Genomic DNA, 57,671 nt, shown 5'->3' on the forward strand with positions numbered 1-57,671 from the left:
AAAAAGCGATATGCGGATCGATGCTCGGCATCGCGGCAAAAAGAACGGAGCTTCTCGCCTGCTCGTAGCTTAAAATAGGTGCTTCTGCAATCTTGGCAAAGTTTCCATCCACGAGCTCGCGGCTAAGCCCGAGACGTAAAAATGCGCTTCTATCGTAGTTTGCAAAAGCTTGCTTGATAAAGCTCTGCGTGGCGGGATCCAAAATCGGCGCGCCCACGTATGAGTCTGCAAACCCGCGCGCTACGACTTCTTTGGCTACCGCGCTCGCGTTGTTGCCCACTATCAGATCGAAGCTGGAGCCGCCGATGCTTGCGAGTTTGGCGCTCATCGTGATTAGGTTTTTATCCAAGCTCGCGTATTCGCTGACGTCGTCCTTAAGCTCCATTTTAAAATACAAAAACGCAAGCAGCGCCGCGCAAATGATGGCGAGCGCTTTAAAGCTTAAGCTTATCTTGCAAAGCGCCTTTGCGTAGAGCTCAAGAGCTTTTGCAAAGACTGGGGCGGGACGAAATTCTACCCCTTCAAGAAGCAGCGGCAGGGCGAAGTAGCTAAAGCAAAATGCCCCCGCAAGTGCGGCTATGGCAAAGATAGCGATCTCTTTGAGCAGAAAAAACGGGCTGAATAAAAATACGAAGTAGCCTCCGGCTGTGATGAAAAAGCCTAGAAGCAGGATATTTCGCATGCTTTTTATCGAGCGAGCCTCGATTTTGCGCGCGATGTTTGCGCCGAGCCAGTGCACGGCGTAATCCAGCATCAGCCCGATTAGGCTCGTCGAAACCACGGCGCTTAGGATATGGATCGAGCCGCGGATAGCCATCGTGGCCGCTACGCCGCAGGCAAGCCCGAAAAGCGCGGGCAGTAGCAGACAGAAGATCCGTGCGCGCGAAAATGCCGCCAGCAGCAGCGCCGCGCACAGGCTAAGCGATACGGCGCCCGCGACGGAGCTTTCGCGCACGCCCGCGCTTTTGCCCAATGCGCTAAAAAGGGCGGTGCCGGAGATTAAAATTTCGCTCTTTTGCGCCTCGCGCACCAGAGCGCTGAGCGCGTCGTCGTTTGCTTTCGGAGCCAATTTAGCCGTAGCGAAGTAGTACGGCGCACCGTCAATGGTCGCGATGAAGCGGTTTTGTGCAGGATCGAGCTTGATTGCGCCGTGAGAGCTAAGGCGCGAATGAAGGCTGAGCGAGAAAAAATCCTGCGAGAGGCTAAGCGGGCGAAATTTTGAGTAAAGCTCACGCGCGCTACGCTCAAAAAAAGCCTGCGGATCGCTTTTCAAAAGCTCCACGCTCGCATCGTCTAGCATCGCGGGCGCAAAGCGCGCAAGCTCGCTCTGATACACGCTCGCGTCCTTTACTTCATAGATTATGCTCTCAAAAAGCCCGCTTTTTTGCATATCCGCAATGAACGCGTCAAAGCTCGCTTTCTCTGCGCTTGCGACGATGATTTGCCTCGCGATCTCGCGGTTGAAATCTTCGACGCTCTGTTTCTGCTCGCCGGAAATTTCAATGCCGCTTAGCTCGTAAAAATCGGAATTTACGCGGTTTAAATTTAGCGCTATAAAGGCGCAAAGCGCGATGAAAACCGCGCCAAATACCGCTAGGATCGCGCTCTTACTCATCTAAGCTCACGACGCCCGAAAATACGTTTTCGCTCACGTCGCCGTTAGCGCTACTGATCCGCAGTACTCTGACGTAGGCGCCGCCCTCGATCACGATATTTTTAAAGATATTTTGCAGCATCCCCTTGGGGCTTAACTCGGCGCGCCACGCATCTTTACTGCCGCTTAGCGCGATCGAGAAATTTTTGCTAAGCCGCGCTACGTCCAGGCGCGAGATCGCCAAAAAGGTGTCCTTATCAAAAAGCGAATCGGCGCTTTTGATCCACGCTTCGCCGCTACGCTCAAAAACGCCGTCTGCGCCGATTTTTAGCTCGCTTCGCACCGGCTTTAGCGTAGTCCAAAACAGCTCGCCGCCTTTGATCCTGAACTCGCCGCTGCTTCGCACGGGCTCGGCAAAGCCCTCGATACTGAGCGTTTCGCTAAATTTGCCGCCGATATTATCGGTCTTAAGCGCTAGATCGCTTACTTCAAGCGCGCTCGCAAGCCCCAAAATCGCCAAAAATAAAGCTAAAATTTTCATCATAGTCCTTTAAATTTTATGCTCGCTAAAATTTCACTGCTCGTTATCGCTAGGCAAAATTTCATTCGCCGCGACGTTTTGAGAGCGCTCTTGCTCGGACGCGGTTTTGCTTGCTGTCGAAATCTCATTTGCTGCCGAAATTTTATCTGCCGCTGAAATTTTACTCGTGGGATTTTTCTTTGCTAAAATTTTATCCGCGCACGCCCTTAGTTGCGGCGGTATCTCATACAGCGTCCTTTTTGAATCAAGCTCCACCGCGGCTTGCGACGTGGTAGCTTTGGCCAATAGCGCGCCCGATAGGCTTTTAATGCGGTAGAAAAATTTTATTATCGTGTCGCACTCGATCAGCTCGATGCTCACCGCAACCTCGTCGTCAAAAAGTATCGGCGCGATAAATTTAAACTCCATTTTGATAATGGGATATATAAATCCATCATCTCTCATCTGCATATATGTGTAGCCCGCGTCGCGCCAAAACTCGCATCTAGCGTCCTCGCAGAGCTTTACGTAGTTGCCGTGCCACATCACGCCCATCGGATCGGCGTCGTAAAATCTGGCGCGAAATTTATACTCTTTCATTCCTCTCTCCGCTATGAAATTTTTCGTCTTGCGAGGCGGATTTTGCAGCGCTCAAATTTGAATTATCTAAATTTAGCGCAGTATTCGAGTCCACCGTACTTTTTAAATTTGACGCCGTATTTGAACTCGTTGTGTCATTTAAATCCGCTGCGTCATTTAAATTTGACGCAGCGTCCGTGCTCGTCTCGCCGAAATTTTGCGCGCCGTCGCGCTTTGCATCGCTCGCGTCTTTTCCTTGCGCCCAAAAATCAAAGAAATTATACCACTGGGAAGGAAATTCTTTGGCATAAAGCTCGAGCTGCCGCACGTAGCATTTAAGCGCTAGCGAGACCGATCGCGCCTTATCGCGGCTCTTTAGCGGCGCGGGTAGCGGCTGTAGCCGCAGCTCGCGCCCTTCACGCCCCTCGTAGCACCATAGGCTAAATAGCGGCGCGTCCAAAATTTTAGCGAGCAGGTAGCCGCCGATCGGGAAGTTCGCGCTGCGTCCTAAAAAATCCTCGCTTTGAAATTTATCTGAGCCCACCGGCATGCGATCGCCCATTATCGCGATGTGCTCGCCGTTTTGCAGCAGCTCTTTGATTTGCAGCATCTCGCCGATGCCGAGCTCGCCGACGTAAAGAATTTTCACGCCGCCGCCCATTTTTTCAATAAATTTCATAAAATTTTCGCTGTGTTTGCGAAAAATTAGCACGTTGATTTTTATCCCCGTCGTGTTTGCCGAAAGGGCGCGCGCGATCTCGGTGTTACCGAAGTGAGAAGTGATTAAAATTTTGCCTGTTCCGTCGCTTAAAAGCTCCTTCATACCGCTTTGCACGCGGATTTGATCCAGCGCGATCTTACCGTTCCAAACTGCGATTTTTTCGCACAGACTGAGAGAAAATTTATAAAAATTCGCGTAAATTTCGCACACTTTTGGCTCGCGATCAAGCGCGCGCCGCAAAAACTCCCTGATCGCGCGTCGTTCGTTTTTAAGCAGCGCAAAATAGATCGCCGAGATGCAAAGCGCGGTGCCTCGCATGCAAAAATCAGGCGTGTGAAGCGTGACGAAGCGAGCTAAATTTAAAAGCGCCGCGCCCGCCTTTTCGTTGTTTTCGCTCCAGTGTTTAGCCATCGCGCCCGTCCTTTGCAGCGGCATGTTGCGGCGAGGCTTTTACGAGCGAGCTTTGCGCTGAATTTTCCGCCTGTGAGCTTTGCGCTGCGGCGTTGTCGCCGCATTTTTCGGTACCAGCTTTTTCGTTTGCGCCGCCGTCTATCTCCTCTTTTGCACCTTTACGACTATCGCGCCGCGCGTTGCTGCAAAGGTTTTTTCCCGCTAGCCCTTGCAAAATTTCATTCGCGCTCTGCCGTGAAGCCTCCTGTAGGCCGCGCTTTTTAAATTTATCGCAGGCGCGTTTTAGCGCCCTTTTTGCAAGCCAAAGCGGAAGCCCGCAAAATAGCCTCGCATGCATCAGCGAAATTCCGAAATTATCTCGAAACGGCGCAAAATGGCTCACTCCGCCCGCTTCGTAGCGCACCGCCAGATCGAGCCATTTTATCTCTAACCCAGCCCGCGCGGCTAGTATTAAAATTTCGGCATCAAAGCCCATTCTGCGGCTTTTGGTGCGGGGCAGAAGTGGCACGATCCCCTCTAGCGGGTAAATTCTAAAGCCGCACATCGCGTCTTTTATGCGGTGCGAAAGAGTGTTGATTACGCACCAAAAGTTCATTATCTTACGCCCGTGTAGGCGGGATTTGGGCGCGCTTTCGTCATATACGGGCGCGGCGCAGATCAGCGCGGCTGGCTTGCGCGCCGCAAGCGCCAAAAACTCCTCGCATCTGCCTACGTCGTGCTGAAAGTCCGCGTCTATCTGAAAGGCGTGCGTAAATCCAAGCTTCTTCGCCCACGCCAGTCCGTCGCATACGGCAGCGCCTTTTCCGCCGTTTTGCGCGCGGGCGTAAATTTGAGCCGCAAGCCCCTTTAGCGCGCTTTTGCTCGCTTCGTCGCTGCCGTCGTCCACGATCAGCACGGGCGCGATGGGCGCTAGGGCGCTTACGAGCTCGGCGATACGCGCGGGGTGGTTGAAGTAGGGCAGCAAAAACGCGGGCTTAAAGGCAGATTCTTCCACTGGCGCAAACCTTGTCGTTTGAAATTTCAAAGCGGAGCTTGCCGCTTGCCTCGGTGATTTTGATTGAAATTTCATCGCCCGGGCGAATGAAATTCGTAAATTTTAAATTTTCTATCTTTTGCGTGCCGTCCAGCTCGTAGCCGAGGGCTTTTGCGCAGATTAATACGAAGCGAAGCTGCATAAACGCGGGCACTAGCGGAAATCGCGCAAAGTGTCCGTCGAAATAAAAGTCGCTGGCTCGCACCTTCGCGCGAAACTCATTATCCGCGCTCCGCTCGAAAACCGGTACCTCGTAGCGCTGCAGGGCGCTTAAAAAGTCCTTTTTGCTTAGCTTGCCCTGCTCGTTAAAAGGCAGCCTGCTCGCGATTTTGAAGTAGCGCAAAATCGCGCCGAATTCGGGCTTCAAAAAGGCCTTCAGCTCGTCCGTGACGCCCTTTTTGCCGATTGCACGAAACGCCTGCTCGCCGCGTTCGCTGAGCTTGATAAGAGCTACGGCGCGGTCGCGCTGCGGGTGCAGATCGATCCTGCACTCGCCGATAAATTCGTGCGAGCGGAGTTTGGCTTCGAGCAGATCGAGGCTCACGCGGTTTTCGTTGATTTTGACGGTGCGGTCGCCGCGTCCCAAAAGCGTGATCTCGTCTGCGCGCACATAGCCGAAATCGCGGCTTTCGAAGCGCTCGCACCAAGGCGAGCTGATCGTAAACTCGCCCGTTTGCGAAAAATTGTCGGCGGGCTGCTTTGCCCCAAATTTATCGCAAAGCTCGCCCATTTGTGCAAATTTATCATCGTATTTCGTCGCAGAGCTCGGTGTGGAGCTGTTTTCTGTATCGGTCGCGGTTTTATTGCCAGCGTCTGCATTAAATTTAGACGCCTGCTCGCCCCAGCAGTTTGCGTCTTGCCCGTCTGTATTTTGCCCGTCCGTACGGCTCGTTTTGGGCTCTGCCGCAGAATTTTCGCCGCAAGAGCCTGCCGTGGGATCAAAGAGCTCGCCCTCGCGTTTTGCCGCGCCGCAGCTATCGATATCCGTGCGGATCTGCACGCTTACGGGAGCAAATTTCTTAAGTCCCACGCCCTCGTTGCAGGCGATCACGCCCGTTTCGCTAGAGCCGTAAATATCGACGATGCGGGCATTGCTAAGCGCTGCCAACCTATCTCGGATCGCAGGACTTAGCGGCGCGCCCGCGCTAAAAATGGTGCCCAAAGGCGCTATGTTTGCAGCATCTGCGTGCTCGCATAGCGCGCCTAGCACCGTGGGCGAGCTGATCAGCACGGCGCCCGCAAGATCGGCTGCGAGGATGATTTCAGGGTAGTTTAGGCCGCCTTTTTGCGTGCGCGAGCCGCAAAGCAGCGGCACGAAGATGCTAAAGGTGAGCCCAAACATATTTTGGTGCGAGACGCCCGATAAAAATCGATCGCTTGCGCAAAGGCCGAATCTTTCTACCAAAAATTCCGCCTCTAAAACCATATCGCGTAGGCTTTTTTCGATGTTTTTCGCCTCGCCCGTGGAACCCGAAGTTTTGATATAAAATTTCTGATCGGCGCGCAGTAGATGCAAAGAGACAGCCTCTTGTTCGCACGGCGCGTGATTTTGCAGCGCGTTTTTAGATGAAATTTTAGGCGCGGATTTTTCGGTATCGCGAGACGAAATGTTTTCTAAATCATGGGAGCTGAATTCGGATAAACCTTGCGCTGCGGCGAGATTTGGAATTTTCACGTCGCCGCCTAGATGAAATTCGCCGCTAAATTTTGGCTCTCGCAGCAGTACGGGTGCAAAGCCCGCAATCATCGCGCCGAAAAAAAACGCGATAAACTCTGCCGCGTCCTCGCCGTAAATTTCGATCATCGGCGCATTTTTTTGCTCTTGCGTCTGCGCTGTTTGCATGGCGTGCGCGGCATCTGTGCCGCCGCTAGAATTTTCCGCGTCATTGAGATTTGCGCTTCTACTGGAATTTTCCGAATCTTTTAAATTTGCGCTTGCCGCGCTACTTTGGGATTTGTCCGCGCCTTTTAAGCTTGCCGCTTCGCTCTGCTTGCGCCCCGTTTTTGTCAAATCGCATGCAAGAGCCGCCGCAGCAAGGATTTCGCGCTCATAAGGCTTTAAAGAATTAATCAAATTTTTTAACATAAAATTTCCTAAAAATCATCTCGCCGCCGATCAACGCGCCGATGAGGACGTATGAGATCGCGCCGCAGTAAACGCTCCAATAAATTTTATCTCGCGGTAGTAGCAGCGCCGCGCTAAGCAGGCCGTTTAGCACGAAAAATCCGAGCCAAACCTCGGTCAGCTTGCGCGTGTAGGCGCGGCCGCGCTCGTTGAGACCTGGCTGCTTCAAAAGCGCTAGGCGCGTGATCGCAGGCGTCGATCTTAGGCTGAGCGCAAAAAGCGCCGCGAGCGAGAAATTTATTATGAGCGGATACATATACGCAAGCGATCCGCCGCTAAATATGGCGCACAACGCAAAAAATGCCGCGCACGCGCCCTTAATAGCGCGATCTTTACTTTCAAAAACAGCTCGCGCCCCCCATAGCGCGCTCATCGCCACAAGCAAGCAGACCCGCGCACCGCCGTGCAAAAAATAGAGGCCGAAAGGGTAAAATACGCTTAAAATTATGGTAGCTGTTTTTAAAAATATCGTTCGTCGCAATCTTTGCAATCCTTAAATTTAGCCGCGAGGGCTTGGTTTTTGCCGCGGCAGCTTTAGCTTCGTCACAGCGGTTGAGCTTTTGCTGCTGCGATTTTTAGTTTTACCACGGTGGTTTTTGGTTTCGCCGCTAGCAGAGCGATCGTTGCGATCTATACCGCGCCAAGATACTTTAAATTTGACCTCGGCGCCACGGTTTTGTGCGCTATGATTTTAAAATTTTAATTCAGTCGCGCCTGCCGCATTTCAAATTTCAACCCGCGTCTTAAAAATTTAGCTGCGCTTTCATTTAACTCGCAGCGCCGCGTTTGCGATCAAATCCGCTAAATTAAATTTAGTCGAAATTTTAAAATTTTGAAATTTTATGAAAACGACGATCGCAAAAGAAACAGCGTCTTTTAAAATTTCAAAATTTCACCCAGGCTCGCAGATTAAAATTTTAAAATTTTAATCTGCAAAGTGCTCTACATACTAGCCTAAAAGCGGCAGGTAAGCGGGCTTTGTGCCGTGCCGCTTAAGCGCTAAGCCCATAAAAGCCGCTCGCTTCACGCTCTTTCAATTAAAACGTTCGCCGCTTGCTGCATACCTTTGATAATATTCGCCGCATGTTATCGCAACACCATGCGCCGTCAAACAGCCGCTTATGTTTATCAGGCCGCCTCTGTGCCGCCGCAAAGTAAACTACCAAGCCGCCGCACTCGCGATCTTACCGCGCCGCACGGCGAAATTTAACTCTCGCCGCCCGTAGTCTCCACGCTCGCGCCCTGATCGAGCTTCGCCGCTACGGCATCCACGATGTCGCCAAGGGTTTGGATGTTTTTAAAATCATCGGGCATCAGCTTGTAACCGGTGTTTTTCTTGACGTAATCGACCAGATCGATCGCGTCGATGCTGTCGATCTGTAGATCCTCGTAAATTTTAGCCTCAGGCACGACCTTGCTCTCGTCGATCTCGAAAAGCTCCACGAGCGCCTTTTTTAAAATTTCAAAAATTTCATCTTTACTCATTTTTACTCCTATTTTCGGCGATGTATTGCGCCAAAGACGCAACGGATGAGAAAATTTGCTTTAAATTTTGGGTTTTTGAGTTAAGCACGATGCCGTATTTTTTCTGCACCAAAAGCCCTAGCTCCAGCGCATCGACCGAATCGAGCCCGAGCCCGTCGCCAAAAAGCGGCTCATCGTCATTTATGTCGCCTGGCGCTACGTCTTCGAGGTTCAGCCCCGAAATGATCAGCTCCTTAAGCTCCAAAATTTCTTCGTTCACAGATTCTCCTTTTCATATAGATTTGATATTTTTTCGTAGAGTTTGCGCACTCGGATCGGGTTTGGGCGATCCGGCTCGAAGCCCGTTAGATCCAGCGCACACAGCTCGTAGAGGTCGTATTTCATCCGAACCTCGGGCGTATCGTACCATACTTGTCCTTTTTTTAGGCTTTTAGGATCCATTTTTATCGCGACGCAATTCATATTTTTTGCGAAATTTATCGCGATGTAAAACGCCGCTTTGTGCATGGCGATGCGATCCGCGGTGCGCGTGCCCTCGGGGAAGATGATTAGGCTTTCTCCTCGCTCAAGGGCGCTGCGGCACGCATCTATCATTGCTTCCGAGCCGGTATTTGGGATGTAGCCCGCGGCTGCGATGGCGGCGGAGAGGAAGGGATTTTTGCACAGACTTTCCTTGACTACGCAGTTTGCGCGCCGCACGTGAGCTAAAAAGATCACCACGTCAAGCAGGCTAGGGTGGTTTGCGATGATGAGAGTGCCGCTAGGCGGGAGCTTGCAGCGCCAGTTCACGCCGATGCTGCCGTAAAGTCGCGCGAGCAGCAGAAATATGCGCCACGAGATCATTATAAAATCGCGTACGAAATTTCGCACGGCCCCTATGCGGTTTAGCCTCAGCAGCGCTACGGGGAGGAAGAGTAGGTTGCCTATCATACACAGCGCGCCGAAGCTTGCGAAGGATAACGCGATGCCGATCTGTTTAAGCTTGCGCCTTAGCGGATCTGTCTGCTTCATCGCGCGGCGCCTCTTTCGGCGGAGATTTCGCAGCAGCTCTCGTTAAGGATTGTGCGGCTATCGGCGAGGGTTTTGTTGTTCTCGGCAGGGATTTGATAGTTCATCATGCGCGCAATCTCGATAAAATTTCTACGGCTTGCCGCTCGCTGCATCGTAGCGGAGTTTTCGCAGTTTTCTGCACGCGATATTTCAGCTTGCGGCATGTGCTGAAGAAATAGAATTTTTATGATCTGTGCGGAAGCTTTGGCGACCTCGGCGCCGTGCATGTGTCGAAGCAATAGAATTTTTGCGGCGCGCGGTAAACTGCGTTTTTGTGGAATTCTTGCCGTTTGCCGTATGTATTGCCCCGGCAAAATTTCCGCAGTTTTCTGCATGCTTCGTGCGTATTGCTGCGATGGAATTTTTATCTTTTGCCGCGCGTATCGTTGCGGTAGAATTTCAGCGGTTTGCCACGCGCGCCATTGCGACGGAATTTTTGCGAAGCGCCATATATTCTGCTTTGGCGCCGCCATACGACGCGCCGTCTGATTAAATTTATAGCTCGCGGCGCCGCAAAATTTAAAATTCATCGCAACTGCCTTGCCGTGCGCATCTTGCCTGGGCGTTTACTCGGTTCATCGTGCGGCTAAATTTAAACTCGTAGCCCAAGCTTTGCTCTGCTAAATTTATGAAATTTACAACCTGCCGCGCGTGGCATTTCAGCTCGCCGCATCTGTCTTTATAACGGAATTGCGCGGTGTTTTCTACGCGCCGCTGCGGTAAAATTTTTATAGCTCGCAGCTCGCACCGTTTAGGCGGATTTTTTTGGGTTCGTTGCGTATGCCTCGGCAGCGCATCTTCGCAGCGCGCCTCATTGCAACGCGATTTGGCGGCGCACGGCGCGCGCCCTTTCAGAGTGCTTTTAAGATGCGCTGTTTGGCCGAGCTCATGTTTGGTAGCGCGGTTAAATTTAAAACCTTCACTATATCCGCGTTTGGCGGAGCGGCTAAATTTAAAGCTTGTCGTTCGCGCCGTTGCGGCTCCGCGTGGCCAGGGATTTTGATCAAATTTGCTCGTCTCGCCGCGCTTGCTCATGCGATGAAATTTTACCATTTTAGCGCTCACGATCTTGCCTTAAAAAAGCTGCGATTTTGGCGGGATCTTTGATGCGCAAAAGATAGTCCAAAATCCCGTCGCTGCTGCGCCATTCATGCTTGCCTGAGAGGATTTTAGCTAAAAATTCCACTGCGGTATCTAGAGGGATTTTGCCGTCCCCTTTAAAGCTTCGTAAAATTTCATTCTCGGCTTGCGGTTTTGGATTTTGTGCTTCTAGGCTCTGTGTCGTCGCGTCCACAACGTGCGGCGAAATTTCGATCTGCACGTCATCTCCGCGCTGAAGCACCAGAAGTAGGGCGCAGGCAAAGTCGCAGCGCTTCAGATAGTCGTTATTTACCTCCTCAAAATAGCAGAGCAGGGCGATTTTGTCGCTATCCGACTTGCATTCGCCGTTTTTGCCATTTTCGTTTGCATCCTGCGCAGAGCCGAAATTTTCCGCGCCTTCTTTCAGTCTTGCAGCGGCGATTATTGCGCCGTTTTCGAGCGCGCACGCTGCGGAGATCGTCGAAATTTCGGCGTGATTTTGCGTAAAAATAGCATTTTGCGCCGCGATCGCGTTGAGTACGCTGACGCAAAAGCTCGAAGGCGAGACGCTTTCGCTCATCGAGCCTAGCAGGCTAAAGCAGCGGTTGATCTCGCCCAGGCGCGAGCAAAAGACGAGCGGCATTCCTTCGCGCTGCGCCGCGGAGCTTTGCATCGCATGATCGCAGGCTCCCGAGCATTCGTTTGCTTTGGAATTTTGCCTCGCGGAATTTAAAGAATTTTTATTTGTGAAATCCTGCGGCGCCGAATTTAAATTTTGCTGCATAAAATTTAAAGAATTCTTATTTGAAAAATCCTGCGGCGACGGGTTTTGTGCGGCGGCGCGGCTTTTGCTCGCATCTAAATTTTGAGGTGCGAGATTTAAGGAGCTTTCCTCGGCTAAACTTTGCGGCGTATTTTGCGAAATTTCGCCTAAAAGCGAGATGCAAAGTTTTGCCCCGAGCCCCAAGCGGCGGCGCTGTAACGGTGGAATGTGCTCAAGAGCCGGCTTTTTCTTTAAAGGCTCTAAGGCCAAAATTTCCTCTTTTAAGCGAGCGTGAGCAGAAATTTTTAAATTTTCTACGGGGCTATTTTGTAAAGCCTCGCCCTCATGCGCGGCGAAATTTTTATAAAGCTCCGCCGTATTTTCGGAGCCGCAATCAAAAGCGCGCGAGGAGTTAAATAATTTGGCTGCAACCGTTTCTTGTTTTAATCTCTGCTCCGAGCCACGCTCGGTAGATTTTTCATCAAAACCTTCTGTAGCAAGGTCGCGCCCCGCTTTTTCGTTATTCTCGCAAGCCGTAAAATTTGCGGAATTGATGAAATTTTGCTCGCAGTCCGAAATATCTGTAAAATCTTGCGTAGAATTTGACGTAAAATTATACGTAAAATTTTGATCCGTATCGCAAGCGAGATCGGAATTTCCGTCAAAATTTACTTCGGAAATTCCGTCCGAGTAAGCGGTGAGGTTTTTATAAAACTCCGCCGGCTCACCCGAAATTATCGCGCTTGCGTAAGATATACCGAAGCTTAGCTTATTTTGCAATGTAGCCTCTTAGCGTGACACCGCTCATTATCGTGCCTACGCCGCATTCAAACTCTTTGTCGCTTACGAAAACGTTTTTGTAATAGTAGCTCGTGATATTGACGACCTTGTTGCCACCTTCTTTTTTGGCGCGATCTTGAAAGCTAAGCAGCGCCGATAAAAACGCGCGGTTGCATGCGGCTTGATCGCTCTTGCCGACGCCGTTTGCTTTTTTATTCGAGCTTAGCTGCTGCGTGATCTTTCTGCCTGCGGATTTGTTACCGAAGTAGAATTTTATGTTCGGATCAAGCTTGGCTTTAGCGTCGGGCTCTGCGAGTGCCGCAGCGATCGGGAAGCGCACGATATCGTTTTTGGCATAAGCCGAATTAGCGACAAAAAGCGCCGCAACTGCGAAAAATAGAAATTTTTTCATTTTCTCTCCTTTAGTCGATAAATTTTTTAAAAATCAAAGATGTGTTTACGCCGCCGAAAGCGAAGTTGTTATTCATAACATAGTCCGTCTTTATCTCCTGCGGCTGCGTGAGGTATCTAAGCGGCGCGCACTGCGGATCGATATCACGTAAATTTAGATTCGGATAGAATAGCCCCTCGTTCATCATCATCACCGAGATAAAGCTCTCTAGCGCCCCGCACGCGCCCAAAGTATGACCCAAATAGCCTTTATAAGAGCTCACTGGCGTTTGCGAGCCGAAAATTTCATGAGTCGCCATAGATTCTGCGACGTCGCCCTGTCTGGTCGCCGTAGCGTGGGCGTTTACGTGCCCGATGAGATCCGGCGAAATCGCGGCGTCTTTGAGCGCCAGCTGCATCGCCGCGCGCATAGTCTCACTCTGTGGGCGGGTGATATGCGTGCCGTCGCAGGTCGTGCCGAAGCCCACTATCTCTGTGTAAATTTTAGCGCCGCGCGCAAGTGCGCTTCTGAGGCTTTCTAGCACGAATATGGCGCCGCCTTCGCCCAAAACCAGTCCGTCGCGCGATAGATCAAATGGCGCGGGGCTGAGAGTAGGGGTGTCGTTTTTACAGCTTGTCGCGTAGAGCTTATCAAATACGAATGCCTGGCTTGGGTGTAGTTCATCCGCGCCGCCTGCCAGCATCATATCCGCAAGGCCAAATTTTATCGCTTCGTAGGAGTAGCCGATCGCTTGAGACGCGCTCGTGCACGCAGAGCTCGTGGGGATGAGCCTACCTTTTAGTCCGTAGTAGATCGCGATATTTGCAGCGACGGTGTGGGGCATCATCTTTACGTATGAGTTGGCGTTGAAGGTGCTATCCTTGCCATGCAAAATATCTATGACTTCGCCAGTAGCCTTTGCATCACCGCTACAGCTACCCGCTGCGACGCCCATACGACCGTCCTTTATGCGCTCATCTTCTAAAAGCCCCGCATCCGCCAGAGCTTCACCCGCGGCATCTACGCCGAACATCGCTACCTTGCCCATCGAGCGGGTATCTTTGCGGCTCCAGTACGCGGGCGGCGCGTAGTTCGGTATCGGCGCACCCAGCCTTGTATTTAGCTCCTCGCCGAAGATATCCCATTCGCTCATATAAACTACGGCGCTTTTTTGCTGCGCCAAATTTTGCTTTATGCTCGCCCAGTCCCGCCCGAATGCACAGACGTTGCCAAAACCCGTAATAACTACTCTATTTAACATAATCCACCGTCTATTTTAATAACCTCTTTTGTGATATATGCGGAATTTTCGCTTAGCAAAAACTCCACTAAATGCGCCACCTCGCTCGGCTCGCCGATGCGCCCTAGCGGAATCGCGCCCAAAATTTGCTCGCTTGCGGCTTCGTTTATACCTTCGCTCATCGCCGTTTTGATGAGCCCGGGAGCTACGACGTTTACCGTGATCTTGCGGCTTGCAAGTTCTATCGCTAGCGATTTTGCCGCAGCAATTAGGCCTCCTTTGCTAGCGGCGTAGTTGCTTTGGCCGCGGTTGCCTGCAATTCCGCTAACCGAGCTCATCACCACGATACGCCCGCCCTTTTTGGCGCGGATCATCGGCATCAGCGCGGGCTTTATGACGTTATAAAACCCGCCTAAATTCGTATCTATCACGCTTTGCCAATCCTCGCGTTCGAACCACACGAAGGAGTTATCCCGCGTAATGCCAGCGTTTAGCACGATGCCCCAGTACGCGCCGTTTGCCTCTATGTCTGCTTCGATACGCTCCTGCGCCGCAGCGGTATCTGCGACGTCAAATTTTAAAATTTGAACTTCCGCCGTGCCCGCGTCCAAGCAGCGCTTCGCTACGTCATTAAGCTTTGCTTCGTTGCGCCCGTTTAACGCCAAATCGTAGCCTTTTTGTGCTAAATTTAACGCACACGCCTCGCCGATACCGCCGCTTGCTCCGGTGATTAAAATTCTCTTAGCCATTTATACTCTTTAGCATTTCATCGTTCGGGTTCATTACGCTAAGCGTGGCGCTTGCGATATGTTCGCCGCCGCAGCGGATCTCGCAGTCGAAGATATATAGCCCCTCGCCGTCGCTTACGCTCTGCCTTGCCGTCGTGATTACGCGCTCGCCCACCTTCAGGCTTGCGCGCGAAATATCGAGGTTTCGCACGCCCAGCAAAAATCCAAGCCTCGCCTCGCCGTCGTTTCGGTAGCCCGAATAGGCGCCTATGCACTGCGCCATGATCTCCATATATGCGTAGCTGCCGAGCTCTCCGTTTTCGGTAAACGGCGAGTCCTCTTTAACGCTAAACGCACAGCTCGCATATCCGTCGCTAATCTCTAAAATTTCATCTGCGAAGACCATATATCCGCTCTGCGGTAGGATGCTAGAGGCTCTCATACGCGTCCTATTATGGTTACGGCGTTGTCGCCGCCAAAAGCAAAGTTTATGTTCATCGCGGTATCTACGCGCGCTTTTTTGGCTTCGCATGCGAGATTAAATTTAGACAGCACAGCCGGAATTTCGCTCGTTTGCGAAGCTTGATCCGCAGCGTCTTTTAAAATTTTATCGCCCGCGCCATGCAAAGCTTTAGACGCGGCCGAAATTTTATCCGCGCCGCTTTTTGAAATTTCACCCTGCGCGTTTTGCAAAATTTCATCGCCCAAGCTGCATGAAATTTGATCGCTTTCGCTGTTTAAAATTTCATCGTTTAGCTCGCCGTGCCGCGCCTGCGCGCCGCGAAAAATTTCAGCCTCCGAGCCGCCCCAAATTTTATCATTCGTAAAATTCGGCGGGATCACGCCCTGTCTGATCGCCTCGTAGCAGACGGCAAGCTCGATCGCCCCCGCCGCGCCCAGGGTGTGTCCGATCGCCCATTTTGACGAGCTTGCGGGCGCTAAGGGTAGGGCGGCACTCATAGCCAAGGCCTCCATCGCGTCGTTAGCCGCAGTGCCCGTGCCGTGCAGATTTACGTAGTCCACACTTTGCAGCTGCGCCGATTTTAGCGCGGTTTTGATCGCTTTGATCTGCATGCGTGCGCTAGGATCGGGCTTGGTGATGTGGTAGGCATCGGAGTTTGCGGCGTGAGCCAAAATCGCGACGTCGCTTATGCGCTCGCGCGAAAGCACGAATGCGCAGGCTCCCTCGCCTAGATTTGTGCCTGTTCGCGCCTCTGAAAACGGCTTTAGCGGCTGCTCGCTTAAAATTTCAAGCGCGCTAAAGCCCTGCAGCGTAAGCTCGTCTAATGCGTCGGCGCCGCCGAAAACGACCGCGTCGCAAAGTCCGCAAGAAATGAGGCGCGAAGCTTCGATCAGAGCCTTATTTCCGCTGGTACACGCACTCGAAACTCCGATCGAGACGGATTTTAGTCCGAAGCGTTCGCGGATAAAATTTGCGGGGTTTGCGTGGGAGTTGCGCTCGAAGCAGAAGTTTTTAAATTTATCGTTTGCGTTTTTTGAAATTTTGGCGAAATTTTTGCCGTTTGGAGTAGAAATTTCACTGCACGGCGCGGAGTTTTCGCCGTCTTGCGAGATAAAATTTTCCGCGCCCTTGTCGCAGGCAAAAAATTCTGCATAGTTTTCCTGCACGCCGGTGTTGGTGGTCGCAAACACAACTCCTACGCGGTGTGCGCCGAACTTTTGCACGGCTTGCTCGATCTGCCCCTGTACGCCTAGGCAGGCGTAAAGCGCCAGGGCGTTCGTGCGCGTGGCGTAGGCGCGATCTTGGATCTGCGGCAGCGGCGTATCCACGCGCCCAAAGATGAAATTTTTGCCATAGACGCTAAGTTTTCGCAGCGCGGATCTCTTATCGCACAGCGCGCTAAAAAGCTCTGCGGCGCTGTTTGCGCCCGCGCAGATGAGCCCGGGGCTACTTAGATACTGCGTCATATCGGCGCCCCTTTGAGTTTATTGTAAAATTTGCTTTATCCGCATTCTCAAGCAGGGCTAAAAATACTCGCTCGCTTTGCAAATCGGGCGGTAGGAAGCCGTCGTTGCGAAATTTCGCCTCGCCGCCTTTGATCGATAAAATTTTACGTGCGATCGGTGCGCCTAGCATATCGAGCCAGACGAGCTTGTAGCGGCTCTCCTCGCCGTTTGTGGGTGAAATTTTGGAGATCAGGGCTCTGCTTTTTACGCCGAGCTCGTCCGTTAGGATGAACTGCTTTTGGCTAAATTCCGCTATCCGCTCGGGCGCTTTGCGCGCGCATCCGCCTATAAAAAACGCGGCGCAAAGTAGAATAAAAGCCGTTTTAGAAATAGCGTAAAAACGATAAACAGGTCTCAAAAATTCTCCCTAAAAACGAGCGAAATCAAAATTTCGCCCTCCAAAATATAGCTCTTGTGTGACCACGCCCTGCCGCGCTCATCAAGCGCCAGAGCTTCACCGCCTGCGCCGCAAGCCAGCCCCACGCGAGCAAGCGCGTAAAAACCTAGGCTTCGCGCCTTAATCAGCGCCTCTTTGATCGTGTAAATTTTATAAAAAACAAGCGCTTTTTCGCTTTCGTCCGCCGCCGCCAAAAGCTCGCGCTCAAAGGCGTTGAAACAAAACTCGCTCGCCGCGGCAAAATTCCGCGGTTTTAAAATTTCAAGATCGAGCCCGAATTTTTGCCTCGCTAGAGCCACGGTGACGATCGTTTTGCCCTCCGCGCTTTTGTGCGAGATACAAAATTTGCCGCGCTTTTTAAAGCGCGCTTTAAGCGCCCGCGAAACGCGAAACTCGCGCAGATGGCCTCGCGCGCGCGCCAGCTTCTTATCGCGCCTGCTCAAAAGCCGCCTCGGGGCACACAGATCCTCGTTGGTGATTAAAATTTTTATCTCGCTCATAAAGCTCTGATTTTACTAAAATAGTCTTTATAAAAATATAAAATAGCGCTGTAGCGTTAGAATTTCGTTTAAAATTTATTTGATGCGATTGGGTTCAAAGGCGCACTAAAACATAAAATTTATCGCGTTTACGCCGGAGCTTTTGCGGCGAAATCTAGATGCATCGTGCGATGAAATTTTAAAATTCCGAAGCGAAATTTAAGATCGCGAGCAGTGCGTGGCGCAGCAGACGTCGCAGTATGACAGCGCAAAATTAGCCGCATTTGAATAAACGGCATAAAATTTAAGCGCTCCTAAATACGGCAGCTCGAATTTTAAATACCCTTAAATTAAAGCGACTCGAAATTTGATCATGCTTAGCTAGCGTAGCCGCATTAAATCCCGAGCTACGCCGCGCTGCGCTAAATTTGCCGCTAAGCTGCATTAAATTTTATGTAAAATTTCGCCGCTAAGCTATGACAAATTTAGATTAAAATTTCGCTGGCATGCCTATCTGTGGTAATTTTTTACGAATTTTTCTATGCGCTCAAAGCCGCGTTTTAGATTTTCCATAGAGCACGCAAAGCTTATGCGGAAGTGCCCATCCATGCCAAATCCGCTTCCTGGCACCGTGGCTACGAGCCCTTTATCTAGCAGCTGCATGCAGAATTTCATACTATCAGGTTCTACCTGAGAGCAATCTATGAAGAAATAAAATGCACCATCTGGTTTTACGACACTAAGCCCTGGGATCGCGCCTATCGCGTCCGTGCCAAAATCGCGCCTGCGCTCGTATTCGCGCCTCATCTCCTCGATATAATCATCCGCCTCGCCGCGCAGCACCGGCATAGCGCCTGCCTGGACGATGCTTGCTACGTTGCTGACGCTTTGACTTTGCAGGTTTATCATCGCCTTATTTAGCTCATCGATTGCGCACGCGGTGTAGCCGAAGCGCCAGCCGGGCATCGCGCCGCATTTGCTTAGCCCGTTGATCGTCACGGTGCGCCTAAACATATCCTCGCTGATGCTTGCTGCGGCTATGAAGCTCTTGCCAAAGACGATTTTTTCGTAAATTTCATCGGCAATTACTAAAATATCCGTGTCCTTTAGCACTTCCGCAAGCTCTTGCAGCTCCTGGCGCGAATATACGGCGCCTGCGGGGTTACTCGGGTTGAAAAGGCACAGCGCCTTCGTGCGCGGCGTGATCGCGGCTTTGAGCTGCGAGGCGGTGATTTTGTATCGGTTTTCCGCCTTGGTGGCTACGATGACGGGCTTGCTGCCACAGAATTTTACAATTTCGGGGTAAGTGACCCAATAAGGCGCCGGTATTATAACCTCATCGCCTTCGTTTAAGATGCAGTTAAAGGCGTTAAATAGCGAGTGTTTGGCACCTACGTTGGTGATGATCTGATCAGGCCTGTAGTTTAGAGCATTATCGCGCTTTAGCTTCTGCGCGATTAAATTTAAAATTTCAGGCGTGCCGGCAACCGGCGTATATTTTCCGCAGCCCTTAGCCATAGCTTCTATGACAGCTTTTTTGGCGACTTCTGCGGTATCGAAATCAGGCTCACCCGCACTTAGGATCACGACGTCTTGCCCCTGAGCTTTCATCTGCTTGGCTTTGGTGCTGATTGCGATCGTTAGGCTTTCGCCGAGCTTGCTTACGCGACTTGAAAGTGTTAATTTCATTGATGCTCCTTGGATTGGTTTAGACAATTTAAAATTTGATTTTTGACGCTAAAAGCCCTGCCGCTACTTGGGTCTTGGTCGTAGATATCGTCGATTTTATAATCTCCTCCGCTACGGACGAGTTTGTAGATTATCGTCTGCGCGCCGTAGGGGCAGGTCTGAGTTACTACGACAGTATCGCGCTGCCCTAGCTCAAAATCATATTTCGCATCGTCGCAGACATCTTGACCGCCGATTATCGGATCGTAGTCCAAGCAGCCTACCTCACCTTCGCCAGCAGATGCTTCATCCTGCATAAGCGCAGATTTGAAAGAAGCCGATAAGACATTTTTGTGATCGCCGAAATAGGTATCCTTGATGTATAGACTTTTTACTAGGCTTATTCTGGCGTCGTCCGCGGAATTTTTCGCACTATTAGTATCGCTGCCGCTTGCCGACAAAATAGCACAAATTGTAAAAAATAGAGCTTTTTTCACTTTAACCCTCTTATTTTAATGATTTCAGATACTCTTCGTAGAATTTATTGAGATCCTCATCCATTTCGGCGATATCTTTTCTGCCGCTGCAGATGCACTCTTCCAAAATTTCGATACGCTTGATGAGATATTTGATAAGCTCCTGGCTGATATCGGGAATTTTATTATGCGCCAAAGGATCGCTTTCGCAGCCGCCTAAAATTCTAGCCGGCACTCCTACGGCGGTGCAGTTTGGCGCGACGTCCTTTACGACGACGGAATTTGCGCCGATTTTGGAATTTTCGCCGATGGTGATGTTGCCTAGCACTTTAGCTCCTGCGCCTACTACGACGCCGTTTTGCAGCGTCGGATGGCGCTTGCCGTGCTCTAAGCTCACGCCGCCGAGAGTGACGCCCTGATAGATCAGACAGTTATCGCCGATGATCGCCGTTTCTCCGATGACAAGCCCTGTGGCGTGGTCGAAAAACACGCCCGAGCCGATCTGCGCGCCCGGGTTTATATCTACGGCGGTGATTATGCGGGTAAGTCCGCTGATCGCGCGAGCTACAAGCTTAAAACCTCGCTCGTAGAAAAAATGCGCGAAGCGATAATTTATTAGCGCCCAGACGCCGGGATAGCAGAAAAATATCTCAAATACGCTATTGCATGCGGGGTCTTGACGCAAGGGCTCGGTGAAGTCCTGTTTTAAAATTTGCCAAAAACTCATTTGATCGTCTTTAAGTAGCTATTGTCGTTTAAAAACAGATATAGTTCGCCCAGGATATGCTTTTTCTCTTTATCTCCGATAAGATTTGATTTTTCGACGCGCTCGTTTAGGCTTTCGCGGATATCTACTACGTCGTAGTCCATATCCTCCAAGATGTCGATGACCGATTGAGATTCGATAAAGTCCTTGATCTCAAAGCCGCCGTCATCGCGCAAGATCACGGTCGCTTCGGTGGGGTGTGCAAAGAGGTTGTGGCTCATGCCAAGCACCTCCTGATAGGCACCGACAAGAAAAAAGCCCAAAAAGTACTCCTCTTTTTCAGGATCGAAATCGTGCAGAAATAGCGGATTTTTTTGGCTGTCGAATTCTATCTCTCCGTCGCTATCGCAGGTGATATCCCAGATCGACGCCGATAGCGTGGCGCGCTCATCCAGCCTCTCTAGCGGCATGATCGGGAAGTGCTGCTTGATGCCCCAAAAATCTGGCAGGCTTTGAAAGATCGAGAAATTTACCAAATAGCGCTCTTGAGCGTTGCCTAGGGAGTTTAAGAAATTGCTGTATTCTTGCTTGTTGCCTAAAATTCCATACGCCTTTCGCATTATTAGATGAACCAAAATTTCGCCGTTTGAGCGGTCGATTAGATCGACGTATCCCAGATCAAAAAGGGTAAGCACGCTCTCCATGTGCGACATAGCATCGTGCAGATACTCTAGCGCGTTGGAGGGCTTTAGAGTTTTATACAGATCGTATAGTTCGGCGACTACCGGCGGATTATCCTTTTTTAGGGCGAGTTTTTCTTCGGTGTATTCTTGGGTAAAAAGCTCCAAAATCGGCGCTACTAGCACCGCATGGCTGGCGGCTACGTATCTGCCGCTCTCGATAAAGATATCCGGCTCGGCCTCTTTTTTATCCTGCGCGATCGATTTTAGCAAAAAAACCACGTCGTTGGCGTATTCTTTTAGCGTATAGTTGCGGCTGGAGCTTTCTTTGGCTTGGGAGTATTCGATAGCGAGCCCTCCGCCTAAATTTATGGATTTTAAATTTTTCGCGCCCATTTTGCGAAGCTCGGTGTAGATATTACCCGCCTCGATGAGAGCTTTTTTAAGCGGATGGATCTCTGTAATCTGCGAGCCGATATGAAAATGAATCATCGTAAACTGCTCGATGAGATCGTTTTTCTTGAGTAAGTTTATCGCCTCTATAAGCTCGGTCGAGGTAAGGCCGAATTTAGAATTTATCCCGCCGCTTTTCGCCCACAGCCCGCTTCCGGAGTTATGCAGCCTGATGCGCAGCCCGATGAATGGCTTTGGCGCAAACCGCTCCTTAGCCGTTTCGATGATGGTTTCAAGCTCGTTTAGCCCCTCGATCGTAAGCGTTACGTTATGCCCCATCTCTGCGGCGATGAAGCCGATATTTATAAGCTCCTTATCTTTAAAACCGTTTACGGTAATTGGCGCGCCGTATTTGTTATACGCCATCGCTAGTAGCAGTTCAGGCTTGCTGCCGGCTTCGAGTCCGTATCCGTAAGGCTCGCCGATATCGACTAAATTTTTAACGAAGCCCGGGAATTGATTTACCTTAAGCGGATAGACAGCGTGGAATTTTCCCTTGTAATCAAACTCCTTAATAGCGCGGTTAAAATTTGAGTAAATTTCAACGATCTGCTTTTTGATGAGGTGCGGGAAGCGCAGCAGTATCGGGCCTCGCACGCCGTCTGCGCGGATCTCTTTTATTATATCCACCAAAGGCTGCTTGAAATCGGAGTTTAGGCATAGTTTGCCCCCATCTATCGTGAAGTTGGAATTCCCCCAAATATTTAGTCCGTAATCGCTCATGCTCTATCCTTAAAAAATGCTTCGACCTCTTTAAATTTGATCGCAAAGGTGGTTTGATCCTCTAAATTTTTACACCACACTTCGGCGCGATCAAACTCGTCCTGCCCGATGCAAAGGCAAAATTTCGCCTCCGCCCCGTCGGCTGCCTTTAAATGCTTCGCAAGCGCCTTTGGCTCGTATGAAATTTGAGTTTTACAAAGCTTTCGCAGCTTTAGCGCAAATGAAAACGCCGTGCTAACAAACGCCTCATCCAGCGCGCCGATATAAATCCCCTCGCGCTCTTGAGGGGCTTCACGCGTTTTTAAAATTTCGGCTATTCGCTCGATACCGATCGCAAAGCCCACGCCCGCCGTCTTTCTGCCGCCTAAAAACTCCACGAGCCTATCGTAGCGTCCGCCGCCGCCTACGGCGCTTTGCGCGCCAAGCTCGCTTGAAACGAACTCAAAGGCGGTTTTGCAGTAGTAATCAAGCCCGCGCACGAGTTTAGGATCGATCTGAAATTTTTGTCCGTTTTGGGTTAAAATTCTTTGCAGCTGCGCAAATTCCGTGGCGCAGGCGTCGTTTAAATTTTCCGTTATAAGAGGCGCGGCGGCTAAAATTTTCTGGCAGCTTTCGTTTTTGCAGTCCAGCACGCGGATCGGATTGGTGTCGATGCGCCTTTGGCAGTCCTCGCAGAGCCTATCTTTGCGTTCTTGCAAGAAATTTACGAGCTTGGTTTTATACGCAGGCATGCACTCCTCATCGCCTAAAGAGTTGATTTTAAGCGTTGCGGCGACATTTAGCTCGCGTAAAATTTGAGCTAACATCAAAATCACGCTCGCGTCCTCATAGACGCTACTTTGCCCGAAGCACTCGACGCCGAATTGATGAAACTCACGCAGGCGCCCCTTTTGCGGGCGCTCGTAGCGAAACATCGAGCCTTGATAATAAAATTTATGCACGCCGCCGCTGCGGTCTAGCTTTTTTTCGATAAAGGCGCGCACGACGCCTGCGGTGCCCTCGGGGCGCAGGCAGACGCTATCGCCGCTTTTGTCGCTAAACTCATACATCTCCTTGCCGACGATGTCGCTGCTCTCGCCGACGCTGCGGCGAAATAGCGCGGTCTGCTCAAGCTTGGGAGTTTCGATGAGGCAAAAGCCGTAATTGCGCGCCACGCGCTCGCACACGCTTAAAATTTGCGAGTAGATGCGCGCCTGCTCGCCTGAAATATCGTTCATACCGCGAAGTGCTTTGATCATCTATAAAATCCTTTGTGAAATTTTAAAATTTTCAAATTTTTGCGGCGATTATAGTTAAATTTACCTAAATTTTAAGCCCTGCCGCTGCCGCTTCGTGTCGGTTCTGCTTATTTGCATCGCGCACCGTTTTGGCTTAGGCGTCTATTTTAAACCGGCTAAGCTCGGCGGTAAAATTTCTACTTCGCCGCTTTCGTCGCCAAAAATTCCTCGTAGCGGCGATCGATGATCTCTTTGATCTCGGCGTAATTTTGCGGCGAGTTTTCTATGTAAAAATAGGCGTTGTCGAAGTTTTTATCGCCGAATTTGCGCGCGACGAAATCGTCGTAATCTTGCAAATACCAGCCGTGCGTTTTGGCAAATTTCGTGCGGTCCGTGGTGTAGTAGGCATTTGCGAAGGCCTTGCCCGCGGTGTTTAGCTCGTCGCTGCCCAGCACGCCGTCCATGGCGCCAAAGAAATACCCGCGATAATCAAAGCTATCGTCCATCCGCGCTATATCGCCCGCGAAATCCGCCGCGAAGTCCTTGGAGTAGAGCTTGCACTCCATGCACCAGCGGAAGAAAAACGCGATGTGCGTCGCGCCGTTTTCCTGCGGGATATCTGTCGGCGCATTTTTCGCGCCCCAGTGCCATTTTGCCTTGTCGTAGGTCACGTAAGCCATTTTGCTCTCCTTTTTGGACTTTAAGTTGCATAAATTTTAGAAATTAAAAGCAAACGACGCTTGGTAAAGCTCTAAATTTTATCCGCTGCAATCTGCGCCGTGAAATTTCAAATTTTATATCAGATCGCCCGTTACCTTATAATCGCATTCGCTTCGTAAAATTTTGCCGCGGCTAAATTACGTTTAAATTCTATCGCGCCTCGTAGAATTTCACGCACCCCGTCCTATGTCCTTTAGTCGCTGCTTTGCCGCAGCCGTCACGTCCTCTTCATAATCATACCATGCAAACATCGCGCCGTGCTGCACCGAGCCGCCCAGCAGATCGCCTCCCTGGCGGTTTTTCAGATCGATATTTGCGACCTTAAATCCATCCAGCGTCGCTGCGAACTCACGCAGGCGCTGCGGCGGAGATTTGAGCTTGGTGTAGAGGTAGCAGCGCCCCGCCTGGCCTTTGCGCCCGACGCGCCCGCGCAGCTGATGAAGCGACGCGAGCCCCATTCGCTCGGCGCCCACGATTAAAATGACGCTAAGCCGCGGCAGCGAAATGCCTACTTCGACGATCGTTGTGGTTATCAGCAGCCGCCCTTCATCGCGGAAGCGGCGCAGGATCTCTTCCTTGTCCTTGTCGCTGCCGTGAGTAATCATCACGTCCGCAAACTGGGCCTTCCAAAACGGCGCCGCCTCCTCAAGGCTTTGATAGACCGAGCTTTCGCTTTGCTGCACTAGCGGATAGACGATGATTGCTTGATTGCCCGCGGCGAGCTCGCGGCGCAGATCCTGCATAAAGCCCGCAAATCCGTCGTTTTGTAGGATTTTGGTTTTGATCTGTTTTTCAAACGGCAGTTGTTTTAAAAAGCTGAAGCTCACGAGCTCGGACTGGATCATGCTCAGCGTGCGCGGTATCGGCGTGGCGCTAAACTGAATGAAATGCGCGCGAAACTCGCCGCTCCCCGTGAGGCGCGCGATCTTTTCGCGCTGATTCGAGCCGAAGCGGTGCTGCTCATCGACCATTATGAGATTTGACGGCGCAAGCTCGTGGTAGAGCAGGGCGTGAGTACCGATGATAAGGTGCGCGTCTGCGAAATTCGGCTCGCGATCGCCGCTTTTTACGAGCAGGACTTTGATCTGCGGCGGCAGCAGACGGCGCGCCTCGGCGTAAATCTGCTCCGCCAAGATGCTCGTAGGCGCCATCAGATAGCTGATGCGCGGGTAGTTCATCGCCGCGCTAGCGAGGATGACGAGCGTTTTGCCGCTGCCTACGTCGCCCATGACGACGCGGCGGCGCGCCAAAGGGCTTTGCAGATCGCTAGCGATGTCCTTTATCGCGCTTAGCTGATCGCGCGTAGGCTCGAAAGGCAGCGAAGCAAGCCAGTCAGAGATGTCGCGCAGCGGATAAATTTGCGCCGGGAAACTCGTTTTTTTCGCGCTTAGCTTTTGCAGGTAGTTTAGAATTTCGACAAATTTCAGCGTGCGTAAAATCATAGCACCGCTCATCTGCGTGACGGCTGCGCTCCTGACGGCCTCGGCGGCATGGACAGTTCCAGCGTCGCTTGCAATTTGAGCGATTGTAGGTATGGCGGTCGTAGCTTGGGCGGCTGCGGTCTGGATAGTTTCAGTTTGATAATGCGTAGGTTGGGCGGCACAATCGCGCAAAGCGCTCATCGGTGCGGCGAGCGCGTCTTGAACAGCCTCGGCGCTTACGGTCTGAGCGATCGTAGGCTTTGCGGTTGCGGTCTGCACGGCTACTACCGTCTGAAGATTTTCGGTTTGATTGCATACAGGTTGCACGCCCGTAGCTTGTGCGCTCAAAGTTTGGGTAGTCGCGGCTCGCGCGCTCGCTACTTGGTTTGAAGTTTGGATTGTTGCGGCTTGCGCACCTGCGTCTTGAGTTTGGGCGGCTACGAGTTGCGAATCTGCGATTCGAACGTCTGAAGTTTGAACCGCTGCGGGTTGCGTATCTACGTCTTGGGTACTTAAATTTTGTTGTGCGGCTTGCTCGGCTATGGACTGCTCGGTCGCAACATGCTCTAGCATGGGCTGGGCTGTCGCTGTTTGAACGTCTGCTAGCTGTGCTGCTTGGGTGCCGGATACTAGGTCGTTTGAAATTTTATCGCTGCTTGTAGCTGTATTATTGTCAGCTTTGAAGTCGTTTGAAATTTCATCTACGCACGCCTTTGCGCCGTATACGGCAAGAAAATCTTCGTTGCTTTGAACGCCAAAATTTTCGTCATTGCAAATCTCCGCGCTGCGTACCCGAGGCTGATCGCCATCTAAAATTTTATCGCTCGCAATCTCGCCGTCACGGAGGCTTGGGGGGAGTGAAGTCTTCGCACCCTTTGGAATTTCGCCGCTTAAAATTTCATTCGCCGCGCCGCGCTTTGCTTCGCAGGCAAAAACTCCGCCGCTTCGCGGATAGTTTGAAATTTTGTTGCCCAAAATCTCATCATTTTGCGATCTGCCGTTTAAAATTTTGGCGGCGGCGGAGTTTTGCGAGCTTGAAATTTCGCCGTTATCTGAAATTCCATTGCCATTTAAAATTTTATCGCTTAAAATTTCACTGCCGCTTGGAATTTTGCCGCTGTTTGAAACGTCGTCGCGCTCGCCGAAATTTTCCGCGCCGCCTTCCTTGAGCTGCCTATTTAACGCGGCTAGCATTCGCACGCTGCGCGGCGAGCTCTCGTGTAGCGCAAGCAGTACCGCCGCCTCCTCCGCGCGCAGCCCGCAGCCTAGAAGCGCGCCCGCGCTTAGATATTTTTTGATCAGCTTTTGCGCCGCGGCATCGCTCAGCGCGGCTTTGTATTTGGGCGCGATCCTGCCTGGCTCGCTTACGATTTTTGGGTTTACGAACTGCCACGAGCCGAAGCTCTCGTCGCATTTGCCGTGGATGAAGAATTTTTTGCCGCGCTTAAAGGCGCCGAAGTGCCAGTTTTTGGCGTTGAAAATCACGATTTTGATCTCGCGCTCCCAGCTGAGGCAGTGCGCCGTGACGATGAGCATCGAGCCGCGCCTGTGCTGGAAGAGGCACTCGACCTCCGCCGTGCTCTCGCCCGCGCAGGGCGCGTCTCTAACGCTTAGATCGTCGAAGCTTTTGGGCAGAAGCAGTGCCAAATCCAAAAGCGTCGTAATGCCCGCCTTTTGCAGCGCTGCCGCGTCTTTTGCTTCAAAAATCAATTTTCATCCTTTAAATTTGATAGGTTTAAGCCCTCGCGCTGCGAAATTTTATGCGCCGCAGTGGAATCGCTCGCCTAAATTTGATCGAAATTCTATGCGCCGCATCGAACGCTTGCTTAAATTTGCTCGGAATTTCACCCATTGCGGCAAATTTGCTCGCCGGCTTCGCCCATAAATTTTACCCGCCTTGCGCGTGTTTTATTTGGCGGCTGTATCTTTGCGGCGCGCACCGGATTTTAAAATTGAGCACGCGAGCGCTTGAAATTTCATAGCGCGATTTGCGAACCGTACGATCCGAAAGAGATGCACGCCTGCATCATCTTTTAAATTCCACAGCGCGGCACACAGACGACATGCGAAATCGGGTTTTGATTTTGCGCGCTAAAATTTTGCCGAGCCGCGCACGGCGCCTTTAAATTTAGCCGCCCTTATAAGACTTGCAAATTTAGCCATTTCTGCAAAGCCTCGCAAGTTTTAGCACGACGCAAGCGCGGTTTTAAATTTAAACGCAAGCCGTCCGCAAACGGAGCGAAAAAGTAAATTTAGCGCCGCCCGCTGGCGGAGCGCAAAAACAAAATTTAACGCCGTATGCGCCTTAATATCGTATGCGCCGCTTTACAAATTTTAAAATTTACCCAAATTTTATGCCGGTCGCAGGTATGCACTCGCTGTGCTGCGGCGGGCTAAATTTTAAGCCCCTTTTTCGCGGCAGCCTCGTCGCAAATGACGGAAAAGCTTAGGTTCATGATCTCGTCGTGCGACTTGATGAAATCGTTGAGCGCCCCGAGTTTTAGCGTCTCGATGCGCTTTAAATTTCGCTCGAACTCGCCGAATGCGTAGCCCTTGTAATACTCGCTCTGTGCGATCGCCGCGCGCTTAAACATCGTCTCTTTTTGTAGCACGGCGCTTCCGATCAGGAATTTTTTGGCGCTTTTCAGCTCCGCTTCGCTCACGCCAGATGCGATAAATTTCGCGATCTCCTCTTTTACGAGCGCGGCGGCGTTTTGTAAATTTTCGTTTTTGGTCTGCAGATAGCCCCAAAACTCGCGGCGGCTAAGCTCGAAATCGCCGCGCGCATAGACCGAGTACGCAAGCCCGTGCTTAACGCGGATACGCTCCATCAGCCTGCTGCCGAAACCGCTGCTTCCGAGCACGAAAAGCGCGGTGTTTGCGATGAATTCCTGCTCCTTTGGCATCGTAAATGGCGCGCCGAAGTAGATGTAGGCCTGCTGCGTCTGCTCCTTTTGGATCTTTATTTTTTTCGCATCGCTCGGCGCGTAAAACGGTAGCTCGCGCTTTTTGCCGCTTGCGAAGAGGCTTAAAATTTCTGCGATTTTCGGGTTTTTATCGCTCACGTCGCCGCACAAAACGACGTATAAATTCTCTAAACTCAGCGAGGAGAAAAACTCCCGTACGTCCTTCATCGTGATCCGTTCTACGCTCGCCTCGTCGCCTATGAGCGGCTGAGCGAGCCTCGTGCGCGGATACAGAAGCGCTTTTAGGTTGCACGTCGCGATGTAATCGAACTCGCTTTTTAGCACGGCGATCTCGCCTATGGTTTGCATTTTTAGTTTTTCCAGCACCGAGGGCGTTAAATTGGGCTCTTTAAGCAGCTCTCGCAGCATGTCTAAGCCGAAATCGAAGTGCTCTTTTAGGCAGTTTAGCTGGATGCCGAAGGTTTCAAAATTGCTCGCGGCGCTGATCTCGACCGCGCGGATATCGAGCTTGCGGTGAAATTCGCTCACTCCCAGCGTCTTTGAGCCCTCGCCCAAAACGCCCGCGCAGATGCGCGCAAGGCCCAGGGTCTTCTCGCTCACCGCGCCGCTTGCTTTAAAAATTAACTTGAAGCTCGCCACCGGCAGCGAATCGTCGAACTGATACAAAAAGTCGATTTTAGTGCTCTTACCGCCTTTGGTTTTAAGTGAAATCTCTTTTTTTTCCATCGTTTTCCTTTATAAAATTTTTAAATTTCATCGTTCTTTCGGGCGCGATTTTAAAATTTTGACGCAGCTAAACGCGCCGCTTTTAAATTTGCACCGGGATAGTTTTTGAAATTTCGCGCCAAGGCAGTTTTGCCCGTCCTGCTTAAAATTTTAAAATTTAATCGCGCCGCACGTTTTGTAAAATTTCAGCGCCCAAAACGCCGCGACACGGAATTTCGCGTCCAAAAAATTTTAAGGCGAAATTCCATAGCGGAATGAAATTTTATTACATAAATTTCACTTGCATCCGTAAATTTGAACCCGTACCGATATCAAAATTTTAAATCCTGCCGCGAAATTCCACGCTCACGATCACGAAAATTCGCTATCTGTTTTAAGACAAAATTCTACCGCTAAATTCTAGCCGCAAGCGAACAAAATTCCTGCTGCAAACACGCAAAAGCTCACGCCCTAAGCGTAAGTCTCCAAAATATCGTAGTTGGTGTTGCGCTTGGCGGGTATTTCGTCCACGTCGCGGATCAGCGCTATCATCTCGTCCTTGCTCATCCGAAAGCTCGCGCCCGCGGCCTTTACGACGTTTTCCTCCATCATCGTGCTTCCAAGATCGTTCGCGCCGAATTTCAGCGCTAGCTGCCCGATATAGCTGCCCTGCGTGACCCAGCTGCTTTGGATGTTTTTGAAATTATCCAAAAATAGCCGCGAGACGGCGAGTAGGCGCAGGTAGCGGTTCGAGCTTTGTTTTTTGATCTCTGGGTGCTCGCGCAAAAGGCGGGTGTTTTGCCCCTGAAAGCTCCATAAAATGAACGCTCGAAAGCCGCCCGTGCGGTCTTGCAGCTCGCGGATTTTTTCCCAGTGCTCTACGATCTCGCGCGTGCTTTCCAGCGTGCCGAACATCATCGTGGCAGTCGTTTTCATGCCGATGCTGTGCGCCTCCTCGTGCACTCTAAGCCACGTGGCGCTGTCGCTTTTGCGCGGCGCTACTAGCTCTCGCACGCGATCGCTTAAAATTTCGGCTCCGGCTCCGGGCATTGAGTATAGCCCCTTGGCTTGCAGCCTGCGAAGCACTTCAATCGTGCTGATGCCGCTAAGGCGCGCGATATAATCGATCTCGATTGCCGAGAAGCCGTGGATCGTGATGCTAGGGTAATTTTTGCGGATGAACTCCACCAGGTCCTCGTACCATTCGATTTTCAGCTTCGGATGGACGCCGCCTTGAAATAAAATTTGCGTGCCGCCCACGGCGATGAGCTCCTCGATCTTTTCGCTAATCTGCTCAAAGCTCAGCACGTAGGCGTCTGCGTCGCTTGCGTGACGATAAAATGCGCAAAATTTGCAATCCACCATGCAGGCGTTGGTGTAGTTTATGTTTCGATCGATGATGAAGGTCGTGACGCGGTCCGGGTGCAGCTCGCGCTTGCGTGCAAACGCCGCGCGTCCAAGCTCGTTCAGATCGGCGTGTTCGATCAGCTCTAGCGCCTCATCGGCGCTCATTCTAGCCATTGGCTCCCTTTAAATTTGCATCGCTTGCGGCGGCGTTAGAATTTTTATCGTCGGTACTCGTGCTGTCGGCGTCGCTTAAATTTGCGTCGCCGTCATTTAAATTTACGCCGTCTGCGCCGCTAGAATTTCGACTGCTATCTTTTTTAACCACGATCTGGCCGTTTTTTACGCCTAAAATTTCGACGCGGTCACCCTCGTTCAGATCTGAAATTTCATCGCTTTTCCAAAACGTACTTTTGAAATAAACCATGCCGTTTTTGACGGTGCCGGTGCCGCTTTCGTCCAAAAAATTATCCTCATGCTTCTCTTCTGGTTTGAAAAAGCGTGATTTTAGCGGCCTTTTAAGTGCGATCAGAAGCACGAAAGAAAGCACGAAAGATAGCAGAATTTGTACGTCCCAATCAAGCTGAAAGCCGAAGCTCAAAAGCCCCGTGATGAAAAATCCGGCGCTGAAAAATATAAAGGTAAAATCCATCACCAAAAGCTCGACGATCGCCAAAATCACGCCGATTATGATAAAAATCAGCGCGTTCATTTGAGCTCCTTCGCGCCGTTTTTACCGAGGAATTCTTTAAGCACGCTAAGAGAGCCGAGAAGCTCGCTCGTTTCGTAAGGGATCAAAATTTTATCCTTGCTCGGGTTTTTGGATAGCTCGCTGAAAGCGTTTACGCGACCCTGCGCGAGCAGGTATTCCGCCGCAAAGCTAGAAGCGCTCATCGCTAAATTTATATTGTCCATCGCGTCTTTTTGACCTTGCGCAAGCGCGATCTGCTCATATTTTTTTGCATCCGCCATACGCTCGATCGCCTCGGCTTCGAGCACCTTCTCCTGCTTTAGCGCTTCGGCGTTTCGGATGAGAGCCGCTTTTTCAGCCTCGGCTTTAAGCTCGATCGCGCGCTTTTCGCGCTCGGCCTTCATCTGCATATTCATCGCCTCTTCGATGCCGTGCGGTACCGAAATTTCGGAGATCTCCACGCGCATGATCTTTACGCCCCAGTTATCCGCAGCGTCGCCCAGAGCGATTTGTAGCTTGGAATTTAGCTGATCGCGCGAGCTAAGAGTGCTGTCTAAGCTCATCTCGCCGATCGCGCTACGTAGCGTCGTCATCGCTAAATTTGAAATCGCGCGGCGATAATCCTCGACGTTGTAAAGCGCCATCTTACCGTCGATGACTTTCAAAAACACGATACCGTCGACGCTTATGTTGACGTTATCTTTGGTGATGACCTGCTGCTTGCTGATGTCCACGAGCTGCTCGCGCACGCTCATCTTCGCGCGCACCGCATCAAAAAACGGCACGATGATGTGAAATCCGCCGTCGAGCACCTTGTGAAAGCGACCCAGCCGCTCGATGATTAAAATTTCCGATTGCGAGACGATCTTGACCCCCATCTTTAAAATTGCCGCGATGAGGACGCAAAATACTATTACCGTAGTTACGAACCCTTCCATTTTCACTCCTGAATTAAAATTTCGCAATTATAGCATTTTTAGCTTATTTTGGCTTTTAAGGCGCGTCGTGATACAATTTCGCTAGGTTTTTTATATTAAATTTACAGGATAAAATTTTATGATCAGATACATCGTGCTGCTTCGCCATTCACGCAACTACCGACTGCTCTTTTCGGCGGGTTTTATATGTATGTTCGGCTTGTGGTTTTCAGTCGTTGGGATCGCTACGCTGCTGATTGAGCTTGGCGCGCCGGTGTGGGCGATTACGGCGGTGGGCGTCGTTTCGTTCGTGCCGAACGTTTTTTTAGCGCCCATTAACGGCATCATCGTGGATAAATTTCAACCAAAGCCTCTGATGACGGCGATGTTTATAACCGAGATGATCAGTATTTTCATGCTGATTTTTATCGATAGCTTGGATTATTTGTGGCTGCTGCTTTTGATCGTGGTCGTGCGCAGCGTCGCAGGCACGCTGTTTTTTCAAACCGAATCATCTACGCTGCCGAAATTTCTAAGCCGCCCCTATCTCAAGCTTGCTAACGAGATGACGGGTATTATCTGGACGATCACATATACTTTCGGAATGGCGAGCGCGGGTATTTTTATCCACTATTTCGGCGTGCGAGCGGCATTTATTTTGGATTTTTGCTTATACGTTTTTTCGTTTTTTATCCTGCTGCGGCTAAATTTTAAAGACCTTGCAAGAAACGCGCCAGAGCCGGTGTTTAAGATGCTAAAGGAGGGGTTTTCTTACCTGCGCTCTCATCCTTTGGTGGTGCATCTCATCGTTCTTCACGCCTTCGTCGCCGTCACTACTTACGACAATCTCATCGCGCTTCTTGCGAAGTATAAATACAAAGAAATTTTAAGCGCCTCGCTAGTCATCGGGCTTATGAATATGTCGCGCTCGGCGGCCGCGTTTTTCGGACAGATATGGCTAAGCAAGATCGTGAATAAACATACGTTTTTTTGGCTATTGCTGGGGCAGTTTGCGGGCATCGCGCTGTGGGCGGTGTTGGAGTTTAACTACTGGCTTTCGTTTGCGGGCATGATCGCGGCGGGATTTTTCATCACGACGGTGTGGTCGTATTCTTTTACGCAGCTGCAAAGCCACGTCGATAGGGAGTTTTTCGGGCGCGTCATCGCCTACAACGACATGGCGTATTTCATCGTCGCGACGCTCGTGTCGGCTGCGATCGGATTTTTTTTCGAGCTTGGATTTTCGCTTTCGCAAATCACCTTTGGCATGGGCTTTATGTTTGCAATCGCGGCGTTTTATTATAAATTTTTGATCTACGAAAAAATTTAAAATTTTAAAGCTATCTTTTAGGCGCGATCTCGGGACGGAAAATAGCAAATATAAATAAAAAGCTCATCGCTGCAAAAAACACCCAGATAAAGCCGTTTGCGCCCAAAAATTTCATCATCGCGCCGATTATTAAAGGCGAACATAGTGACGCGCTCGAATAGATAAAAAGCATCGCCGCCGAAATTTGCACGCGAGATGCGCCCTCGCCGGTGATGGAGTCGTTTGCGCGCGCAATGGCGAGCGAATACAAAGGGAAGGCGCCAAATCCTAACATCAACGCAAGTGCGCACGTTAGGATGAAGCTTTTAGCAAAAAATAGCGCCGCGCAGGAAGTAAGACCCACGACGCAAACTATCATTATGGCGCGTTTGCGACCGAACTTATCTGAAATAGTACCGCAGACGAGCTGCGCCAAGAACCCTCCTGCCATCGCCGATCCCATAAATGCGCCCACCGAGCCCACTCCAAGCCCTGCGCTTAGCACGAAAACGCTCGCCATCGAAAAAAAGCCGTTAATCAAAATGCCCGCGCAAACCACCGTCGCAAACGCAAGCGGCGGCACTATTGAAATTTGCGGCATAGAAACTCGCATGCGAGCGGGGACTCTAGGAGGGTTGAAGCGGATTAGATTTACCGGCAGCAGCGCTAGGATGATAAAAAATGCGCTTAGCACGAAAACTTTCATCGTTCCGAAATTTAGCGCCAAAATTATAACTCCTATCGCAAACGCGCCGTAAAAAACCGCTTCGTAGATCGCGAGCACTCGGGAGCGGATGGAGTTTGTGATCTTTGAGTTTATCCAGCTTTCGATTATCATCAAAAGCGCGTAGTAGCAAAAGCCCAAAATAAAGCGCAAAATCGCCCAATATACGAGGTTTGAGCCAAGATCATGCAGCATCGCCGCGATGCCGAAAAGCGCCGTAAAGACTGCGTATGCCCGCACGTACGAGAGTGCGCCAATTATCGAAGGCACAAAAAAGCCGCTAAAGATCGCCCCTAAAAAGAAAAACGCCGAAATTAGTCCGATCTCAAGCTCGCTGTGGCCAGATTCTTTTAGCATGATGCCCGCGCTTGCGATGACTAGCGCGTCGCCGATAAACATAAAGAAAATCCCCAGAAATAGGGGGCTTAGCGAGCGTGCCGCGCGCATAGATTCAAACAATGACTTTTCCTTGGAATTAAATTTGGCGTATTGTAGCCTTTTATTGATTAAAGCTCGGTTTTTATGGCAAAATATTTGAAAAATTTTGATTCGGATAGAGATTTTAAAAAGATGCGAAAATTTATAAAGAAAAATCAAGCCAAAATTTTATCGCAGATGCCTAAGATCAGGTGTAGGTAGCGCGCCGAAAAGCCCAGCGTGCGATAAAATTTTATCGCAGCGGTTTTAAAACGACGTGAGCGTTTAAATTTAGAGGCGGCTCGCAACGAAGCGCTGAAATTTTAAGATAAAATTTTAATCCAAACGTTAAAGCTCTAGCAGTCGTGCCTCGTCGCATCAAAGAGACGAGTTTTATCAAAAAGCCCTGCAGCCAAAACCGCAATCCGCGTGGCTAAATTTCAAGGTAAAATTTCAATCTTTGCGGATAAATTTATGCGGCTTACTTCAAAGATAAAATTTTAAAATTTCGTAGAGCAAAACCGGGGCGCAAAAGGCGCAGAATTTTAAAGCTCTAGCCATTTTGCATGATCCCCTTTAGACCGCGATACTCCTCGCATTCGCCCGTCAGCTTCGCGTCGGTGCCGATGGCGAGGATGCGGCCGTTTTTCATCACGGCGATATTATCGGCGCGTTCGATCGTAGAGAGGCGATGCGCGATTACAAAGACGATTTTGCTTTGTTTGATCTTTTCGATGACGTTTGAGATCTCCTTTTCGCTTGCGTTATCCAGCGCCGAAGTCGCCTCGTCGAATATTAAAATTTGTGGGTCCTTATACAGCGCGCGCGCGATGGCGATACGCTGGCGCTGCCCGCCGCTAAGGTTTGCGCCGAACTCGCTAAGCACGGTGTAAATTCCATCCTTCATCGAGCTTACGAACTCATAGGCGTTGGCGAGCTTGAGTGCTTCTATGACGCGCTGCTCGTTAAATTCCGCGCCGTAGCTTACGTTTTGTGCGATCGTGTCGTTGAAAATATAGACGCGCTGGCTTACCAGGCCGATGTTTTCGCGCAGGCTAGGGATGCTAAACTCGCCGATTTCGTCGTTGCCGTTGAATAAAATTTTGCCGCTGCTTGCGTCGTAAAAACGCATCAGCAGGTTCACGACCGAGCTTTTGCCGCCACCGCTGTTTCCGACGAGCGCTAAAATTTCGCCCTTTTTGACGCTGAAGCTTATATCTTTCAGCGCCGCCTTGTCGCCGTAGTTTAACGACACGTCGCAAAAGCTCACCGAGCCGATCTCGCCCATCTGCTTGCCGCCGCCTACGATCGTAGGCTCCAAATCTATGAGCTCAAACGTCCGCTCGCTCGCGGCGATAGCGTCTTGCATGTTGTTATAGAGCGAGGAGACCTTTTTTATCGGCGTGTAAACCATAAAAAGCGCCGTAAGGAAGCTGAAAAAGCTGCCGATGCTCATCTGGCCTGCGATGACCTCCTGCCCTCCGACGATGATCACTACGGCGATGCCCACGGCGCCTAGCATCTCCATGATCGGGCTTACCAGGCACGCCGTTACGACCGCCTTTAAATTTAGACCGAAAAATTTCTTGTTTTCGGCGTTAAATTTCTCCACTTCAAAGCTCTCGGCGTTGCTTGCCTTAACAATTTCGATGTTGGAGTAAATTTGACTGAGCGCAGAGGAGATATCGGATGTTTTCTCTTGAGACTCGCGCGAAATTTTTTTCATCCGCTTTGCAAGGCGAGAGAGCGGATATATCGCGCACGGAAAGACCACGAGCGCGAAAAACGAGAGCTTTGGACTCTGATAGATCACGACGCCCAAAAGCCCCAAAATCGTAATGATCTGCGTGAAAAAATCGGGGATCATGTTTGAAACCACGACGCGGATACGCTCTATGTCGTTGATCGTGCGGCTGATGAGCTCGCCCGTGCGGAAACGGTTGAAAAAATCCACGTCCAGCCGCACGAGGCTTGCGACGAGCCTATCGCGAAAGCGGCGCACCGTGTCTTGACCGATGAAGGCGGTGAAGTAGTTTTGCATAAACGCACCGCCGCTTTTCATCGCAAAAACCACGATGATCGCGATCGGAAGCGTATAGAGATATGGCTCGTTTTTTTCGACGAAAATTTTGTTTAAAACGGGTTCGACCAGCTTCGCGCTCGCAGCAGTCGCTACGCTCGTCATCACCATACCCAAAATCGCCAATGCAAACTGCGGCTTGTAATCCCTAAAATAGGGCTTAAAGCGCGATAGTAAAGTTTTAAAACCGTTCAAATACAATCCTTTTTTATAAAATTTTTAAAATTTAAATCCCCAAATTTTTTAAATTTAAGAATTCTGAAATTTTAAAATTCCTTAAATTTTAGAATTTCGACCGCGAGGCAGCACGAAATTTATGGGGCGGTGCGGGACTAATTTGCACTTCGCAAGTTCACTAAATCTATCCGCCCACATACGCTGCCGCACGAACGATGCCGAGATTTAGCTTTTTTTATTTGCCGCTTTTAAAGCACTAAGCGCTTAAAGCAAGCGAATTTTTATTCATAGTGATCTTTCTCTTTCGCAAGCCACTTTAAACACTGAACGCTTTGAGACACCATAAAGCGCTCAAAGGCCGTATCATAAATTACATCGCGTTATATCACGACTTCACATCGTCGCGCCGCATTGCTCTTTCGCACCGCCGCGCTACCGAATGAAAATCGCAGCCTGCCTTGTGGTTTTGCCGCTGCATCAGCCGTATCGCCAAATGAAATCGTGACTTTCATCGCTGCGCACTATATACGATATCGCCGAATAAAAATCGCGCCGAAATTTGCGCGTTGCGGCAACATATTCCACTGCACCTAGTCGCGTTAAAATTTACGCACAGGTGCGCGGCAGTGCTGCTTTTTACTGCGCTGCGGCACAACTCTGTATTGCCAGTTGCCATAAAATCGCACTGAAATTTACGCACAGACGATCCGTAGTGCTACCGCTGTACCGCGCTATATCGCGCCGCCGTATCAGCTGCGCCGACGAATGAAAATCGCTATCCACCTCGCGCCTCTGTCGCCGCGTCGCGCCACATATCGCATCGCTAAATAAAATCACACCGCCGTATCGTGATACGGCAAATAAAATCGCGCTAAAATTTTCGCGCGGATTAGCGTTCGGAGTTACGCTTCTCATCGTAAAAAATCATAAAATTTAACATAAAATTTTACGCTAAATTTTACGTTTTACTCCGCTGCGACCTCCCAAACGGTGCCGCCGGGCGTATCCATCACTTCGATCTTCATATCCGTAAGGCGTGCCCTGATGGCATCCGCACGCGCAAAGTCCTTTTCCGCCTTCGCCCGCCCGCGCTGTTTTATCAGCTCCTCGATCTGCGCTCTTTGCTGCTCGCTCACGCCGAAACGAAAGTATTCGGTCTCGTCCTCATATAAAATTCCGAGCGTCTGCTTTGCAAACTCCAAATTTGCGGCGATACGGGCTTTTAGCGCCTTATCTTTTGGCGCGCGATCAAGCGCTTCGTTCGCGCTTGCTACGAAGCTATCGAGCACCGCAAGCGCACCTGAGGTGTTGAGATCATCGCTTAAAAACTCCATCATCTCCGATCTAAATTTAGCCTCTGTAGCGGGCAGTTCGGGCGCAGAATTTTGTCCCGCAGCGGGAGCTAAAACGTCACGGACGCGCTTTTTAAGGCGGTAAATTTTATCGAGCCTCTTTTTACTCGCAAGTAGATCGGCTATCGAATAATTAAAATTTGCTCTATAATGCGAGCTTAAAAGATAAAATCTCAGCGCCTCGCCGGGTGCGATTTTTAGGGCGTCTCCTACAAAAAAGGAGTTGCCGAGGCTCTTGCTCATCTTTTCGTTATTTACCTGCACGAAGCCGTTGTGAAGCCAGTATTTACTTAGCGCTCTATGGCGGGCGCAGCGGCACTGCGCGGCTTCGTTTTCGTGATGCGGGAAGAGCAGATCGGCGCCGCCTGCGTGAATGTCTATGCAAAATTGCGGATCGCCGCTATCAAGGTGCGCCAAAATCATCGCGACGCACTCGCTGTGCCAGCCCGGGCGCCCTTTGCCAAACGGGCTATCAAACCAATTCTCGTCAAATTTCCACAGCACGAAGTCCTTCTCGTCGTGCTTGGCATCGTTTGAGGCGACGCGGGCGATGTTTTTGCCGACGCCCTCTTTTTTACCGCTAAGGCTTAGATAATCCCCGTCCTTGCGCGTGTCGAAGTAGATGCCGTCACCGGCGATCTCGTAGGCAAAGCCTTTTTGAAGAAGCGAGAATATGAGCTCGCAGATCGCGGCGATATTTTCGGTCGCCTTGGGCGAAATGCTCGCGTCCTCGACGTTTAGCGCGCTCATATCCTGCAAATATCTACGGGTGTAAAACTCCGTAATCTCCTCCAGGCTCTTGCCGCTCTGCACCATCTTTTTTAAAATTTTATCGTCGATGTCGGTGAAATTTCGCGCAAATTTAACCTCATAGCCCTCCGCTTGTAGTACGCGGCGCAGCAGATCGAAGCTCACGGCGCTTTTTGCGTGCCCTAAATGTGCGTCGTCATAAACGGTCGGGCCGCAGGCGTAAATGCGCGCCAACCCCTCGCTAATGGGCTTAAACGGGAGCTTCTTTTTGCTTAAACTATCATAAATTACCATAATACAAGCCTTTTAAAATATATAAAATCGCCGCTTCGCCTGCACAAAGCGCCGCGATCGCAATAATTTTTTTTGCGCGGATTATAGCTAAAAAGTTATTAAATCCAAAAAAATAGAGGTTGAAGCCGAGCAAAAACGCCCCCGTTATCGTGCTTGCAAATGCAAGTCCCACCGCACCAAAGGGTTTAAAAAACAGTGCGCACAAAGCGACGTTTATAAAAACACACCAGATCGAAATTTTCGCGCCTAGCTTCTGCTTCATATTCGCATACAGCCAGTGCGAAAAAATCCTAGACAGTCCAAACGGCACGAGCCCTACCATATACGCGCCAAGAACCGCGGCGCATTCGATAGAATTTTGGCGGGTAAATTCTCCGCGCTCAAATAACAGCTGCGTGATCTCGTTTCGCAGCATCACGCCGCCTATCGCGGAAAGCCCTAGCAGCGTCAAAAGGAAGTAAAATCCGCGCTCCACGAGCGCCAGAGCCTGCGCGTCGTCGTGAGCTTTTACAAATTTGCTCATTCGCGGAAAGATTGCCGTGCTAAGCGCGATCGCAAAAAGCGCGAGCGGCAGCTGAAATATGCGGTTGGCGTAGTAAAGATAACTGATACTGCCGCTAGCAAGGAAGCTCGCAAAAAAGGTATCTATAAACGAGCTTAGCTGAAGTGCCGACGCACCGAGTACGCCCGCGAAAAAATTTTTATAAAAGCCCTGCGTTTGTGCTTTATCGCCCCGCGCAAGCCGCGCAAAGCCGCCCGCTAAGACGCGTAGCATACCGGTAAATTTCAACGCATAAACGTGCACCGCAAGCTGCAAAAGTCCGCCTGCTACGACGCCGAAGCTAAGATAGAGCACCGCCGTAGCGCCGTCTTTGCCGCGAGCTAGCAGAAGCGCCGCGATCATCGCCAAATTTAAAAGCGCAGTCGAAAACGCCGTCGTAGCGAAGTGGTCGCGATACTGAAGCAGCGAGGCAAAGAGCGTAACGACGAAGATAAACGTGAGGTAGAAAAAATTTATCCGCACGTAGGGCACCGCAAGACCGATCTGCTCGGCGCTAAATCCGTATGCCAAAACTTTAGTAAAAACAGGCGCGGCAAGCAGCACGAGCGCCGTTAAAAGCGCGATGAAAATGCTAAATTTTATTAGCACCGCTGCGGCAAAAATTCCTTTTTTGCGCGCGGCGGTAAAGCTAGGCAAAAACGCCTGCGTAAAGGCTCCCTCGCCGAATAGTCTGCGGAAAAGATTGGGTAGTTTAAACGCTACGAAAAACAGATCGCTGTAAATCCCTGCGCCCAAAACCGATGCGGTAAGCAGGTCGCGCACGAAACCCAAAACTCGCGAAACCAGCGTGCCTGCGCTATTTGTAAAAAAGCCTCTGAGCATAAATCTCCATTAAATTTTATAAAATGCCAAGGTTGATTATATTATAATTTCCCCTATTTTTTGATTTTGGAGAGAAATTTTTGCGGAATTTAGCCTTTTCGCTCGAAAGCTCGGGTGGGAAAAATACCCTATCGCTACGCGGGCAGTGGAACTATAAAAGCTCGCGCGCCCAGCTGCTTGCACTAAAAAAAGCGGTAAAAAATCTAAACGAGCTGGAGCTAAGCTTAAGCGAAATTTCGAATTTAGACTATTTCATGGCGCTGATGATCAAAAACGCCCTTGCCGGCAAGCGGGTTAGCCTTGTAGAGAATAGCTGCAAAGCTGCCAAAATTCTGAGCTTTATGGATGATAAAACGATCGATTTTAGCTACGTACCCGAGTCTCGCAGGCTAAATTTTTTAGCGCAGATCGGGCTTTATTGCCATCTTGGAATTTTAGGCTTGCTAAGCCTTGCTGGCTTTTTAGGCGAGTTTTTCTCCAAACTCGCGGCTTTTGTAATTCATCCGATGAAATTCCGTTTCAAAGAAACCGTAAATTTCATTAAAGATAGCGGCATAGACGCGCTTTTCATCGTCTCATTGACAGCGTTTTTGATCGGTATCGTGCTTGCTTACATCGGCTCGGATATGCTTTCTAAATTTGGCGCCAGCATCTATATCATCGATATAATGGGCGCTTTGACGCTTCGTGAAGTAGCGCCTCTAATCGCCGCTATCGTTATCGCGGGTCGCTCGGCTTCGAGCTTTACGGCGCAGATCGGCGTGATGAAGATCACCGAAGAGATCGATGCGATGAGGACGATGGGCTTTGATCCGTTTTATTTTCTTGCGATGCCGCGCATTATCGCGATGGTACTAATCATGCCGCTAGTCATTTTTATCGCAGATTCGGTAAGTATTTTTGCTCAGATGATCGTGTGTGACGCGTATTTAGACATAGCCTTTAGCGATTATTTGGATAGATTTAAGGCTTCTGTAGAGCTTAGGCATTTTTTAGTAGGTGTGATTAAAGCGCCGTTTTTCGGGGCATTCATTGCTATCATCGGCTGCATGCGGGGTTTCGAAGTAAAAGGAAATACCCAAAGCATCGGCGAATACACTACTATTAGCGTCGTAAATGCGATATTTTGGGTCATTGCGATCGACGCGGTATTTGCGGTTTTGTTTTCGGAAATCGGGCTATGAGCGAGCAAGCGCAGTCTAGCGAAACCTCCAAAATCATAGTCGCGCGCGACGTTACTACCGCGTACGGATCGCGCATTATGCACGATCGCGTAAACTTTAGCGTCAAAAAGGGCGAAATTTACGGCTTTTTAGGTGGCAGCGGCAGCGGTAAAACGACGCTGATGAAAACGCTCATATTTTTAAAGCGCCCGCAAAGCGGCGAGATTAAAATTTTTGGGCGCGATATTTGGAGTGTAAGCGAGGCGGAGCAAAACGAGATCCGCCTAAAATGCGGCGTGATGTTTCAGTTCGGCGCGCTTTACAGCTCGATGAGCGTGCTTGAAAACGTAGGCGTGCTGCTGCGCGAATACTCTAAATTTAGCGAGCGCGAGATAGATGAGCTATCGATGTTTTGGATCCAAAAGGTGGGGCTTAAGAAGGAGGCCGCCGCGCTTAGCCCAAACGAGCTTAGCGGCGGTATGAAAAAGCGCGTAGCGCTGGCTCGCGCGCTAGCACTTAGCCCTGAAATTTTATTTTTGGACGAGCCAAACTCGGGACTTGATCCGCTCAGTGCCAGAGCCCTTGATAGGCTTGTTTGCGAGCTTAGAGACAGCCTCGGCGTCACGGTCGTGATGGTCACGCACGATGTGGATAGTATCTTTGACATTTTGGATCGGTTTTTGATCGTGGATAATCAAAAAATTGCCTTTGAAGGAAGCATAAAAGAGATTTCAAACCTGGAGGATAACCCCCTTGAAGAGCTATTTAAGATGCGGCAAAGGGATTGAACTTTGAAATTTACCGAGCCAAAATACGCATCGCGGCGGGTAAAATCGGATAAAATTTATATAGGTGCAAGCTGAAATTTTAAAATAGCGGTGGGAAAATTTTAAATTTTAAACCTAGCGAGGAATTCCAGGCTCCGCAGGGCTTAAATTTTAAAATTTAGACTTTAGCGGCTCAATCGAAATTTTAAAATTCAGTCGGGTCGCATTTAAGGGCGCATTTATCGGATAGCGCATTGAAATTTTAAAATTTCGGCGAGCAAGCGGCGTTAAATTTAAACCGGGGCGGTAAAATTTTACGCTAAAATACGGCGCGACGATATTTTGAAATTTCAAAATGCACGCTAAGCTTTAAAATTTAAACTCAGATGATTCTGCAAATTTTGCGGCTATTTGAGAAAGTGCTAAGTTTTAAAATTTAAGCCCAAATGGCTATTTTAAGGCATATCTTAGGGCTTAAATTTTACGCTCTGAAATTAGGAGAAAAGATTGGAAAATAGAACTTCATATACTATAGTAGGCGCATTTGTTATGATCTGCGTCGCGGCTCTTACGGCGTTTATGTGGTGGATGCTTACAAAGACCGACCGCGGCGAGAGCTACCGCTCCTACTATATCCACACAAAAGAGCTTCCCGTAGGCATTAAGGAGAATTCCGAAGTTAAATTTATCGGCGTAAATGCGGGCATTATTAAAAGCATCGATTTTGCCGATATCGAAAATGCGATTATTGAGATTGAAATTTCAGTAAAAAGCAAGCTGCCGATCTCGCAAGATAGCGTCGCCAAGGTAGAATCTCAAGGCATCAGCGGAATCGCGTTTATAAATATCACGAAAGGAAGTGGCAAGCTTTTCTCGCCGAATGATAAAAAGCCGATAATTGCGCTGGATAAGACGCTTCTTGATAAAATCGGCTCTAAAGCTGAAGTCATCACCGATAGCGTGAGCGAGATGATCTTTAAGATTAACGGGCTGTTGTCTAAGCAAAATACCGATAAAGTGGATAGAATTCTATCTTCGATGGATAAATTTAGCGCCGAGCTAAGTGATGAGAAAAAATTCCAAAGCTTAGACGCGCTGCTTGCTAACGTAAATACTCTCATAGCAAATTTAAACGAGCGCGAGAAGGAGCTGGACGCGCTGCTAGATAATCTAAACGCTTTTGCCGTGAGTGCTGCCAATCTATCGAATTCACTGGATAAAACCGCAGGTATCATCACTAAGCGTATCGATCGCGGCGAATACAATCTAAAAGCGATCTTGGATCCTACGCTTGAGGAGGCAAAAAACACTCTTGGCGAGCTAAAAAAATCACTTAGAGAATTTCAAGGCGCGATGTTTAGGCTAGAGGACAATCCTTACGATTTCTTTTTTAAAGACACTTCTAAAGGCGCGGATCGCGACGATAAAAAGGAATAAAGATGAAAAATTTTATAAAGTTTACGCTTGCTGCGACGCTAGCAGTGATATTTTTAGGTGGCTGCTTAGCTAAGCAGGCTAAGCCATACACCTACTACGAGCTGCGTTATGATCAAAAGCGCTGCGTAAATCCTAGCGGTGCACGTAAAAATATCTTTATCGACACTATCACGGCGACCGATCTCGTCGATAGGCGGGATATTTTAATAGTGGATTTTAGAAACCGAACGCGGTTCGCAAGCGACGCCAAATTTATTACGATGCCTAGCGAGATGGTATATAAGGCGCTGCTTGATGCGGCATTTTCCACCTGCTCGCTAAATCCGATCTTTGTGCCAAAAGAGCGGGATTTGCGCCTAAAAACCAGTATCGTAGCGCTTCAGATCAATAACGATCAAGCAACCGTCACGATGGGATATGAAATTTTAAATTCTTTAGAAAGCATAAAATCGGGCATCGTCACTAAGCGCGTTTTCGTGCCTGATCCTAGCTCGCAAAGCATTTATAATGCCCTAAATTTAGCGCTTAACGAGAGTATAAATGAAATTTTAAAGGCTCTTAGATGATAGCGGCGATCGAAGGGATTATCACGCGCAAGGAGCCCACTGCTTGCGTCATTAAATGCGCTAGCGGCGTGAGCTACGCTCTTTCATTGTCATTAAATACCTCCGCGAAGCTCACGCAGGGCAAGCTGACCGAGCTTGCGTGCGTACAAATTCTGCGCGAGGATGCCGATTTGCTGTACGGGTTTTTAGACGAGAGTGAAAAAAAGATGTTTGAAACCCTAATCAAGCTTAGTGGCGTAGGTGCAAGCACGGCGATGGCGGTTTGTTCGACGCTCGCTCCGCAGGATTTTGCGCGTTGCGTAGCTACGGGGGATGCTGCGACGCTAACTTCAGTTCCGGGTATCGGCCCAAAGACCGCTAGACGGATCATTGCCGAACTGGGCGATGCGAAGCTAATGGAATTCGGTCCTAGCGAGACTTATAAAAACGAAGCGGCGTCCGCGCTACAAAGCCTTGGATTTAAGCGCGATAAGATCAATCAAATTTTAGCGGGATGCAGCAGCACGAATACGTCAGATCTTGTCAAAGAGGCGTTAAAAAAATTAGCGTAGAAAATAAAATTTGAAGGAAAGCAATGAAATTTGGCATAGTTTTTGGAGCTCAGAGCTACGAGCACGAAGTAAGTATCATCTCGGCAATTGCCGTTAAAAATGCCCTAAAAGGCTGGGACTTGGAGTTTGTATTTTGCGATAAAAATCGTAAATTTTACCGCATCGAGGATAAAAATATGCGCGCAGCGTATTTTAAGCAGGGCGGCTATGCTAAAGCAAAAGAGCTTAGCATTGGTGCGGGCGGATTTTTTGAAAGCGGAATGTTTAGCAAAAGCATGCTAGAAGTCGGCACATATATCAATTTAATCCACGGCTGCGATGGCGAGGATGGCAAAATGGCAGCGCTATTTGAGTTTTTTGGCATCCCTTATATCGGACCTCGCATCGAAGCTAGCGTGCTAAGTTATAATAAAATTTTAACCAAGCACCTAGCCGCAATCGCAAATGTAAAAACCCTGCCGTATGAGATCGTAAATCGTACTAGCCTGCCTAATTTTAATTTTCCGATCATCGTTAAGCCCGCTCATTTGGGCTCTAGCATTGGAATTTCGATAGCCAAGAACGAAAGCGAGTTTAGCTACGCGCTGGATCAGGCTTTTGAGCTGGATGACAGCGCGATCGTAGAGCCGTACTGGGAAAACGTAAAGGAATTCAATCTCGCAGGCGCTAAAATAGACGGCAAAATCGTATTTTCGAATATAGAAGAGCCGAAAAAAGAGGGCTATTTAAATTTCGATCGTAAATATTTGGATTTTTCGCGTAGTGGCGCGATCGAGCCCGCTCGTCCTGGCGCTTTGCTAGAGGGCAAGATGAAAGACGCCTTTGCGCGGCTTTATAACGCAGGATCATTCGATGGCGCGCTCATTCGCTGCGATTTTTTTGAAAAAGAGGGCGAAATTTATCTAAACGAGATAAATCCAAACCCAGGCAGTCTCGCAAACTACCTATTTGACGATTTCCCCGAGGTCTTAGCAGCTCTTGCTTCGTCGCTGCCGCCGATGAGGCAGATCCCTGTAAGCTACGAGCTAATCACCAAAATTACCGCTAATAAATAGCCAATCGTTTAAAATTTTACGCTAAATTTTGCGTAAAATTTTACCTCAAAAGGTTGAGTTATGATAAATCAAGACGAAATTTACACCGCTACCGAGATCGTGCGCAACTTCAGCACCGTTTTAAACAAGATCAAAAGCCAAGAGATTAAAAAAGCTCTGATCGTCAAAAACAACAAATTCGAAGCCGTGATGATCAGTATGAGCGAGTTTGAGCGGCTCGAAAAAGCAGTCGAGCTGCTCAAAGCCGTTTACGCCAAAAGGAGCGGCGGTGGCGAGTAAGGAGCTCATCTGCGGCGGCGAGAGCTACAAAATCAGCTACGAAATTTCAAATTTGCAGCGTGCCGAATATATTTTGGTGCTGCACGGCTGGGGCGCAAACAAGGCGCTTATGTCTCGGGCTTTTTCGGATAAATTTCGCCGTTACGCGCTAGTGTGTGTCGATCTGCCGGGATTTGGCGCCAGCTCCCAGCCTGCGCACGCCCTTAGCAGCGAGGATTACGCAGAGATTATGCGCGCCTTTATCGCAGCTTTTGGCAAGCAGCCCGCAGCGATCATGGGGCACAGCTTCGGCGGCAAGATCGCTGCATTGCTAGCTCCGCGCAATCTCATATTGCTAAGCAGCGCCGGTATCATCGAGCCCAAGCCCTTTGCCGTGCGCGCCAAAATCGCGATTTTTAAAATTTTAAAAAGACTTGGACTGGCGGGGCTTTGGCGCGCGTTTGCGAGCAAGGATGCCGCAGGTATGAGCAAGACGATGTATGAGACGCTAAAAAACGTCGTAAATGAGGACTTCCGCGATATTTTTTCCGCGCTAAACCCGCAAAATGCGCTTATCTTTTGGGGCAAGGACGATCGCGCCACTAGCCTAAAAAGCGGCGAGTTGATCCACTCGCTCATTAAAAACAGCAAATTTTATCCGCTGGCGGGGGATCACTTTTTCTTTTTGCAGAGCGCGGATTTTATCGGCGAGCAGATCGAAAATGAGCTTGGCGGCAGCTAAATTTAACGATTTGGCGCCGCGCTAAATTTAAAACGAAACGCGATTTTGTGTAAATTTTAAAATTTAGCCGCGAAATTTTTGCGCCGCTAAAAATCGCGCTTTAGATATAAAAACAGATCACGCGAAAAGCGAGGTGGCAGCGAGTATATTTTAAAAAGCGTTTCAATGCGGCGCTTTAGTGCAGTTCGCCCGCGTTTTAAAATTTTGCGGAGTGTTTGCGCCAAAGATCGCGAACCGAAGCGTAAATTTAGATTATAAAGCCGCGTGCGTATGCGTTTAAAATTTATCAGAGCAAAAATTTGCTCTTTGGGCGCGTAGTATAAAATGAAAAGCTCAAATTGCAGCGTGCTGCGTTAAATTTTAAAATTTTAACGCAGCAGCGGATCGTTTCTACTCTGTGTTTGCGATTATGATGGCCGTACAAGACGCGCCGAAACCGCGTGCGTGCACCGAAAAGCGGGCAATTAAATTTAGTCTCACCGCGACATAAGGTCTATGTGCCACAAATAATGCAAATCATCGCGCGAGATAAGGCTCGATGTCGCAAGATACGCATCGTGCGAAAATTTCAGGTTGCGAGAGATGGATGCTGCGCGGTATCGAAAATGGAGGCACGCGGCAGCGTAAATTTATCTAGCGCGGCTCGCGCAGCCTTCGCGAGAGCATGAATTTGCGAGCGCGCAAGTTTGCAAAAATAGAATTTGCGAAGCGAGAATTCGTAAAATTTGCAAATGACGCCGAATGTCGGTCAGTCCGAGCTTGCCGCGCTTTTGCCCGCACAGGCTCGCAAAGCAGGCGCGTAAATTTATAAAAAGGATTTTAAAAGATGAATATAATATTTTTGATCGCGCACGCGGCATTCGTCCTACTGCTAGGCTTTTATCTGATCACCTGCCTGCAGTGGTTTTCGTACAAGCCCGCGCGCATCATCTTTCACTTCACCAAACCCGCGTGGCACCTCTATTTTTTGATTTTGCCGCTGGCGGCGTATTTTGGCTGCGAGATCGCAGCGGGCTTGGGCGTGGCTAAATTCGGCGCCACGCCCCTCTATGCCTTGCACGCCGCTAAAATTCTAATCGTCGCGGCCTACGCGCTAGCGCTTTATTTTTGGCAAAGAGGGCTTGATAAAAAGCTCGTCTTTACGCCGCGCGTGAAGCGATTTTTTGCGATTTTGGCGATTTGTGTGTTTAGCTTTAACGCCGCGTTTTATGCCGCGGGGGGGCCGATTTTGCCGATCTTTTTACCGCTTGGCGCCGCTCTTGCGGCGAGCTTTGCTTACGAGCGGGCACAGGCTGCGAAATTTAAGGCCGACGCACGCAAAAAATTGGCCCAGATGCCCTCGCTTACGATCATTCAGATCACCGCGAGCTACGGCAAGACGAGCATTAAAAACTTCTTGTATCAAATTTTAAAAAGCGACTTTCGCTGCTACAAGACGCCGCGCTCGGTAAACACGCTAGCAGGGCTCGTGCGCGACGTAAACGAGGCGCTACCCGCAGATACGCAGATATATATCGCCGAAGCAGGCGCCAGGCTAAGCGGCGATATCGCCGAGATCACTGAATTTTTGGCGCCGCAGATCGTCGTCGTGGGCGAGATCGGCGCGCAACACATCGAGTATTTCAAAAGCATCGAAAACATCCGCAAAACCAAGCTCGAAGCGCTCACAAGCGCGCGGCTAAAGCATGCGTTTTTGCACAGCTCCACGCAAAAAAGCGCGGACGAGCGCGTCACGATCTATGACGAGGGGCTGGAAATTTGCGGTGCGGATCTGGACGGAATAAAATTTAGCCTTAATTTGAGCGATGATGAAAACGGTGCTAGCGGCGAGAATTCCACGCTACGCGCAGAAACATCCGCCGCAGAGAGCGAAGGGCAGGGCGATTTTAGCAGTGCGGCATGCGCGGAAAAAGACAAAAATTCTAAAAATTATGGCGCCGATTTTGACGATGCAAATTCCGTATCCTACGCCGAACAAAGCGAGCGAGAATTTTGCGAACAAGCCGCTCGTGCCGCTAGCGACGATAAAATTTGTAACGTCAAAGAGTGGGGCACGCAAGAGGCCGCAAACGAGCGTAAAATTTCAAACGGGCGTAGCGAACAAGGAAAGAGGCATGAGTTTTTCGCGCCGATTTTGGGTAAATTTAACGCCGCAAATCTCGCTGCGTGCATAAAGATCGCGCGATTTTTAGGGCTTAGCGCTGATAAGATCAAAAGCCGCGTCGCGCACGTCGGCGCCGTCGAGCACCGCCTCGCGCGGCTCGATGCGGGCGGCAAGATCATCATCGACGATAGCTTCAACGGCAATCTAAGCGGCATGCTGCAAAGCTACGAGCTGATGCGAAGCTACGGCGGGCGCAAGGTCATCATCACGCCGGGCATCGTCGAGAGTACGCGCAAGGACAACGAGACGCTGGCCGCCAAAATCGATGAAATTTTTGATCTTGCAATCATTACGGGCGAGCTAAATTCCGAGGTGCTGCAAAGCAAGATCAGTCCCGTAAAGACTATCGTTTTGAAAGATAAGCGCGATCTGCAGCGAGTTTTGAGCGAAAATACGCACAGCGGCGATCTAATTTTGTTTTCAAACGACGCGCCGAGTTTCATTTAAGCGGCTTTTGCGGTACGGTTTGCTCTGTATGGCGGTATACAGAGCGATCTAGCAGGCATGTTTTTTAGACAAAAGACTTTGAACGGGTGCGGCGAGCGATTTAAACGCGATCTATCGGGCGATTAGTTTGAGCGACGCGATCTGTTTAAATAAATAATCTGGTGTGGCTAAATTTCGGCGCGCCGAAATCGGCTTGCGCCTGGTGGGTTAAAATTTGAAATCAAAATTTAAAGGAAAGCTATGGATTTACGAGAAAATATGCTAGGGCAGCTGCGGGCGCTAAGCGAGGAGAAGTTGGCGAAATTTTCGCAGCGCCTAATACCCGCGCCGCAGATTTTGGGCGTGCGCACACCGGCACTTCGCGCGCTTGCCCGCAAAAGCTTCGCCGCTTTGGGAGAGGCGGACGAGGCGCGTCGCAAGCTGCAAAATTACGAGCCGGTTTTTCACGAAGAGTTCGTGCTAAAAGGCTTTTTCATAATGCTTTTAAAGCAGGATGAGACGAAATTCGCGCTTGCTAGCAGTTTTATTAAAACGATGCCTAATTGGGCGGTTTGCGATATGTTCGCTCCAGAATTCAGTGACGACGCTTGTGCGGACGAGCTGCTAAAGCAGGCTAAAAGCGGCGCGGACGAGTTTGAGCGGCGATTTTTCTACGTTTATTTTATGCGAAATATGAGCGCGCTCACGCCCGAGGAATTTTTTGAAATTTGCGCCACCGAAAGCGACGAGCGGTACTACGTGCAGATGGGCGCGGCGTGGGCGATAGCGGAGATGTTTATCAAACAGCGCGAGATCACGCTTGCGTTTTTGGCGAGCAAGCGGGCGGCTAAATTTATCCAAAACAAGGCGATATCGAAGATCCGCGATAGCTTCCGCGTAAGCAAAGCCGACAAGGAGGCGCTTTTGAAGTATAAAATTTAACCGCGGCGGAAAATGGCGGAGGTAGTTAAAATTTCAGTTGCGCGCGGGGCTTGTCAGCCAAAATCGCGAGCTTTAAAATGTAAATTTAAGGAGAGAAAATGTTTAGCAAGGAATTTTTGGAGATTTTGAATTATGAATGCGCCGTGGGTATCGCTACCTGCGCGCAGGGCGAGGCTCATATCAGCAATACGTGGAACAGATATCTCGTCATTAAAGGTGATCGCATCCTTATCCCCGCTGCGGGTATGAAAAAGACGCAAAGCAACGTGGAGGCTAATCCGAACGTCGAGCTTAGCGTCGCAACGAAGGAGCTAGCAGGCAGGTTCGGAGCGGGGCGTGGCTTTGTAGTGAAGGGCACAGCGCGCTTTATTGATAGCGGTGCGGAGTTTGAAGAAACGAAGGCGAAATTTCCGTTTGCTACGAGGCTACTTGAAATCACGGCTAGTAGCGTAAAACAGGTGCTGTAAGCCAAGCGGCGCAGTTTGGGTGGAATTTACGGATGAAATTCCCGATGAAATTCCGCCGCGAGCTTTGCGATGAAATTCCGCCGTGAAATTTTATCGGTAGAATTTTAAAATTAGTAAAATTTTATTGACGAAACTTTGCTTCGCCGTAAAATTTTAAAGTGAGCGAAATTTTAAAGCGGGTAAAATTTCAAAGCCTGCAAAATTTTGAAGTTTGCGAGATTCATAAATCTCGCTCAAATTTTTAGAGCATAAATTTACGCATTGAAAGGAAAAGTATGAAACAATTAGAGGGAAAAACTGCCGTAATCACTGGCGGAAGCGACGGCATAGGGCTTGGCATCGCAAAGTGTTTCGCCGAAGAGGGCGCAAATTTGATCCTACTCGGCAGAAGCGAGGAGAAATTAAAAATCGCACAGGAGAACCTAGGCGGTTACGGCGTGAAAGCTTACGCGGTAGAGGCGGATTTGGCGCAAAGCAAAACGATAAAAGGCCTTTGCGAGCGCATTTTAGCACTACCCCTTAAGATAGATATCCTTGTAAATAACGCCGGACTGGGAAAATTCGTACCCTTTGAGGCGACCGACGAAGCGCTGCTAGACGCTCATCTAAACCTAAACGTCAAAGCGCCATATCTGCTTACTCAGGGGCTTTTGGGCGCGCTTGCGGCTAGCAAGGGCTGCGTGATCAATATCTCGTCGTATTTTGCGAACCGAATGCTCGTGGGGCGCACCACGACGGCGTATTCGATTACCAAAGGCGCGCTAAATTCTTTCACCAAATCGCTTGCCTTTGAGGTCGGCAAACTCGGCATTCGCGTCAATGCCATAGCGCCCGGAAGCGTGCTGACGCCGCAGTTTGAGCGAAATTTAAATGCGCTTAGCCCGCAGGGGCGCGAGGCGTTTGAACAGATGGTAAAAAATATCTATCCGCTCGGCAAAATCGGCAACGCGCAGGATATCGGCGATGCGGCGGTGTTTTTGGCGTCGGATGCGGCGAAGTGGGTCAGCGGCGCGATATTTGCGATAGACGGCGGGCTTACGACGAATTAGCCGCGACCGGGCGGAATTTTGGGCGCGAGTTTTGCAATATAAAATTTACAGTGGCGAATTCCGCCGCGAGAAATTTTACCTCGTAGAATTCGCAGCGGCAAATTTGCAATTAAATTTAGCCACGTAGAATTTTACGGCGACGAATACTGCGCGCGAAATTCCGCCGTGGCAAAAGCGCAAAATTCTGCAAGCCGTGCGAATTACAACGTAAATTTTAAAATTTATATTGTAAAATTTTACGGCGCGCGGTTTGGGCGTAATCTCGCGGCGCAAAATTTGAAGCTGCGATAAAACGGTGCCTGCGGGGTTAAATTTAAAAAACGGCGCCGGCAACCGGCTTGAGATAATTAGAAATTAAACGAGATTGGAGAGGGTTTGAGAGTTTTGTTTCTAGCGATTTTAGCGGTGTTTTTGCTCTCTTGCGCGGCGCTATTTAGCTCGTGCGCGGCTCCGCTGGCGCCCGCGGGCAACGCGCTTAGCGTATACGACATCTACTCCGTAGCGCGCGACCGCCGCAGCGTCAGCGAGGTCGCTAGCGACAAGCTCATCCAGACTAAAATTCAAAGCAAAATTCTATTTACCAAAGGCCTTAGCAGCTGGGATTTGGAGGTCGAATGCTTCTACGGCGAGGTCTATCTCATCGGGCTACTGGATAGCGAAGCGATGCGCGAGCCACTACTTGCTTTAGCTAGACAAACAGAAGGCGTGCGGCGCGTGCATACCTATCTGCGCGTCAAAAAGCCCGAATATCCGTGCAATTCGTTTGAAATTTTTACAAATTTAAAGAAAAATCTATTTTCCGACACCGACGTTTCGGGCACTGCGGTGCGCGTAGCGATCGTGGGCTGCGACGTGGTATTTAGCGGCGTAGTGAGCGACATTGAGCACGAAAAGCACGCGATCTGGTATGCGACGCACGCGCCCGGAGTTCAGGACGTGTATTCGTTCCTGCGCGTGGTAAAGGAATAGGGCTGTTAAATTTGATTGCCCGCGGCACGTTAAAATTTAACGGCTTGCGGCGAGTTAAATTTAAAAGATACGCTCGGTTTGTTTGAGCTCGTTTGCGTAGCGCCCGCATGCATGAAATTAAAATTTTATCGGCGCGCAAGGATAGCTGGGAATTTTAAAATTTGGCTTACGGGCGCGAGCATTAAGTAAATTTAAAGCCGCCTCAGACGATAATTTCGCAGATGAAATTTACGCCGCGAGCGCTCGCCGAAAAGTAGCGCTCGGTGCCGATAGAAAGCGCGCCCTGTTTAAATAGCGACCAAATCAGAGGCGACGCAAGCGAGCAAAATTTAAAGGGCTGCGTTTTTAAAAGCGCTAAATTAAAAGTGAGCCGCCGAGCTAAATTTAAACGTAACGCGCGCATTGCGAGCTAAAATGAGCTAAATTTAAAATCGCGTTGCCGTTATCGGCGAAATTTCAGCGACATGACGCGAGCGCTCGTGCTAAAACATACGATCAAAATGCCTAAAAGGGCGTAAAATTCAATAAATTTAAGGAGAGAAAATGAGCCAAAGCCAAAAATGTACATACCAAACCGCGTGCGAGCTGCCTAACGTGAGGCTGATCAAGCACCCGCTGATCGAGCATAAGCTCACGATCCTGCGCGATAGAGGGACCGATCCGTTTCAGTTTCGCATGCTCGTCGATGAGATCAGCTATCTGATGATGTTCGAGGCGACGCGCGATCTAGCGCTGCGCGAGGTGAGCGTGCATACGCCCGTGGCGCAGACCAGCGCGTATAAGCTCGCCACAAAGATCATGATCTGCCCGATTTTACGCGCCGCACTGGGGATGCTAGATAGCGTATTTAAGCTTATGCCCGACGCTAGCGTGGGATTTTTAGGCTTTCAGCGCGACGAAAAGACCGCGCAGGCGGAGTTTTTTTACGCCAAGCTGCCCGCAGATGCCGCAGAGCGCACCGCAATCATCATCGATCCGATGTTTGCGACTGGCGGCACGGCGATCGATGCGGTGAAATTTCTGCTGAAAAACGGCGTTAAAAAGATCAAATTTATCTCCATCATCGCAGCGCCCGAGGGGCTTCATAGATTTAGCGAGATCTACCCGCAGGTCGAGGTTTTTACCGCGGCGATCGACGAGAGATTAAACGAGCAAAAATATATCGTGCCGGGTCTTGGAGACGCGGGAGATAGGGTGTTCAATACGCTGTGAGTTTACGCGGCGAAGGGCTTTGCGCTGCGTTAAATTTGCGGGATAGTATTTTATGCGGCGATAAATTGATAGACAGCAAACTTTACCGGCAATGGAATTTTACGCGACGCGAAATCTATTTATAAATATGCGAGTTGTCGCCGCTCGGAATTCCGTCGCGCCAATAAATTTGGCAGGGCGCGTATTTTTACAGCGTGCGCAATACGTAGTGAAATTTAAAATTTTGCGGCGCCGTAAATTTGGTGCGTCCGTAAATTTTAACTCGTCGTAGAATTTGCGGTATTTTTGGAATTTATCAAATAAAATTTTAGCTCCGCGATGTATAAAATACGCAAATTTCAAAGTAAGAGAAAGATGAAATAGGGCGGCGGAATTTTATTATCGCCGAATTTCGCTGCGAATTCTATCCGTGCGAGATTTCGCGGAGAATTTACCGCGTCAAAACTCTACGGCAGAGCAGGAGCGAAATTTTAAAATTTTGCCGCATTTGCGGCGTAAAATTTTGCAACCGCCCGCACCGCAAATATCGCTATTTTTAGACCGCCCCTGATCGCGCTGCCACATAGCCCGCGCACAGCTCGCAAAAAAGTCCCATGCAACCACGCCTCTCAATCGTAGCTTCAAACCCCGCTACCGCCTGCGAAATTTAGCGAGCTGCAAAATATCGCGGTAGCGTTCGCGCCGTAAAAATTTACAAATCGCAAAATTTATAAATATCGCGCGGCGAAATTCCTACTTCAGCAATCCGATAAAGAAGCAGGGCGGCGCACCAGACGTACGCGAGGAGTAAAATTCTTACCCAAACCGATCCGCCCGCGCTAAAATGAAATTTCAAATTTGACGAGCAAAATTTCGCCTACTTCACCAGCCCCGCTTCCCTTAAAAAGCAGCTCGGCTCGTAGCTAACTTTTCTGATCTTATCAAATTTCGCGTAGCTTAGCACCAGCTCGTCGCGCGCTCTAGTAACCGCCACGTAAAATAGCCGCCGCTCCTCCTCCAGGCTGCCTCCCATCGCCATTAGCTTGAGGTTCGGGAAGCGGTTTTGCGCCAGATCGATGAGATAGACGCTGCAAAACTCAAGCCCCTTGCTTGCGTGCACGCTGAGCAGATTTACCCCCTCGCCCTCGCTCATTTCTTTTGCGCCCAGAGTTATGAAATTATAAAAGCTCTGCGGATCCGCGTATTTACCGGCGATCTGCTCTAAAATGCCGCATTTATCGTAGATACGCGCAGTCTCGTCCTTTTTACGTTCATCGTCTATCTTGCCGTTTTTTAGCGTTGCGCGCTTTGTCGCGATGAAATCCGCCACAAGCGCGAAAAGGCGCGAGTCTTTGATCTGCGAGATCAGCGTAGCAGACCTCGCAACTGAGCCGCTTTTTTTAAAAATTTTATAAATTTCGTGCAAAAATACGGCGCCGCCCTCGGTAATTTTATTGTGTTTTAGAACCGGATGCGAGCGAAAAAACTCGTCAAATTCCAAAGCCTCAAAGCGCGATACCGAGCCGATAATATCGACATCGTCAAAAAGCCCGAGCTGATAGTTTTTCCTCTTTTTTTCAAAAATTTTAACGCTCTCGTCGGGACGTAAAAGCCCTGCATGAATGCTTCCATGCCCAAGCGCGATTAGCGCATCGAAAAGCTCCTTGCTTAGCGCGCTGCCGACGCCTCTTGCGTATTCACACGTACTCATAAAGGCCATCATATCTTTTGGGTTTATTATCATCGCGAAGATGTCCGTAAAGGCCTTGATTTCGCGGCTTTCAAAAAAGCTCACGCCGCCTTTTCGCTTTGCACCGATACCGAGCTCCTTAAGCGCAACCTCGACGCCGTCGGCGCTGGAGTTGTTGCGAAAGATAACGGCGATCTTTTCGCGCGGAGTGCCGCTTTGCGCGATCTGTGCGGCTACGTGGGAGTATTGCGCCGCCGTATCGTCGTAAACATGCAGCTTAGGCGCGCTAAATTTTCCCTCGCGGCCCACGATCAGCTTCTTTTCGTAAAGGCGCGGATTGTTCGCGATGACGCGGTTTGCAAGCGCTAAAATCGCCGAGCTTGAGCGGTAGTTGATATTTAGCGCGTAAATTTTAGCGTCCGCAAAGCGCTTGCCGAAGCTGCCGATGATGTCGATGTTTGCGCCGTTGAAGGCATAGATGCTCTGATCAAAATCGCCGACGCAAAAAAGGCTTTTCGTCGCGAAGGCATCGATGAGGCTTCCTTGCAGCGAGTTCGTGTCTTGATACTCGTCCACTAAAATTTCATCAAAACGTAGCGGCGCGCCCTTTTGCAGCTCATGGCGCATTTTTAGCAATACGTCGTTGAAATCGGCGTAATTAAATTTCGCCTTTTCCTCCTCAAACTCGCGCAAAATATCTGCGTAAATTTCGGCAAATTCCGCCTGATCCTCGTAGTTTTTGCTAAACCACGTCGCAAAATCCGCGCTCATCTCCTTGTTTTGATACAGCGAGTACACGTCGTACAGATACGCCCCGCCGTAGGGGCGCGCGTCGCTTACGTGATAAAATTTGCGCCTTTCTACGAGGCTTTTTAGCAGCGTCTTTAGCTCGGCGGGTTGCTTTAAAATCACGCCTTTACCGAGCTCGCGAAGTAGGGCGTAGGATACGGCGTGGAAGGTGCCCGCGACGATTGCGGAGGTGGTTTTTTTATCAAAATGCCGCTGCAGCCTCGCTATCATCTCGCTTGCGGCCTTGTTCGTAAAAGTAAGAAGCAAAATTTTTCTAGGGCTCGTGCCGAGATTTAGCAGATGAGCAATGCGCGCGACGATGGTGCTGGTTTTACCCGTACCTGCGCTTGCGATTACTAGATTGTGCCCCGAAGGAGCGGTTGCTGCGGCGTATTGTTCGGTGTTTAGCTTAGCTAGAGCGTCCAAGATTATTCCTTTGCAAAAAGGCGCCATTATAGCCTAAAATCATTAAAATTCTTTGATATAATTGCGCGATGAAATTTCTAAAATTTACGTTAAAAATCGCGCTATTTTGCGCATTTGCATTCGCTCTGTTTTTGATACTAGACGCGCTTTATCCGCTAAATTTGGATATGCTAAATAAGCAGAAGAGTAGAATTTTATATGACCGAAACGGCGAAATTTTAAATATGCAGATCAGCGACGATCAAATTTGGCGCTTCTACGCAGCCGCGGACGAGATACCGCCGCGGCTGAAACAAAGCGCGATCTACTTTGAAGATCGGTATTTTTACTACCATTTCGGTGTCAATCCAGCCTCGATCCTGCGCGCAGCTATGTATAATTTTACGCAAAATTTTACTAAAAAAAGCGGGGGCAACGTCGAGCGCGTGGGAGCCTCGACGATTACGATGCAAGTTGCGCGTATGATGCGCCCCAAACAGCGCAGCTACAAGAACAAAATCATCGAAATTTTCAACGCCTTTCAGCTGGAGTGGCACTTCA

Annotated in this window: 52 protein-coding genes and 1 pseudogene (1 of these 53 running past the window's edge); 16 read left to right on the top strand and 37 right to left on the bottom strand. The window is 49.8% G+C overall.

Annotation, left to right across the window (positions count from 1 at the left end; all coding sequences use genetic code 11):
* From QZ176_RS06805 to QZ176_RS06955, 31 genes are all read right to left on the bottom strand, one after another.
* Positions 1 to 1,615: hypothetical protein (locus QZ176_RS06805; protein WP_295152232.1), on the bottom strand; the 1,615-nt coding region annotated here is incomplete at its 3' end.
* Positions 1,608 to 2,135 (bottom strand): outer membrane lipoprotein carrier protein LolA, encoded by a 528-nt coding sequence (locus QZ176_RS06810; protein WP_295152234.1) that lies wholly within the window; start codon positions 2,133 to 2,135, stop codon positions 1,608 to 1,610. The genes QZ176_RS06805 and QZ176_RS06810, both read right to left, overlap by 8 nt.
* A gap of 33 nt (positions 2,136 to 2,168) precedes the next feature.
* A complete protein-coding gene (locus QZ176_RS06815) occupies positions 2,169 to 2,714 on the bottom strand; it encodes a thioesterase family protein (RefSeq protein WP_295152236.1) in 546 nt (181 codons plus the stop codon).
* On the bottom strand, positions 2,701 to 3,825 hold the full coding sequence (locus tag QZ176_RS06820; protein ID WP_295152238.1) for a hypothetical protein: 1,125 nt from the start codon (positions 3,823 to 3,825) through the stop codon (positions 2,701 to 2,703). Before QZ176_RS06820 ends, QZ176_RS06815 begins: the two co-directional genes overlap by 14 nt.
* A complete protein-coding gene (locus tag QZ176_RS06825) occupies positions 3,818 to 4,819 on the bottom strand; it encodes a glycosyltransferase family 2 protein (protein ID WP_295152240.1) in 1,002 nt (333 codons plus the stop codon). Before QZ176_RS06825 ends, QZ176_RS06820 begins: the two co-directional genes overlap by 8 nt.
* Positions 4,800 to 6,944: an AMP-binding protein gene (locus QZ176_RS06830; RefSeq protein ID WP_295152242.1), complete on the bottom strand. Its 2,145-nt coding sequence runs from the start codon at positions 6,942 to 6,944 to the stop codon at positions 4,800 to 4,802. Before QZ176_RS06830 ends, QZ176_RS06825 begins: the two co-directional genes overlap by 20 nt.
* Positions 6,925 to 7,464 carry a DNA gyrase subunit B gene (locus QZ176_RS06835; RefSeq protein ID WP_295152244.1) on the bottom strand — a complete coding sequence of 180 codons (540 nt, stop codon included), beginning with the start codon at positions 7,462 to 7,464 and terminating at the stop codon, positions 6,925 to 6,927. Before QZ176_RS06835 ends, QZ176_RS06830 begins: the two co-directional genes overlap by 20 nt.
* Positions 7,465 to 8,189: 725 nt before the next feature.
* Positions 8,190 to 8,468 carry an acyl carrier protein gene (locus QZ176_RS06840; RefSeq protein ID WP_295152246.1) on the bottom strand — a complete coding sequence of 93 codons (279 nt, stop codon included), beginning with the start codon at positions 8,466 to 8,468 and terminating at the stop codon, positions 8,190 to 8,192.
* Positions 8,461 to 8,727 (bottom strand): phosphopantetheine-binding protein, encoded by a 267-nt coding sequence (locus QZ176_RS06845; RefSeq protein WP_177388711.1) that lies wholly within the window; start codon positions 8,725 to 8,727, stop codon positions 8,461 to 8,463. The genes QZ176_RS06840 and QZ176_RS06845 overlap by 8 nt, the downstream gene beginning before the upstream one ends.
* Positions 8,724 to 9,479, bottom strand: coding sequence for a lysophospholipid acyltransferase family protein (locus tag QZ176_RS06850; protein ID WP_295152248.1), 756 nt, complete (start codon positions 9,477 to 9,479; stop codon positions 8,724 to 8,726). Before QZ176_RS06850 ends, QZ176_RS06845 begins: the two co-directional genes overlap by 4 nt.
* A complete protein-coding gene (locus QZ176_RS06855; protein WP_295152250.1) occupies positions 9,476 to 10,048 on the bottom strand; it encodes a hypothetical protein in 573 nt (190 codons plus the stop codon). The genes QZ176_RS06850 and QZ176_RS06855 overlap by 4 nt, the downstream gene beginning before the upstream one ends.
* The gene (locus QZ176_RS06860) at positions 10,038 to 10,583 is read right to left on the bottom strand and encodes a hypothetical protein (RefSeq protein ID WP_295152252.1); all 546 of its coding nucleotides are present in this window, start codon (positions 10,581 to 10,583) and stop codon (positions 10,038 to 10,040) included. Before QZ176_RS06860 ends, QZ176_RS06855 begins: the two co-directional genes overlap by 11 nt.
* Entirely contained in the window at positions 10,573 to 12,141 is a 1,569-nt protein-coding gene (locus QZ176_RS06865) for a beta-ketoacyl synthase chain length factor (RefSeq protein ID WP_295152254.1), read from the bottom strand. Before QZ176_RS06865 ends, QZ176_RS06860 begins: the two co-directional genes overlap by 11 nt.
* Complete coding sequence (locus QZ176_RS06870; protein WP_295152256.1) at positions 12,131 to 12,553, bottom strand: excinuclease ABC subunit A; 423 nt, start codon at positions 12,551 to 12,553, stop codon at positions 12,131 to 12,133. Before QZ176_RS06870 ends, QZ176_RS06865 begins: the two co-directional genes overlap by 11 nt.
* A 10-nt stretch (positions 12,554 to 12,563) precedes the next feature.
* A complete protein-coding gene (locus QZ176_RS06875; RefSeq protein ID WP_295152258.1) occupies positions 12,564 to 13,793 on the bottom strand; it encodes a beta-ketoacyl-ACP synthase in 1,230 nt (409 codons plus the stop codon).
* Positions 13,787 to 14,521 carry a 3-oxoacyl-ACP reductase FabG gene (fabG, locus tag QZ176_RS06880; RefSeq protein ID WP_295152261.1) on the bottom strand — a complete coding sequence of 245 codons (735 nt, stop codon included), beginning with the start codon at positions 14,519 to 14,521 and terminating at the stop codon, positions 13,787 to 13,789. Before fabG ends, QZ176_RS06875 begins: the two co-directional genes overlap by 7 nt.
* Positions 14,514 to 14,942 (bottom strand): hypothetical protein, encoded by a 429-nt coding sequence (locus tag QZ176_RS06885; protein WP_295152263.1) that lies wholly within the window; start codon positions 14,940 to 14,942, stop codon positions 14,514 to 14,516. The genes fabG and QZ176_RS06885 overlap by 8 nt, the downstream gene beginning before the upstream one ends.
* Positions 14,939 to 16,429 carry a beta-ketoacyl synthase N-terminal-like domain-containing protein gene (locus QZ176_RS06890; RefSeq protein WP_295152265.1) on the bottom strand — a complete coding sequence of 497 codons (1,491 nt, stop codon included), beginning with the start codon at positions 16,427 to 16,429 and terminating at the stop codon, positions 14,939 to 14,941. Before QZ176_RS06890 ends, QZ176_RS06885 begins: the two co-directional genes overlap by 4 nt.
* The gene (locus QZ176_RS06895; RefSeq protein ID WP_295152267.1) at positions 16,410 to 16,826 is read right to left on the bottom strand and encodes a hypothetical protein; all 417 of its coding nucleotides are present in this window, start codon (positions 16,824 to 16,826) and stop codon (positions 16,410 to 16,412) included. The genes QZ176_RS06890 and QZ176_RS06895 overlap by 20 nt, the downstream gene beginning before the upstream one ends.
* Complete coding sequence (locus tag QZ176_RS06900; RefSeq protein WP_295152269.1) at positions 16,823 to 17,365, bottom strand: 4'-phosphopantetheinyl transferase superfamily protein; 543 nt, start codon at positions 17,363 to 17,365, stop codon at positions 16,823 to 16,825. The genes QZ176_RS06895 and QZ176_RS06900 overlap by 4 nt, the downstream gene beginning before the upstream one ends.
* A 489-nt stretch (positions 17,366 to 17,854) precedes the next feature.
* Complete coding sequence (locus QZ176_RS06905) at positions 17,855 to 19,033, bottom strand: pyridoxal phosphate-dependent aminotransferase (protein ID WP_295152271.1); 1,179 nt, start codon at positions 19,031 to 19,033, stop codon at positions 17,855 to 17,857.
* Positions 19,030 to 19,509 carry a hypothetical protein gene (locus QZ176_RS06910; RefSeq protein ID WP_295152273.1) on the bottom strand — a complete coding sequence of 160 codons (480 nt, stop codon included), beginning with the start codon at positions 19,507 to 19,509 and terminating at the stop codon, positions 19,030 to 19,032. Before QZ176_RS06910 ends, QZ176_RS06905 begins: the two co-directional genes overlap by 4 nt.
* Before the next feature lie 10 nt (positions 19,510 to 19,519).
* Positions 19,520 to 20,215 carry a serine O-acetyltransferase gene (gene cysE, locus QZ176_RS06915; protein WP_295152275.1) on the bottom strand — a complete coding sequence of 232 codons (696 nt, stop codon included), beginning with the start codon at positions 20,213 to 20,215 and terminating at the stop codon, positions 19,520 to 19,522.
* Complete coding sequence (gene speA / locus QZ176_RS06920; RefSeq protein ID WP_295152277.1) at positions 20,212 to 22,050, bottom strand: biosynthetic arginine decarboxylase; 1,839 nt, start codon at positions 22,048 to 22,050, stop codon at positions 20,212 to 20,214. The genes cysE and speA overlap by 4 nt, the downstream gene beginning before the upstream one ends.
* Positions 22,047 to 23,288, bottom strand: a complete 1,242-nt coding sequence (hisS, locus tag QZ176_RS06925) for a histidine--tRNA ligase (RefSeq protein WP_295152279.1) — start codon at positions 23,286 to 23,288, stop codon at positions 22,047 to 22,049. The genes speA and hisS overlap by 4 nt, the downstream gene beginning before the upstream one ends.
* A gap of 176 nt (positions 23,289 to 23,464) precedes the next feature.
* The gene (locus QZ176_RS06930) at positions 23,465 to 23,947 is read right to left on the bottom strand and encodes a hypothetical protein (RefSeq protein ID WP_295152281.1); all 483 of its coding nucleotides are present in this window, start codon (positions 23,945 to 23,947) and stop codon (positions 23,465 to 23,467) included.
* Positions 23,948 to 24,157: 210 nt separating this feature from the next.
* Positions 24,158 to 25,441, bottom strand: a complete 1,284-nt coding sequence (gene recG, locus QZ176_RS06935) for an ATP-dependent DNA helicase RecG (protein ID WP_295152333.1) — start codon at positions 25,439 to 25,441, stop codon at positions 24,158 to 24,160.
* A 2,360-nt stretch (positions 25,442 to 27,801) separates the two neighbouring features.
* Positions 27,802 to 29,061 (bottom strand): pitrilysin family protein, encoded by a 1,260-nt coding sequence (locus QZ176_RS06940; RefSeq protein WP_295152283.1) that lies wholly within the window; start codon positions 29,059 to 29,061, stop codon positions 27,802 to 27,804.
* Positions 29,062 to 29,511: 450 nt separating this feature from the next.
* Positions 29,512 to 30,561: a dehypoxanthine futalosine cyclase gene (locus QZ176_RS06945; RefSeq protein WP_295152285.1), complete on the bottom strand. Its 1,050-nt coding sequence runs from the start codon at positions 30,559 to 30,561 to the stop codon at positions 29,512 to 29,514.
* Complete coding sequence (locus QZ176_RS06950; protein WP_295152287.1) at positions 30,554 to 31,096, bottom strand: NfeD family protein; 543 nt, start codon at positions 31,094 to 31,096, stop codon at positions 30,554 to 30,556. The genes QZ176_RS06945 and QZ176_RS06950 overlap by 8 nt, the downstream gene beginning before the upstream one ends.
* Positions 31,093 to 32,013: a stomatin-like protein gene (locus tag QZ176_RS06955; RefSeq protein ID WP_295152289.1), complete on the bottom strand. Its 921-nt coding sequence runs from the start codon at positions 32,011 to 32,013 to the stop codon at positions 31,093 to 31,095. Before QZ176_RS06955 ends, QZ176_RS06950 begins: the two co-directional genes overlap by 4 nt.
* 118 nt (positions 32,014 to 32,131) lie before the next feature.
* Between QZ176_RS06955 and QZ176_RS06960 the strand changes: the two genes are divergently transcribed.
* Positions 32,132 to 33,322, top strand: a complete 1,191-nt coding sequence (locus tag QZ176_RS06960) for an MFS transporter (protein ID WP_295152291.1) — start codon at positions 32,132 to 32,134, stop codon at positions 33,320 to 33,322.
* A 10-nt stretch (positions 33,323 to 33,332) separates the two neighbouring features.
* Here QZ176_RS06960 and QZ176_RS06965 read toward each other — a convergent pair whose 3' ends face one another.
* The 4 genes from QZ176_RS06965 to murJ form a co-directional block, all read right to left on the bottom strand.
* Positions 33,333 to 34,484 carry an MFS transporter gene (locus tag QZ176_RS06965; RefSeq protein ID WP_295152293.1) on the bottom strand — a complete coding sequence of 384 codons (1,152 nt, stop codon included), beginning with the start codon at positions 34,482 to 34,484 and terminating at the stop codon, positions 33,333 to 33,335.
* Between the two features lie 511 nt (positions 34,485 to 34,995).
* Positions 34,996 to 36,717 carry an ABC transporter ATP-binding protein gene (locus tag QZ176_RS06970; protein WP_295152295.1) on the bottom strand — a complete coding sequence of 574 codons (1,722 nt, stop codon included), beginning with the start codon at positions 36,715 to 36,717 and terminating at the stop codon, positions 34,996 to 34,998.
* A 947-nt stretch (positions 36,718 to 37,664) separates the two neighbouring features.
* Positions 37,665 to 39,095: a cysteine--tRNA ligase gene (cysS, locus tag QZ176_RS06975; RefSeq protein WP_295152296.1), complete on the bottom strand. Its 1,431-nt coding sequence runs from the start codon at positions 39,093 to 39,095 to the stop codon at positions 37,665 to 37,667.
* Positions 39,082 to 40,479: a murein biosynthesis integral membrane protein MurJ gene (gene murJ, locus QZ176_RS06980; RefSeq protein ID WP_295152298.1), complete on the bottom strand. Its 1,398-nt coding sequence runs from the start codon at positions 40,477 to 40,479 to the stop codon at positions 39,082 to 39,084. The genes cysS and murJ overlap by 14 nt, the downstream gene beginning before the upstream one ends.
* Positions 40,480 to 40,559: 80 nt before the next feature.
* Between murJ and QZ176_RS06985 the strand changes: the two genes are divergently transcribed.
* The 14 genes from QZ176_RS06985 to upp all read left to right on the top strand — a co-directional run bounded on the left by QZ176_RS06985 (position 40,560) and on the right by upp (position 54,247).
* The gene (locus QZ176_RS06985; RefSeq protein WP_295152300.1) at positions 40,560 to 41,663 is read left to right on the top strand and encodes an ABC transporter permease; all 1,104 of its coding nucleotides are present in this window, start codon (positions 40,560 to 40,562) and stop codon (positions 41,661 to 41,663) included.
* Positions 41,660 to 42,430, top strand: a complete 771-nt coding sequence (locus QZ176_RS06990; RefSeq protein ID WP_295152302.1) for an ATP-binding cassette domain-containing protein — start codon at positions 41,660 to 41,662, stop codon at positions 42,428 to 42,430. The genes QZ176_RS06985 and QZ176_RS06990 overlap by 4 nt, the downstream gene beginning before the upstream one ends.
* Before the next feature lie 486 nt (positions 42,431 to 42,916).
* On the top strand, positions 42,917 to 43,846 hold the full coding sequence (locus QZ176_RS06995; RefSeq protein WP_295152304.1) for an MlaD family protein: 930 nt from the start codon (positions 42,917 to 42,919) through the stop codon (positions 43,844 to 43,846).
* Between the two features lie 2 nt (positions 43,847 to 43,848).
* Entirely contained in the window at positions 43,849 to 44,412 is a 564-nt protein-coding gene (locus QZ176_RS07000) for a hypothetical protein (RefSeq protein ID WP_295152306.1), read from the top strand.
* Positions 44,409 to 44,963: a Holliday junction branch migration protein RuvA gene (gene ruvA, locus QZ176_RS07005; RefSeq protein WP_005870379.1), complete on the top strand. Its 555-nt coding sequence runs from the start codon at positions 44,409 to 44,411 to the stop codon at positions 44,961 to 44,963. The genes QZ176_RS07000 and ruvA overlap by 4 nt, the downstream gene beginning before the upstream one ends.
* Before the next feature lie 23 nt (positions 44,964 to 44,986).
* Positions 44,987 to 46,018 carry a D-alanine--D-alanine ligase gene (locus tag QZ176_RS07010; RefSeq protein ID WP_295152311.1) on the top strand — a complete coding sequence of 344 codons (1,032 nt, stop codon included), beginning with the start codon at positions 44,987 to 44,989 and terminating at the stop codon, positions 46,016 to 46,018.
* Between the two features lie 60 nt (positions 46,019 to 46,078).
* Positions 46,079 to 46,297 (top strand): prevent-host-death protein, encoded by a 219-nt coding sequence (locus tag QZ176_RS07015; protein WP_295152313.1) that lies wholly within the window; start codon positions 46,079 to 46,081, stop codon positions 46,295 to 46,297.
* Complete coding sequence (locus QZ176_RS07020; RefSeq protein ID WP_295152315.1) at positions 46,287 to 47,018, top strand: alpha/beta fold hydrolase; 732 nt, start codon at positions 46,287 to 46,289, stop codon at positions 47,016 to 47,018. The genes QZ176_RS07015 and QZ176_RS07020 overlap by 11 nt, the downstream gene beginning before the upstream one ends.
* 826 nt (positions 47,019 to 47,844) lie before the next feature.
* Positions 47,845 to 49,629, top strand: a complete 1,785-nt coding sequence (locus tag QZ176_RS07025; RefSeq protein ID WP_295152317.1) for a Mur ligase family protein — start codon at positions 47,845 to 47,847, stop codon at positions 49,627 to 49,629.
* Between the two features lie 240 nt (positions 49,630 to 49,869).
* Positions 49,870 to 50,550 carry a DNA alkylation repair protein gene (locus QZ176_RS07030; protein WP_295152319.1) on the top strand — a complete coding sequence of 227 codons (681 nt, stop codon included), beginning with the start codon at positions 49,870 to 49,872 and terminating at the stop codon, positions 50,548 to 50,550.
* A gap of 98 nt (positions 50,551 to 50,648) precedes the next feature.
* On the top strand, positions 50,649 to 51,017 hold the full coding sequence (locus QZ176_RS07035) for a pyridoxamine 5'-phosphate oxidase family protein (protein ID WP_177389050.1): 369 nt from the start codon (positions 50,649 to 50,651) through the stop codon (positions 51,015 to 51,017).
* A 275-nt stretch (positions 51,018 to 51,292) separates the two neighbouring features.
* The gene (locus QZ176_RS07040) at positions 51,293 to 52,066 is read left to right on the top strand and encodes an SDR family oxidoreductase (RefSeq protein ID WP_295152321.1); all 774 of its coding nucleotides are present in this window, start codon (positions 51,293 to 51,295) and stop codon (positions 52,064 to 52,066) included.
* 375 nt (positions 52,067 to 52,441) lie between these two features.
* Entirely contained in the window at positions 52,442 to 53,035 is a 594-nt protein-coding gene (locus QZ176_RS07045; RefSeq protein WP_295152322.1) for a BON domain-containing protein, read from the top strand.
* 585 nt (positions 53,036 to 53,620) lie between these two features.
* Positions 53,621 to 54,247 carry a uracil phosphoribosyltransferase gene (gene upp, locus QZ176_RS07050; RefSeq protein WP_295152335.1) on the top strand — a complete coding sequence of 209 codons (627 nt, stop codon included), beginning with the start codon at positions 53,621 to 53,623 and terminating at the stop codon, positions 54,245 to 54,247.
* 438 nt (positions 54,248 to 54,685) lie between these two features.
* Here the strand turns inward: upp and QZ176_RS07055 are convergent, their stop codons facing one another.
* A complete protein-coding gene (locus QZ176_RS07055) occupies positions 54,686 to 54,871 on the bottom strand; it encodes a hypothetical protein (RefSeq protein ID WP_295152324.1) in 186 nt (61 codons plus the stop codon).
* Positions 54,872 to 55,103: 232 nt separating this feature from the next.
* Complete coding sequence (locus QZ176_RS07060) at positions 55,104 to 57,158, bottom strand: ATP-dependent helicase (protein WP_295152326.1); 2,055 nt, start codon at positions 57,156 to 57,158, stop codon at positions 55,104 to 55,106.
* Positions 57,159 to 57,355: 197 nt separating this feature from the next.
* On the opposite strand from QZ176_RS07060, the pseudogene QZ176_RS07065 reads away from it, so the two are divergent.
* A pseudogene (locus tag QZ176_RS07065) lies at positions 57,356 to 57,671 on the top strand (transglycosylase domain-containing protein); its annotated part runs 2,081 nt beyond the window's last position; the annotation flags it as partial.

This window comes from uncultured Campylobacter sp. (assembly GCF_905373215.1).
In the GTDB taxonomy this organism is placed as follows: Bacteria; Campylobacterota; Campylobacteria; order Campylobacterales; family Campylobacteraceae; genus Campylobacter_B.

What these genes read in the sequence shown, in the direction of transcription:
- QZ176_RS07040 (WP_295152321.1), top strand. Translation starts at nt 51,293, where the DNA reads ATGAAACAATTAGAGGGAAAAACTGCCGTAATCACTGGCGGAAGCGAC.
- fabG (WP_295152261.1), bottom strand. Translation starts at nt 14,521, where the DNA reads ATGGCTAAGAGAATTTTAATCACCGGAGCAAGCGGCGGTATCGGCGAG.
- cysS (WP_295152296.1), bottom strand. Translation starts at nt 39,095, where the DNA reads ATGGTAATTTATGATAGTTTAAGCAAAAAGAAGCTCCCGTTTAAGCCC.
- QZ176_RS06945 (WP_295152285.1), bottom strand. Translation starts at nt 30,561, where the DNA reads ATGGCTAGAATGAGCGCCGATGAGGCGCTAGAGCTGATCGAACACGCC.
- QZ176_RS07035 (WP_177389050.1), top strand. Translation starts at nt 50,649, where the DNA reads ATGTTTAGCAAGGAATTTTTGGAGATTTTGAATTATGAATGCGCCGTG.
- ruvA (WP_005870379.1), top strand. Translation starts at nt 44,409, where the DNA reads ATGATAGCGGCGATCGAAGGGATTATCACGCGCAAGGAGCCCACTGCT.
- QZ176_RS07060 (WP_295152326.1), bottom strand. Translation starts at nt 57,158, where the DNA reads ATGGCGCCTTTTTGCAAAGGAATAATCTTGGACGCTCTAGCTAAGCTA.
- QZ176_RS06875 (WP_295152258.1), bottom strand. Translation starts at nt 13,793, where the DNA reads ATGTTAAATAGAGTAGTTATTACGGGTTTTGGCAACGTCTGTGCATTC.
- recG (WP_295152333.1), bottom strand. Translation starts at nt 25,441, where the DNA reads ATGAGCGGTGCTATGATTTTACGCACGCTGAAATTTGTCGAAATTCTA.
- QZ176_RS06820 (WP_295152238.1), bottom strand. Translation starts at nt 3,825, where the DNA reads ATGGCTAAACACTGGAGCGAAAACAACGAAAAGGCGGGCGCGGCGCTT.
- QZ176_RS06900 (WP_295152269.1), bottom strand. Translation starts at nt 17,365, where the DNA reads ATGAGCGAGATAAAAATTTTAATCACCAACGAGGATCTGTGTGCCCCG.
- QZ176_RS06885 (WP_295152263.1), bottom strand. Translation starts at nt 14,942, where the DNA reads ATGAGAGCCTCTAGCATCCTACCGCAGAGCGGATATATGGTCTTCGCA.
- QZ176_RS06840 (WP_295152246.1), bottom strand. Translation starts at nt 8,468, where the DNA reads ATGAGTAAAGATGAAATTTTTGAAATTTTAAAAAAGGCGCTCGTGGAG.
- QZ176_RS06960 (WP_295152291.1), top strand. Translation starts at nt 32,132, where the DNA reads ATGATCAGATACATCGTGCTGCTTCGCCATTCACGCAACTACCGACTG.
- QZ176_RS06830 (WP_295152242.1), bottom strand. Translation starts at nt 6,944, where the DNA reads ATGTTAAAAAATTTGATTAATTCTTTAAAGCCTTATGAGCGCGAAATC.
- QZ176_RS06905 (WP_295152271.1), bottom strand. Translation starts at nt 19,033, where the DNA reads ATGAAATTAACACTTTCAAGTCGCGTAAGCAAGCTCGGCGAAAGCCTA.
- QZ176_RS07000 (WP_295152306.1), top strand. Translation starts at nt 43,849, where the DNA reads ATGAAAAATTTTATAAAGTTTACGCTTGCTGCGACGCTAGCAGTGATA.
- QZ176_RS07030 (WP_295152319.1), top strand. Translation starts at nt 49,870, where the DNA reads ATGGATTTACGAGAAAATATGCTAGGGCAGCTGCGGGCGCTAAGCGAG.
- QZ176_RS06940 (WP_295152283.1), bottom strand. Translation starts at nt 29,061, where the DNA reads ATGGAAAAAAAAGAGATTTCACTTAAAACCAAAGGCGGTAAGAGCACT.
- QZ176_RS07010 (WP_295152311.1), top strand. Translation starts at nt 44,987, where the DNA reads ATGAAATTTGGCATAGTTTTTGGAGCTCAGAGCTACGAGCACGAAGTA.
- QZ176_RS06950 (WP_295152287.1), bottom strand. Translation starts at nt 31,096, where the DNA reads ATGAACGCGCTGATTTTTATCATAATCGGCGTGATTTTGGCGATCGTC.
- QZ176_RS06870 (WP_295152256.1), bottom strand. Translation starts at nt 12,553, where the DNA reads ATGAAAAAATTTCTATTTTTCGCAGTTGCGGCGCTTTTTGTCGCTAAT.
- QZ176_RS06815 (WP_295152236.1), bottom strand. Translation starts at nt 2,714, where the DNA reads ATGAAAGAGTATAAATTTCGCGCCAGATTTTACGACGCCGATCCGATG.
- QZ176_RS06890 (WP_295152265.1), bottom strand. Translation starts at nt 16,429, where the DNA reads ATGACGCAGTATCTAAGTAGCCCCGGGCTCATCTGCGCGGGCGCAAAC.
- hisS (WP_295152279.1), bottom strand. Translation starts at nt 23,288, where the DNA reads ATGATCAAAGCACTTCGCGGTATGAACGATATTTCAGGCGAGCAGGCG.
- QZ176_RS06855 (WP_295152250.1), bottom strand. Translation starts at nt 10,048, where the DNA reads ATGAATTTTAAATTTTGCGGCGCCGCGAGCTATAAATTTAATCAGACG.
- QZ176_RS06990 (WP_295152302.1), top strand. Translation starts at nt 41,660, where the DNA reads ATGAGCGAGCAAGCGCAGTCTAGCGAAACCTCCAAAATCATAGTCGCG.
- QZ176_RS06810 (WP_295152234.1), bottom strand. Translation starts at nt 2,135, where the DNA reads ATGAAAATTTTAGCTTTATTTTTGGCGATTTTGGGGCTTGCGAGCGCG.
- QZ176_RS06955 (WP_295152289.1), bottom strand. Translation starts at nt 32,013, where the DNA reads ATGGAAGGGTTCGTAACTACGGTAATAGTATTTTGCGTCCTCATCGCG.
- QZ176_RS06930 (WP_295152281.1), bottom strand. Translation starts at nt 23,947, where the DNA reads ATGGCTTACGTGACCTACGACAAGGCAAAATGGCACTGGGGCGCGAAA.
- QZ176_RS07025 (WP_295152317.1), top strand. Translation starts at nt 47,845, where the DNA reads ATGAATATAATATTTTTGATCGCGCACGCGGCATTCGTCCTACTGCTA.
- cysE (WP_295152275.1), bottom strand. Translation starts at nt 20,215, where the DNA reads ATGAGTTTTTGGCAAATTTTAAAACAGGACTTCACCGAGCCCTTGCGT.
- QZ176_RS06850 (WP_295152248.1), bottom strand. Translation starts at nt 9,479, where the DNA reads ATGAAGCAGACAGATCCGCTAAGGCGCAAGCTTAAACAGATCGGCATC.
- QZ176_RS07015 (WP_295152313.1), top strand. Translation starts at nt 46,079, where the DNA reads ATGATAAATCAAGACGAAATTTACACCGCTACCGAGATCGTGCGCAAC.
- murJ (WP_295152298.1), bottom strand. Translation starts at nt 40,479, where the DNA reads ATGCTCAGAGGCTTTTTTACAAATAGCGCAGGCACGCTGGTTTCGCGA.
- speA (WP_295152277.1), bottom strand. Translation starts at nt 22,050, where the DNA reads ATGAGCGATTACGGACTAAATATTTGGGGGAATTCCAACTTCACGATA.